Origin of the sequence: Pseudomonas sp. NPDC088322, from assembly GCF_044740745.1 — a bacterium.
GTDB classification, from domain to species: Bacteria; Pseudomonadota; Gammaproteobacteria; order Pseudomonadales; family Pseudomonadaceae; genus Aquipseudomonas; species Aquipseudomonas shirazensis.
This window is the reverse complement of sequence record NZ_JBIURK010000010.1, coordinates 55786-110364: the sequence shown is the minus strand read 5'-3', so window position 1 is coordinate 110364 and position 54579 is coordinate 55786. Positions and strand designations below refer to the sequence as shown.

57 protein-coding genes and 1 pseudogene (2 of these 58 cut by a window edge) are annotated in these 54579 nt (G+C 62.5%); 33 read left to right on the top strand and 25 right to left on the bottom strand.

The features are described 5' to 3' along the window. A protein-coding gene (locus tag ACIOAU_RS23395) for a sigma-54-dependent Fis family transcriptional regulator (protein WP_259075134.1) crosses the window boundary here: on the bottom strand, positions 1 to 971 show its 5' portion. It extends 331 nt beyond the left edge of the window; the window shows 971 of its 1302 coding nt (coding positions 1–971); its start codon is at positions 969 to 971; its stop codon lies beyond the left edge, outside the window. Positions 972 to 1216: 245 nt separating this feature from the next. On the opposite strand from ACIOAU_RS23395, the gene ACIOAU_RS23390 reads away from it, so the two are divergent. Genes ACIOAU_RS23390 through ACIOAU_RS23380 form a run of 3 tightly spaced genes read left to right on the top strand, consistent with a single transcriptional unit; the run spans position 1217 to position 4238 of the window. Beyond that, positions 1217 to 2101 (top strand): MBL fold metallo-hydrolase, encoded by an 885-nt coding sequence (locus ACIOAU_RS23390; protein WP_150570282.1) that lies wholly within the window; start codon positions 1217 to 1219, stop codon positions 2099 to 2101. 47 nt (positions 2102 to 2148) lie between these two features. Next, on the top strand, positions 2149 to 3429 hold the full coding sequence (locus tag ACIOAU_RS23385; protein ID WP_101322776.1) for an FAD/NAD(P)-binding oxidoreductase: 1281 nt from the start codon (positions 2149 to 2151) through the stop codon (positions 3427 to 3429). After that, positions 3384 to 4238 carry a sulfite exporter TauE/SafE family protein gene (locus tag ACIOAU_RS23380; protein ID WP_150570280.1) on the top strand — a complete coding sequence of 285 codons (855 nt, stop codon included), beginning with the start codon at positions 3384 to 3386 and terminating at the stop codon, positions 4236 to 4238. Before ACIOAU_RS23385 ends, ACIOAU_RS23380 begins: the two co-directional genes overlap by 46 nt. On the opposite strand, the gene ACIOAU_RS23375 is transcribed toward ACIOAU_RS23380, so the two are convergent. Beyond that, entirely contained in the window at positions 4227 to 5114 is an 888-nt protein-coding gene (locus ACIOAU_RS23375) for a LysR family transcriptional regulator (protein ID WP_101322774.1), read from the bottom strand. The two genes, ACIOAU_RS23380 and ACIOAU_RS23375, sit on opposite strands and share 12 nt — an antisense overlap. Positions 5115 to 5280: 166 nt before the next feature. Here ACIOAU_RS23375 and ACIOAU_RS23370 point away from each other — a divergent pair, with 166 nt between their 5' ends. Both ACIOAU_RS23370 and ACIOAU_RS23365 read left to right on the top strand, forming a co-directional pair. Then, on the top strand, positions 5281 to 6930 hold the full coding sequence (locus ACIOAU_RS23370) for a GMC family oxidoreductase (protein ID WP_101322773.1): 1650 nt from the start codon (positions 5281 to 5283) through the stop codon (positions 6928 to 6930). Positions 6931 to 7027: 97 nt separating this feature from the next. Then, positions 7028 to 8647, top strand: a complete 1620-nt coding sequence (locus tag ACIOAU_RS23365) for an MFS transporter (protein ID WP_101322772.1) — start codon at positions 7028 to 7030, stop codon at positions 8645 to 8647. 154 nt (positions 8648 to 8801) lie between these two features. Here the strand turns inward: ACIOAU_RS23365 and ACIOAU_RS23360 are convergent, their stop codons facing one another. The 4 genes from ACIOAU_RS23360 to glyQ form a co-directional block, all read right to left on the bottom strand. Next, positions 8802 to 9584 (bottom strand): 1-acyl-sn-glycerol-3-phosphate acyltransferase, encoded by a 783-nt coding sequence (locus ACIOAU_RS23360; RefSeq protein ID WP_101322771.1) that lies wholly within the window; start codon positions 9582 to 9584, stop codon positions 8802 to 8804. Between the two features lie 62 nt (positions 9585 to 9646). Beyond that, positions 9647 to 10174 carry a D-glycero-beta-D-manno-heptose 1,7-bisphosphate 7-phosphatase gene (gmhB, locus tag ACIOAU_RS23355; RefSeq protein WP_401184837.1) on the bottom strand — a complete coding sequence of 176 codons (528 nt, stop codon included), beginning with the start codon at positions 10172 to 10174 and terminating at the stop codon, positions 9647 to 9649. 3 nt (positions 10175 to 10177) lie between these two features. Beyond that, positions 10178 to 12232 (bottom strand): glycine--tRNA ligase subunit beta, encoded by a 2055-nt coding sequence (gene glyS / locus ACIOAU_RS23350; protein WP_101322769.1) that lies wholly within the window; start codon positions 12230 to 12232, stop codon positions 10178 to 10180. Next, positions 12229 to 13176, bottom strand: coding sequence for a glycine--tRNA ligase subunit alpha (glyQ, locus tag ACIOAU_RS23345; protein WP_101322768.1), 948 nt, complete (start codon positions 13174 to 13176; stop codon positions 12229 to 12231). Before glyQ ends, glyS begins: the two co-directional genes overlap by 4 nt. Positions 13177 to 13259: 83 nt before the next feature. On the opposite strand from glyQ, the gene ACIOAU_RS23340 reads away from it, so the two are divergent. Together ACIOAU_RS23340 and ACIOAU_RS23335 are read left to right on the top strand one after the other, a co-directional pair. After that, complete coding sequence (locus ACIOAU_RS23340; protein WP_220632825.1) at positions 13260 to 13811, top strand: DNA-3-methyladenine glycosylase I; 552 nt, start codon at positions 13260 to 13262, stop codon at positions 13809 to 13811. A 40-nt stretch (positions 13812 to 13851) separates the two neighbouring features. Further along, a complete protein-coding gene (locus tag ACIOAU_RS23335; RefSeq protein WP_150570278.1) occupies positions 13852 to 14739 on the top strand; it encodes a lysophospholipid acyltransferase in 888 nt (295 codons plus the stop codon). A 137-nt stretch (positions 14740 to 14876) separates the two neighbouring features. Here the strand turns inward: ACIOAU_RS23335 and ACIOAU_RS23330 are convergent, their stop codons facing one another. Genes ACIOAU_RS23330 through def form a run of 5 tightly spaced genes read right to left on the bottom strand, consistent with a single transcriptional unit; the run spans position 14877 to position 19400 of the window. Then, complete coding sequence (locus ACIOAU_RS23330; protein WP_181105936.1) at positions 14877 to 15185, bottom strand: tetratricopeptide repeat protein; 309 nt, start codon at positions 15183 to 15185, stop codon at positions 14877 to 14879. Between the two features lie 12 nt (positions 15186 to 15197). Next, the gene (trkA, locus tag ACIOAU_RS23325) at positions 15198 to 16571 is read right to left on the bottom strand and encodes a Trk system potassium transporter TrkA (RefSeq protein ID WP_101322764.1); all 1374 of its coding nucleotides are present in this window, start codon (positions 16569 to 16571) and stop codon (positions 15198 to 15200) included. 22 nt (positions 16572 to 16593) lie between these two features. Beyond that, entirely contained in the window at positions 16594 to 17904 is a 1311-nt protein-coding gene (gene rsmB, locus ACIOAU_RS23320; RefSeq protein ID WP_181105937.1) for a 16S rRNA (cytosine(967)-C(5))-methyltransferase RsmB, read from the bottom strand. Next, positions 17901 to 18833, bottom strand: a complete 933-nt coding sequence (gene fmt / locus ACIOAU_RS23315; protein ID WP_188036915.1) for a methionyl-tRNA formyltransferase — start codon at positions 18831 to 18833, stop codon at positions 17901 to 17903. Before fmt ends, rsmB begins: the two co-directional genes overlap by 4 nt. A 60-nt stretch (positions 18834 to 18893) precedes the next feature. After that, positions 18894 to 19400, bottom strand: a complete 507-nt coding sequence (gene def / locus ACIOAU_RS23310; protein WP_101322761.1) for a peptide deformylase — start codon at positions 19398 to 19400, stop codon at positions 18894 to 18896. Between the two features lie 209 nt (positions 19401 to 19609). Between def and dprA the strand changes: the two genes are divergently transcribed. The 4 genes and pseudogenes from dprA to ACIOAU_RS23290 all read left to right on the top strand — a co-directional run. Beyond that, positions 19610 to 20707 carry a DNA-processing protein DprA gene (dprA, locus tag ACIOAU_RS23305; RefSeq protein WP_259075161.1) on the top strand — a complete coding sequence of 366 codons (1098 nt, stop codon included), beginning with the start codon at positions 19610 to 19612 and terminating at the stop codon, positions 20705 to 20707. Positions 20708 to 20743: 36 nt separating this feature from the next. Beyond that, a complete protein-coding gene (locus ACIOAU_RS23300; protein ID WP_150572348.1) occupies positions 20744 to 21301 on the top strand; it encodes an L-threonylcarbamoyladenylate synthase in 558 nt (185 codons plus the stop codon). A 471-nt stretch (positions 21302 to 21772) separates the two neighbouring features. Next, on the top strand, positions 21773 to 22087 hold the full coding sequence (locus tag ACIOAU_RS23295) for a DUF3077 domain-containing protein (protein ID WP_401184832.1): 315 nt from the start codon (positions 21773 to 21775) through the stop codon (positions 22085 to 22087). Between the two features lie 452 nt (positions 22088 to 22539). After that, a pseudogene (locus ACIOAU_RS23290) lies at positions 22540 to 22815 on the top strand (DUF3077 domain-containing protein); the annotation flags it as partial. 44 nt (positions 22816 to 22859) lie between these two features. Here ACIOAU_RS23290 and ACIOAU_RS23285 read toward each other — a convergent pair. Next, positions 22860 to 23837, bottom strand: coding sequence for an NADPH:quinone reductase (locus ACIOAU_RS23285; protein WP_150570273.1), 978 nt, complete (start codon positions 23835 to 23837; stop codon positions 22860 to 22862). A gap of 135 nt (positions 23838 to 23972) precedes the next feature. On the opposite strand from ACIOAU_RS23285, the gene hemF reads away from it, so the two are divergent. Beyond that, on the top strand, positions 23973 to 24884 hold the full coding sequence (hemF, locus tag ACIOAU_RS23280) for an oxygen-dependent coproporphyrinogen oxidase (protein WP_101322755.1): 912 nt from the start codon (positions 23973 to 23975) through the stop codon (positions 24882 to 24884). Between the two features lie 26 nt (positions 24885 to 24910). After that, positions 24911 to 25735, top strand: coding sequence for a shikimate dehydrogenase (gene aroE / locus ACIOAU_RS23275; protein WP_150570272.1), 825 nt, complete (start codon positions 24911 to 24913; stop codon positions 25733 to 25735). 150 nt (positions 25736 to 25885) lie between these two features. Here aroE and ACIOAU_RS23270 read toward each other — a convergent pair whose 3' ends face one another. The 3 genes from ACIOAU_RS23270 to betC all read right to left on the bottom strand — a co-directional run bounded on the left by ACIOAU_RS23270 (position 25886) and on the right by betC (position 29992). Then, complete coding sequence (locus ACIOAU_RS23270) at positions 25886 to 27451, bottom strand: SulP family inorganic anion transporter (RefSeq protein ID WP_188036912.1); 1566 nt, start codon at positions 27449 to 27451, stop codon at positions 25886 to 25888. Positions 27452 to 27539: 88 nt separating this feature from the next. Then, positions 27540 to 28463: a choline ABC transporter substrate-binding protein gene (gene choX / locus ACIOAU_RS23265; protein WP_150570270.1), complete on the bottom strand. Its 924-nt coding sequence runs from the start codon at positions 28461 to 28463 to the stop codon at positions 27540 to 27542. A 14-nt stretch (positions 28464 to 28477) separates the two neighbouring features. After that, entirely contained in the window at positions 28478 to 29992 is a 1515-nt protein-coding gene (betC, locus tag ACIOAU_RS23260; RefSeq protein WP_150570269.1) for a choline-sulfatase, read from the bottom strand. 108 nt (positions 29993 to 30100) lie between these two features. On the opposite strand from betC, the gene ACIOAU_RS23255 reads away from it, so the two are divergent. Both ACIOAU_RS23255 and ACIOAU_RS23250 read left to right on the top strand, forming a co-directional pair. After that, a complete protein-coding gene (locus tag ACIOAU_RS23255) occupies positions 30101 to 31000 on the top strand; it encodes a choline sulfate utilization transcriptional regulator (RefSeq protein WP_101322750.1) in 900 nt (299 codons plus the stop codon). Positions 31001 to 31089: 89 nt separating this feature from the next. After that, positions 31090 to 31422, top strand: a complete 333-nt coding sequence (locus tag ACIOAU_RS23250) for a DOPA 4,5-dioxygenase family protein (protein ID WP_101322749.1) — start codon at positions 31090 to 31092, stop codon at positions 31420 to 31422. A gap of 45 nt (positions 31423 to 31467) precedes the next feature. Here ACIOAU_RS23250 and trpA read toward each other — a convergent pair whose 3' ends face one another. Both trpA and trpB read right to left on the bottom strand, forming a co-directional pair. Further along, positions 31468 to 32277, bottom strand: a complete 810-nt coding sequence (gene trpA, locus ACIOAU_RS23245; RefSeq protein WP_150572344.1) for a tryptophan synthase subunit alpha — start codon at positions 32275 to 32277, stop codon at positions 31468 to 31470. Beyond that, positions 32274 to 33491 carry a tryptophan synthase subunit beta gene (trpB, locus tag ACIOAU_RS23240; protein WP_101322747.1) on the bottom strand — a complete coding sequence of 406 codons (1218 nt, stop codon included), beginning with the start codon at positions 33489 to 33491 and terminating at the stop codon, positions 32274 to 32276. The genes trpA and trpB overlap by 4 nt, the downstream gene beginning before the upstream one ends. 108 nt (positions 33492 to 33599) lie before the next feature. Here trpB and ACIOAU_RS23235 point away from each other — a divergent pair, with 108 nt between their 5' ends. Continuing rightward, complete coding sequence (locus ACIOAU_RS23235; RefSeq protein ID WP_401184827.1) at positions 33600 to 34493, top strand: LysR family transcriptional regulator; 894 nt, start codon at positions 33600 to 33602, stop codon at positions 34491 to 34493. On the opposite strand, the gene ACIOAU_RS23230 is transcribed toward ACIOAU_RS23235, so the two are convergent. Beyond that, on the bottom strand, positions 34490 to 34813 hold the full coding sequence (locus ACIOAU_RS23230; RefSeq protein WP_101322745.1) for a YqjD family protein: 324 nt from the start codon (positions 34811 to 34813) through the stop codon (positions 34490 to 34492). The genes ACIOAU_RS23235 and ACIOAU_RS23230 overlap by 4 nt on opposite strands. A gap of 155 nt (positions 34814 to 34968) precedes the next feature. On the opposite strand from ACIOAU_RS23230, the gene ACIOAU_RS23225 reads away from it, so the two are divergent. Together ACIOAU_RS23225 and ACIOAU_RS23220 are read left to right on the top strand one after the other, a co-directional pair. Then, the gene (locus ACIOAU_RS23225) at positions 34969 to 35184 is read left to right on the top strand and encodes a dodecin (RefSeq protein ID WP_101322744.1); all 216 of its coding nucleotides are present in this window, start codon (positions 34969 to 34971) and stop codon (positions 35182 to 35184) included. A 98-nt stretch (positions 35185 to 35282) separates the two neighbouring features. Further along, the gene (locus ACIOAU_RS23220) at positions 35283 to 35504 is read left to right on the top strand and encodes a DUF1161 domain-containing protein (RefSeq protein WP_101322743.1); all 222 of its coding nucleotides are present in this window, start codon (positions 35283 to 35285) and stop codon (positions 35502 to 35504) included. A 56-nt stretch (positions 35505 to 35560) separates the two neighbouring features. Here the strand turns inward: ACIOAU_RS23220 and ACIOAU_RS23215 are convergent, their stop codons facing one another. Further along, entirely contained in the window at positions 35561 to 36565 is a 1005-nt protein-coding gene (locus tag ACIOAU_RS23215) for an LLM class flavin-dependent oxidoreductase (protein ID WP_401184824.1), read from the bottom strand. Positions 36566 to 36721: 156 nt separating this feature from the next. Between ACIOAU_RS23215 and ACIOAU_RS23210 the strand changes: the two genes are divergently transcribed. Together ACIOAU_RS23210 and ACIOAU_RS23205 are read left to right on the top strand one after the other, a co-directional pair. Then, a complete protein-coding gene (locus tag ACIOAU_RS23210) occupies positions 36722 to 37147 on the top strand; it encodes an OsmC family protein (RefSeq protein WP_103435463.1) in 426 nt (141 codons plus the stop codon). A 74-nt stretch (positions 37148 to 37221) separates the two neighbouring features. Then, on the top strand, positions 37222 to 37455 hold the full coding sequence (locus tag ACIOAU_RS23205) for a DUF1161 domain-containing protein (RefSeq protein WP_101322740.1): 234 nt from the start codon (positions 37222 to 37224) through the stop codon (positions 37453 to 37455). 46 nt (positions 37456 to 37501) lie between these two features. On the opposite strand, the gene ACIOAU_RS23200 is transcribed toward ACIOAU_RS23205, so the two are convergent. After that, entirely contained in the window at positions 37502 to 37915 is a 414-nt protein-coding gene (locus ACIOAU_RS23200; protein WP_101322739.1) for a hypothetical protein, read from the bottom strand. Between the two features lie 55 nt (positions 37916 to 37970). Next, the gene (locus tag ACIOAU_RS23195) at positions 37971 to 38384 is read right to left on the bottom strand and encodes a hypothetical protein (RefSeq protein WP_181088456.1); all 414 of its coding nucleotides are present in this window, start codon (positions 38382 to 38384) and stop codon (positions 37971 to 37973) included. A 67-nt stretch (positions 38385 to 38451) separates the two neighbouring features. On the opposite strand from ACIOAU_RS23195, the gene ACIOAU_RS23190 reads away from it, so the two are divergent. Further along, complete coding sequence (locus ACIOAU_RS23190; RefSeq protein WP_150570265.1) at positions 38452 to 39561, top strand: aminopeptidase; 1110 nt, start codon at positions 38452 to 38454, stop codon at positions 39559 to 39561. Here the strand turns inward: ACIOAU_RS23190 and ACIOAU_RS23185 are convergent. Next, positions 39551 to 40201, bottom strand: coding sequence for an HAD family hydrolase (locus tag ACIOAU_RS23185; RefSeq protein ID WP_150570264.1), 651 nt, complete (start codon positions 40199 to 40201; stop codon positions 39551 to 39553). The genes ACIOAU_RS23190 and ACIOAU_RS23185 overlap by 11 nt on opposite strands. Before the next feature lie 38 nt (positions 40202 to 40239). Beyond that, a complete protein-coding gene (locus ACIOAU_RS23180; RefSeq protein ID WP_101322735.1) occupies positions 40240 to 40788 on the bottom strand; it encodes a gamma carbonic anhydrase family protein in 549 nt (182 codons plus the stop codon). Between the two features lie 102 nt (positions 40789 to 40890). Between ACIOAU_RS23180 and prlC the strand changes: the two genes are divergently transcribed. From prlC to ACIOAU_RS23155, 5 genes are all read left to right on the top strand, one after another. Next, positions 40891 to 42942 carry an oligopeptidase A gene (gene prlC / locus ACIOAU_RS23175; RefSeq protein WP_150572338.1) on the top strand — a complete coding sequence of 684 codons (2052 nt, stop codon included), beginning with the start codon at positions 40891 to 40893 and terminating at the stop codon, positions 42940 to 42942. Then, positions 42939 to 43220: a YheV family putative zinc ribbon protein gene (locus ACIOAU_RS23170; protein ID WP_101322733.1), complete on the top strand. Its 282-nt coding sequence runs from the start codon at positions 42939 to 42941 to the stop codon at positions 43218 to 43220. Before prlC ends, ACIOAU_RS23170 begins: the two co-directional genes overlap by 4 nt. A gap of 75 nt (positions 43221 to 43295) precedes the next feature. Then, on the top strand, positions 43296 to 44351 hold the full coding sequence (locus ACIOAU_RS23165; RefSeq protein WP_101322731.1) for a PA0069 family radical SAM protein: 1056 nt from the start codon (positions 43296 to 43298) through the stop codon (positions 44349 to 44351). Positions 44352 to 44635: 284 nt separating this feature from the next. After that, positions 44636 to 45358 carry a carbonic anhydrase gene (locus ACIOAU_RS23160; protein ID WP_101322730.1) on the top strand — a complete coding sequence of 241 codons (723 nt, stop codon included), beginning with the start codon at positions 44636 to 44638 and terminating at the stop codon, positions 45356 to 45358. Between the two features lie 193 nt (positions 45359 to 45551). Further along, complete coding sequence (locus ACIOAU_RS23155) at positions 45552 to 47084, top strand: SulP family inorganic anion transporter (RefSeq protein WP_101322729.1); 1533 nt, start codon at positions 45552 to 45554, stop codon at positions 47082 to 47084. A 72-nt stretch (positions 47085 to 47156) separates the two neighbouring features. On the opposite strand, the gene ACIOAU_RS23150 is transcribed toward ACIOAU_RS23155, so the two are convergent. Continuing rightward, entirely contained in the window at positions 47157 to 47798 is a 642-nt protein-coding gene (locus tag ACIOAU_RS23150; protein ID WP_101322728.1) for a hypothetical protein, read from the bottom strand. A 386-nt stretch (positions 47799 to 48184) separates the two neighbouring features. Here ACIOAU_RS23150 and coxB point away from each other — a divergent pair, with 386 nt between their 5' ends. The 4 genes from coxB to ACIOAU_RS23130 are packed head-to-tail and all read left to right on the top strand — an operon-like array spanning position 48185 to position 52419. Continuing rightward, on the top strand, positions 48185 to 49312 hold the full coding sequence (gene coxB / locus ACIOAU_RS23145) for a cytochrome c oxidase subunit II (protein WP_401184818.1): 1128 nt from the start codon (positions 48185 to 48187) through the stop codon (positions 49310 to 49312). Positions 49313 to 49355: 43 nt separating this feature from the next. Beyond that, the gene (ctaD, locus tag ACIOAU_RS23140; protein WP_101322726.1) at positions 49356 to 50939 is read left to right on the top strand and encodes a cytochrome c oxidase subunit I; all 1584 of its coding nucleotides are present in this window, start codon (positions 49356 to 49358) and stop codon (positions 50937 to 50939) included. A 9-nt stretch (positions 50940 to 50948) separates the two neighbouring features. After that, the gene (locus ACIOAU_RS23135; protein ID WP_401184816.1) at positions 50949 to 51515 is read left to right on the top strand and encodes a cytochrome c oxidase assembly protein; all 567 of its coding nucleotides are present in this window, start codon (positions 50949 to 50951) and stop codon (positions 51513 to 51515) included. A 16-nt stretch (positions 51516 to 51531) separates the two neighbouring features. Continuing rightward, positions 51532 to 52419, top strand: coding sequence for a cytochrome c oxidase subunit 3 (locus ACIOAU_RS23130; RefSeq protein ID WP_401184814.1), 888 nt, complete (start codon positions 51532 to 51534; stop codon positions 52417 to 52419). Positions 52420 to 52570: 151 nt separating this feature from the next. Here the strand turns inward: ACIOAU_RS23130 and ACIOAU_RS23125 are convergent, their stop codons facing one another. Further along, complete coding sequence (locus ACIOAU_RS23125; RefSeq protein ID WP_101322723.1) at positions 52571 to 52774, bottom strand: twin transmembrane helix small protein; 204 nt, start codon at positions 52772 to 52774, stop codon at positions 52571 to 52573. A 64-nt stretch (positions 52775 to 52838) separates the two neighbouring features. On the opposite strand from ACIOAU_RS23125, the gene ACIOAU_RS23120 reads away from it, so the two are divergent. The 3 genes in view from ACIOAU_RS23120 to ACIOAU_RS23110 are tightly spaced (at most 10 nt apart) and all read left to right on the top strand, a layout consistent with a single transcriptional unit that may run on beyond the window. Further along, complete coding sequence (locus tag ACIOAU_RS23120; RefSeq protein WP_150570261.1) at positions 52839 to 53579, top strand: SURF1 family protein; 741 nt, start codon at positions 52839 to 52841, stop codon at positions 53577 to 53579. Further along, positions 53545 to 54129 carry a hypothetical protein gene (locus ACIOAU_RS23115; protein ID WP_401184812.1) on the top strand — a complete coding sequence of 195 codons (585 nt, stop codon included), beginning with the start codon at positions 53545 to 53547 and terminating at the stop codon, positions 54127 to 54129. Before ACIOAU_RS23120 ends, ACIOAU_RS23115 begins: the two co-directional genes overlap by 35 nt. A gap of 10 nt (positions 54130 to 54139) precedes the next feature. Beyond that, positions 54140 to 54579: the start of a heme A synthase gene (locus tag ACIOAU_RS23110; protein ID WP_101322720.1), read on the top strand. It continues 628 nt past the right edge of the window; the window shows 440 of its 1068 coding nt (coding positions 1–440); the start codon lies at positions 54140 to 54142; its stop codon lies beyond the right edge, outside the window.

The following is a 54579-nucleotide window of genomic DNA, read 5'->3' as shown; positions in this document are numbered from 1 at the left end:
AACAAGCTCTGCGCCAGCATCGGTAGGTCCTCTACTCGCTCGCGTAGCGCTGGCAAGCGAATCGGAAAACCGCTGATTCGGTAGTACAGGTCCTCGCGAAAGGTACCTGCTGCCACCATCTCTTTGAGCGGCTTGTGGGTAGCCGAGATCAAGCGGAAGTCTGAGTGCACGGTGCGCAAACTGCCCACCGGGCGGAAGCTGCCCGACTCGATCAGTCGCAACAACTTGACCTGCATGGTCAGCGGCACTTCACCTATTTCGTCGAGGAACAGCGTGCCGCCATGGGCCGCTTCGGCGAGACCGATCTTGCGCTGGGTCGCGCCAGTGAACGCGCCTTTCTCATAGCCGAACAGCTCACTCTCGAACAGGCTGTCATTGAGCCCAGTGCAGTCGACCACCACCAGCGGGCCGGTCGCGCGCGGGCTGCCCAGGTGCAGGGCACGGGCGAACAACTCCTTGCCAGTGCCGGACTCGCCTTGCAGCAACACCGGAATCTGCGCTGGCGCGGCGCGTTGCAAGCTGGCCAGCGCCGCCTGGAACGCCGGCGCGCGGCCAACCAGCCCTTGCTGCTGTGGCTGGGCGGCAGCCAGGGTCACGGTGTTAAGGCGCTCGACGAAAGCAACCACCCTGCCCTGCTCATCGAGGATTGGCCGCAACTCGACGTCGACATGCTCGGGCCCGCGTGGGGTGTGATGAATGTGCAGGACCCGCTCCGGCACTTTGCTGTCCCAGGCTTTGCGCATCGGGCAGTGCTCGCCGGCCTGATCACAGGGCACCGCGTAGTGATGAGAGACGCGATGACATTTCTCGCCCAGCGGTGCACTGTCATTGATGCCGAACTGACGCCGGTAGGCAGCATTGGCCGCAAGGATGTTGTAGTCGGTGTCGAGCACGATCGACGGGTGCACATCGTGCTCAAGGTAGGACACCAGGCCGAGGATGGCTGGATGAGAAGCGGAAAGCGCAGACATGACCAGAACCGGTTGCGGGTACCTGGCGAGCGTAGCAAGGACTGCCAGTGACTGCCATTGGCTGACAGTCGACTGCCAACCACTGGCAGTGCTGGCAGCGAATTGTGAGGAAGACAACGCTGCGATAGCTGTAGCACTGCGGACAGGTGGGCCATAACGCCTCATTGAAACCCTGGCATGCATCTTGATAAACCCTGGGTTACTGCCTAAGCCTAACAAGGCGCTGCAGATATCTGGAGAGTGTGATGATCATCGGCAACAACATCCATGTAGAGAGCCTGTTCGACGAGGCCACTTCGACCATCAGCTACCTGGTGATGGACCGCCAGACCCTCAAGTGCGCGCTGATCGACAGCGTGCTCGACTACGACCCCAAGTCGGGACGCACCAGCCACAGCTCGGCGGACAAGCTGATCGCTCGGGTCGAGGCGCTCGGCGCCAGTGTGCAGTGGATTCTGGAAACTCATGTGCACGCCGATCACCTGTCGGCTGCTGCCTATCTGAAAGCCAAGCTTGGCGGCCAGGTTGCCATCGGTTCGCACATCACCCAGGTGCAGAAGACCTTCGCAGCACTGTTCAACGCCGAACCCGGTTTCGCCCGCGACGGCAGCCAGTTCGACGTGTTGCTGGAAGACGAATACGTGCTGATGATCGGCAATCTGCGGGCCCGTGCGCTACACACCCCAGGGCACACCCCGGCGTGCATGAGCTACGTGGTCGAGGATGCTGGCGAGAAGGCGGTGTTTGTCGGCGATACCTTGTTCATGCCTGACTACGGCACTGCCCGATGCGATTTTCCCGGTGCCGACGCACGCACGCTGTATCGCTCGATCCGGCGTTTGCTCGCCTTCCCCGACCACAGCCAACTGTTCATGTGCCATGACTACCTGCCCGAGGGTCGCGCCCTGCGTTTTGTCACCACCGTGGCCGAGCAGCGCGCCAGCAATATTCATATCCGTCAGGGCATCAGCGAGGACGAGTTCGTCGCCATGCGCGAAGCGCGTGACGCCACCCTCGATATGCCGGTACTGATCCTGCCCGCCGTCCAGGTCAACATGCGCAGCGGGCAGTTGCCTGAACCGGAGAGCAACGGCGTGCGTTACCTGAAAATCCCGCTGAACCAGCTCTGAACGTCGCCGGCCAAGTACCCATACCAAGATCGAAAAGGAAAACCCGCATGCCTGCCTTGCCATCCACAGCCAATAGCACGCGCATCGACCATCACAAGGTGGTGATCGTCGGCGCTGGTGCTGCGGGGATTGCCACCGCCGCCAGTTTGTTCAAGCGTGATCCGACGCTCGATATTGCGTTGATCGACCCGGCCGAGGTGCACTACTACCAACCCGGCTGGACCCTGGTCGGCGCTGGTGTATTCAGCGCTGCCAGCACCGCGCGCAGCATGGTCAGCGCCATCCCCAAAGGCGTGCGATTTATAAAAGCGCGGGTGATTAGTTTTGATCCCGCAGCGCAAAGCGTGGTTGTGGAGGACGGCCGCATCATCAGTTACGAACAGCTGGTGGTCTGCCCGGGCCTGACTCTCGACTGGCAGGCAATCGAGGGCCTCACGGAAACCCTCGGGCGCAACGGTGTGACCTCCAACTACCGTTATGACCTGGCACCTTACACCTGGCAATTGGTCCAGAATCTCAAGCAAGGCCGCGCCCTCTTCACCCAGCCCCCGATGCCCATCAAGTGTGCAGGGGCCCCACAGAAGGCGTTGTACCTTTCGTGTGATCACTGGCTGCGGCGTGAGCGCCTGGGTGCCATCAAGGCCAGCTTCTACAATTCGGGTCCGGTACTTTTTGGCGTTGCTGACTACGTGCCCGCATTGATGGCCTACATCGACAAGTACGCGGTGGATCTCAACTATTCACACCGCCTGGTGGCAGTAGATGGTCCGGGCAAGCGCGCGACGTTTATCCACAGCCTGGCCGATGGCAGCACGCAGACGCGAGTCGAGCCCTTCGACATGTTGCACGTGGTGCCGCCGCAAGTAGCGCCCGAGTTCATCCGCAGCAGCCCGCTGGCGGATGGCGCGGGCTGGCTGGATGTCGATCCGTTCACTCTGCGCCATCGGCAGTTCGCCAACGTGCACGGCCTGGGTGATGCGATCAATACCAGTAACGCCAAGACTGCCGCGGCTGCGCGCAAGCAGGCGCCGGTGGTGGCCAACAACGTGCTGGTAGCGCTCGGCCGGTCGCCTACCCTCGCGCACTATGACGGTTACGGTTCATGCCCGTTGACCGTGGAGCGCGGCAAGATCGTCCTGGCTGAATTCAAATACGGCGGTACGCTGGCACCCAGCTTTGCGCAGTGGTTGCTCGACGGCCGGCAGCCTACTCGGCTGGCCTGGCTACTCAAGGTGAAGCTGCTCCCTGCGCTGTATTGGCATGGGATGCTCAAAGGCCGTGAATGGCTGGCGCGGCCGCAACCTGCCGGCACCGAGAAGCAATCGTGATCGAAGTGCTGGGTGCAGCGCTGGGCGCTATCATCGGAGCGGTACTGGCGTTGACCGGTGCTGGCGGAGGCATTCTGGCAGTGCCGTTATTGGTATTCGGGCTGGGTTTGAATATGGTCGAGGCGGCGCCAGTTGGCCTTTTGGCCGTCGGCCTGGCGGCGTCAGTCGGTGCGCTGCTCGGGCTGCGCCAGGGCCTGGTGCGTTATCGCGCGGCGTTGTTCATTGCGCTGATCGGTATCTGCGCAACACCTTTCGGTTTGATGCTCGCTCATCGGTTGCCCAACGCACCGCTGGCGTTGGTGTTCGCCGCAGTGCTGATCCATGCCTGCCTGCGCATCTGGCGCAAGGCGGCGCGCGAGTTGCGTGGTGAGCCGCCGTGTGGCGAGCGGCTGATCATGCCCTGTGTACTCAACCCTTTGCAGGGGCGGCTGCGCTGGACCTTGCCCTGCGCACGTGCCCTGGCCGTGACTGGCGGTGTGGCGGGTTTACTGTCGGGACTGCTGGGCGTCGGTGGCGGCTTCGTCATCATTCCGGCGCTCAGCCGTTATACCAACCTGGAGATGAAGAGCATTGTCGCCACCTCGTTGGCGGTGATCGCGCTGGTTGCCTGCGGCAGCGTAGTCAGCGCCAGCGTCGCCGGGGTGATGCACTGGCAGGTAGGTGCACCCTTCGCGGTAGGTGCGGTGATGGGCCTGCTACTGGCGCGCCCACTGGCCGGCAAGTTGGCCGGGCCGCGCTTGCAGCAGGTGTTTGCCGTGGTCGGCATCGGCGCAGCGCTGCTGCTGGCGAGCAAGGGCCTACTCGGCTAGCAGCTCGGCCTGCTCTGCTGCACACAGCGCCAGCAGGTAATCCCAGACTACCCGCAGGCGCACTGACTTGTGCAACTCGCGCCGGGTGCAGATCCAGTAGCTGCGCTGGATGGTTTCGCTGGGCAGCACCCGGCGCAGCTGTGGATCATGCCTGGCCATGTAGTTGGGCAGCACAGCGATGCCCAGGCCGGCGCGTGCGGCCTGCTGCTGAGCGATGACGCTGGTGCTGCGAAAGATCACATTCGGGGCACGGCAGAAACTGTTGAGAAACAGCAGCTCCTGGCTGAACAGCAGATCGTCGACGTAGCCAATCCAGCTGTGACGGGCCAGATCCTCACGACTGTTCAGCGCCGGTGAGCGTTCGAGGTACTCGGGGCTGGCGTAGAGCGCCAGCCGATAGTCAGTGAGCTTGCGAGTTATCAACAGGTCGGCATTGGGCCGTTCCAGATGAATGCTGATTTCTGCCTCGCGGTTGAGGATGCTGACGAAGCGCGGCACCGCCACCAGTTCGACTTCCAGGCCCGGATAGCGCTCGAACAAGGCGCGCATGCGTGGGGTGAAGAACATGATGCCGATGCCTTCGGTGACACCCAGGCGGATCTTGCCCAGCGGCGTTATCGCCTGGGTGATCTCTTCCTGCGCCAACAGCGCGACGTTCTCCATCGCTTCGGCATGCTTGAGCAGTGCCTGGCCAGACGGCGTCAGCTCGTAACCCTGTGCATGTTGAACGAACAGCGCTGTGCCCAGGCTCTTTTCGATGCCCTCGATATGCCGCGCCACCGTGCTGTGGGTGGTGTTCAAGCGCTTTGCTGCAGTCAGCAGACGGCCGCTGCGCTGCAACTCGAGAAAGAACCTCAGATCATTCCAGTCGAACATGCTTATCCCTGTGCATAACTGTGAGCGGCTGTCAGGTTACTTAGGAAACGGCTGATATTGGCTGTGCTAAAACGCACAGCGGTTGAGCGAAAACTCGTGTTTCCTTAGCGAAATTACGCACTAAGATCAAAAGCGACAAGAATAATAATCAGGCCCGAGGTCGCACATGCCATCAGCCGATTCTGCCTACGACTATGTCGTTGTAGGCGCTGGCCCAGCCGGATGTTTGCTGGCCAACCGTTTGTCCGCCGATCCATCCTGCCGGGTGCTGCTGCTCGAAGCGGGTGGGCGCGATAACTATCCATGGATTCACATCCCGGTCGGTTACCTCTATTGCATCGGTAACCCGCGCACCGACTGGTGCTTCAAGACCGAGGCGCAAGCGGGCCTTGGCGGCCGCAGCCTGGGTTATCCGCGCGGCAAGGTGCTCGGCGGCTGCTCGTCGATCAACGGCATGATCTACATGCGCGGCCAGGCCAGCGACTATGATCGCTGGGCTGAACAAGGCAACGACGGCTGGGCCTGGAAAGACGTGCTGCCGCTGTTCAAGGCCAGCGAGAATCACTATGCCGGCAGCAGCGACAGCCACGGCGCCGACGGCGAATGGCGGGTCGAACAGCAGCGCTACAGCTGGCCGATCCTCGACGCCTTCCGCGATGCCGCCGAGCAGAGCGGGATTGGCAAGGTCGATGACTTCAATACCGGCGACAACCAAGGCTGTGGATACTTTCAGGTCAACCAGCGCAGCGGCGTACGCTGGAATGCGGCCAAAGCCTTTCTGCGGCCAATCCTCAAGCGGCCCAACCTGACTCTGCTCACTGGCGTCGAAGTTGACCAGGTGCTGCTCGACAATACCCGTGCTACGGCGGTCAAAGCTCGCTGGCAGGGTGAGTGGCACGAGTTTCAGGCGCGGCGGGAGATCATTCTCTGCGCAGGCTCGGTGGGTTCACCGGGTATCCTGCAACGTTCCGGCATAGGCCCGCGCAAGCTCCTCGAAGACCTCGGCATTGGCGTACGCCATGACATGCCTGGCGTGGGCGGCAACCTGCAGGACCATCTGCAGCTGCGCCTGATCTACCAGATCCGCAACACCCGTACCTTGAACCAGATGGCCAACAGCCTATGGGGCAAGATGGGCATGGGCCTGCGCTATCTATACGACCGCAGCGGCCCGCTGGCGATGGCGCCCAGCCAGCTCGGCGCGTTCGTTCGCTCCAGCCCCGAGCAGGCCAGCGCCAACCTGCAGTATCACGTCCAGCCGCTGTCACTGGAGCGCTTCGGCGAGCCGCTGCATCGCTTCCCGGCGTTCACCGCGTCGGTGTGCAACCTGCGCCCCGCCAGCCGCGGGCGCATCGATATTCGCTCGGCCGATCTGCATGCCGAGCCTGTGATCAACCCTAACTATCTGAGCGACCCGCAAGACCTGCGAGTTGCCGCCGATGCCATTCGCATGACCCGGCGCATCGTCCAGGCCCCTGCCCTCGCCGCCTTCGACCCGGTCGAGTACCTGCCGGGCGCTGCGCTCAACACTGAAGAAGAGCTGTTTGAGGCTGCGAGCAAGATCGGCACCACCATCTTCCACCCGGTCGGCACGTGCCGCATGGGCAGCGGCGCGTTCGATGTGGTCGACCATCAACTGCGTGTGCACGGCATCCCGGGTCTGCGCGTAGCTGACGCCTCGATCATGCCGCAGATTGTTTCCGGCAATACCTGTTCACCGACACTGATGATCGCCGAGAAAGCGGCGCAACTGATTCTCAAAGGAGCTGCAACCCAAACCTACCTCAGCGACGCAAGCGCAATACCGACGCCCTGACCAGGTGCGTGCAACAAGCGGCGGCTGGTGATCAGGGCCTGCCGGCAGTGGAACAACAAGAATAATCACTGTGGCCTGCGGGCCGAGGACAGCAACGATGTCTGATTACATTCAAGAGCAGGGAGCAGCGGCGAGCCCTACCAGCCGTCGCGAGGAAAGAAAGATCATTTTCGCGTCATCCCTCGGGACGGTTTTCGAGTGGTATGACTTTTTTCTGTACGGCGCTCTGGCGGCGGTGATCAGCAAGCAGTTCTTTGCGGGGGTCAACGACACCACGGCGTTCATCTTCGCCCTGATGGCATTCGCTGCGGGCTTCTTGGTCAGGCCGTTCGGCGCGCTGGTGTTCGGCCGCCTGGGCGACATGATCGGGCGTAAATACACCTTCCTGGTCACCATCGTGTTGATGGGCTTGTCGACCTTCGCGGTCGGGCTGTTGCCTACCTATGCCAGCATTGGTATCGCGGCGCCGATCATCCTGGTGATTCTGCGCATGCTCCAAGGCCTGGCGTTGGGTGGCGAGTACGGTGGCGCGGCAACTTACGTGGCCGAGCACGCACCGCCCGGCAAGCGCGGTTTCCATACCGGCTTCATCCAGTCGACCGCGACCCTGGGCCTGCTGCTGTCGTTGCTGGTGGTACTGGGTAGCCGCTACATCAGCGGTGATGAGTTTGAAACCTGGGGCTGGCGCCTGCCGTTCCTGCTGTCGATTGTGCTGCTGGGGATTTCCACCTGGATCCGCATGAGCATGCACGAGTCGCCAGCCTTCGTGAAAATGAAGGCGCAGGGCAAGCTGAGCAAGTCGCCGATTCGTGAGTCGTTCACCAATTGGAGCAACCTCAAGATCGTCCTGACGGCACTGTTCAGCATCAACGCCGGTCAGGCAGTAACCTTCTACACGGCGCAGTTCTATGTGCTGTTCTTCATGACCCAGATGCTCAAGATGGACCCGGCCCAGGCCAACACTCTGCTGATCATCAGCGTGGTGATCGGCGCGCCGTTCTTCGTGTTCTTCGGTTGGCTGTCTGACCGCATTGGCCGCAAGCCGATCCTGATGGTTGGCCTGCTGCTGGCAACCGTCCTGTACTTCCCGCTGTTCAAGGCCCTGAGCCATTACGCCAACCCACAGATCGACGCCGCCAGCCGTCAGTCGCCCATTGTGGTGATGGCTGACCCAGCCAGCTGCACCTTCCAGTTCGACCCGGTCGGCAAAGCGCGTTTCGACAGCCCGTGCGACAAGGTCAAGACCTTCCTGGTCAAGCAGGGCCTGCCGTACAGCTCGGCTGCTGCGACTGGCAGTGATGTCGTGGTGAACATCGGCGACACGGCCATCACCGGCTTCGACGAAGCGGCAATGCGTGCGGCGATTACCCAGGCGGGGTATCCGGCCAAGGCCGATCCTGCGCAGGTCAACGAGTTCATGGTGGTAGCGCTGATTGTAGCGATGATCCTGATCGCGACCATGACCTATGGCCCGCTGGCGGCGGTGATGGTCGAGCTGTTCCCGACGCGGATCCGCTATACCTCGATGTCTCTGCCGTACCACATTGGTAACGGCTGGTTCGGTGGGTTCCTGCCGACCGTATCGTTCGCGCTGGTGGTGTATACCGGGGATATTTTCTATGGGCTGTGGTACCCGGTGTTGATAACCGGGGTGAGCCTGGTGGTGGGGATATTCTGTTTGAAAGAGACCAAGGATGTGGACCTGGACAAGGTCTGATCTGAAACAGCCGGGGGCTGCACAGCAGCCCCCGTTTTCAATCACGAAAAAAACTTATGCACGGTTTTCGAAAAACTGTCACATAGATAAATAGCTATAAATTTCAATCACTTAGAGTCAATCTCTAAGCATCATTTGAAAAGTTGCTCACAAGTTATCCACAATTTTCCAAGCTGTCTGCGGCGCTGCTTTCAGCCACTGGAGGCAGCGCACCCAGCGCCCGCTGGGTCTCCTGATTCCACGCCTCAGCGCGGTTATTCAGGTCAGCAATGGCCCGCGGCCCGCTGCCTTCGGCATACATCGGCTCGCCAATCACCACCTCGATCACCCCCGCCTGCTTGCCCCAGCCAGACTTCGGCCAGTAACGGCCGGCGTTATGCGCAATCGGCAGCACCGGCAGGCCTGCGTTCACCGCCAAGGCCGTACCGCCACGGGAGAACTTGCCGATCTGCCCATACGGGACACGGGTACCCTCAGGGAAGATCAATACCCACACGCCTTGCTTGAGCAGCTCGTCGCCCTTCTTGGCAACGTGGCGCAAGGCTTCCTTGGGGTTGTCGCGGTCGATCGCGATCGGCCGCAGCATGGCCATGGCCCAGCCAAAGAACGGCACATACAGCAGCTCACGCTTGAGTACCTGGCTCAGCGGTTGGAAGTACGCCGACAGGAAGAACGTTTCCCAGGTGCTCTGGTGATTGGACAGAATCACGCACGGGGTCGCTGGCACGTTCTCCGCGCCGGTGATCTTGTAGCGGATACCCAGCATCACCTCGGTCAGGCGCACGGCAAAGCGGCACCAGTAGACGTTGATGAAGCGGTAGCGCTTTTGAAACGGCAGAAACGGCGCGATGAAGAAGCTCAAGGTGCACCAAAGCAACGAGCTGGTGCCCAGCAGCAGGTAAAAAAGAAAGATTCTGATCGCCTGCAGGATCGACATAGTGGCATGTACCGTTGCGGGTCGTGCCCGCCTAATGAACTGTGCGCCAGGCGGCGGACAGTCTAGATAAGTGCTCTGGCGACAGCGGCCAGATCGTCAAAAATCAGCGTGCTTGCAGCGACGCCCTTGCTCAGGGTGCGCTCACCTTTGCCGGTTTTCACCAACACCGGTTGTGCTCCGACGGCCAGGGCGGCCTCCAGGTCACCTTTACTGTCGCCGACGAACCATACGCCAGGCAGCTCTGCCTGGTAATGGGCAGCGATTGCCTCGAGCATGCCCGGCTTCGGTTTGCGACAGGCGCAGCCCTCGTCCGGACCATGCGGGCAGTACACGACGAGGCCCAGTTCGCCACACTGCTCGGCCACCAGCTCGCGCAAGCGCGTGTGCATGGCCTCGAGGGTGTCCAGCGAATAGTAGCCCCGGGCAATGCCGGACTGGTTGGTGGCCACCGCCACCGTCCAGCCCGCTTTGCTCAACTGCGCGATGGCCTCGATCGCGCCGGCAATGGGGATCCACTCCTCCAGCGACTTGATGTAGGCGTCGGAGTCGTGATTGATCACCCCGTCACGATCGAGAATCAGCAGTTTCAAGGCTTACCCCAGCAACGAGATGTCGGCCACACCCAGGAACAGACCGCGCAGGCGGCTGAGCAGGGCGTAGCGGTTGGCACGGACCTTGGCATCTTCGGCGTTGACCATCACTGCCTCGAAGAAGGCGTCCACCGGGTCACGCAGCGCTGCCAGGCGGGCCAGCGACTCACGGTACTGACGGGCCGCGGCCATCGGTTGCACAGCCTGGTCGGCCTGCTGGATCGCCGAGTACAGCGAGAACTCGTTGGCATTGTCGAAATACTTCGGCTCGACTTGCTCGGAGATCGCACCCTCAGCCTTGCTCAGTAGGTTCGACACACGCTTATTGACCGCGGCCAGGGCCCCGGCTTCAGGCAGTTGGCGGAACGCCTGCACTGCCTGTACGCGTTGGTCGAAGTCCAGCGCCGAGCCTGGCTTGAGGGCACGTACCGACAGGTAGGTACCGACGTCGATGCCTTCGTCTTCATAACGTGCACGCAGGCGGTCGAAGATGAACTCCAGGACCTGCTCGGACAGCCCGGCTGGCTTGATCTTGCTACCGAACTGGTTGACGGCGAAGCTCACGGCGTCGGTCAGGTCCAGGTCCAGCTGCTTGTCGATCAGAATGCGCAGCACGCCGAGGGCAGCGCGACGCAGGGCGTACGGGTCTTTGCTGCCGGTTGGCAGCATGCCGATGCCGAAGATACCGACCAGGGTGTCGAGCTTGTCGGCAATGGCCACGGCAGCACCGGTGAGGGTCTGCGGCAGTTCCGCGCCGGCACCGCGCGGCATGTACTGCTCGTTCAGGGCCAGGGCGACGTCTTCCGGCTCGCCGTCGTTCATGGCGTAGTAGTAGCCGGCAACGCCTTGCATTTCCGGGAACTCGCCGACCATTTCGGTGGCCAGGTCACACTTGGACAGCAAGCCGGCACGCGCCGCACGCTGGGCGTCGCCGCCGATGCGTGGGGCGATGTAGGCGGCCAGCTTGGAGACGCGCTCGGCTTTGTCGTAGACGCTGCCCAGCTGGGCCTGGAACACCACGTTCTTCAAGCGCTCGTTGAAGGTCGCCAGCGGCTGCTTCTTGTCCTGCTTGAAGAAGAACTCGGCGTCGGTCAGGCGCGGACGCACGACCTTTTCGTTACCGAGCACGATCTGCTGCGGGTCACGGCTCTCGACGTTGGCCACGGTAATGAAGCGCGGCAGCAACTTGCCGTCGCTGTCGAGCAGGCAGAAGTACTTCTGGTTGTCCTGCATGGTGGTGATCAGCGCTTCTTGCGGCACTTCAAGGAAGCGTTCCTCGAACGAGCACACCAGCGGCACCGGCCATTCGACCAGCGCAGTCACTTCATCGAGCAGCGCCGGCGGCACGATGGCCGTGCCTTCCTGCTGCAGGGCGAGCTCTGCGGTGCGCTTGGCGATCAAGTCGCGGCGCTCGGCAAAATCGGCCAGCACGTAGGCTTTGCGCAGGTCTTCGGCGTAGTTGGCAGGCGCGCTGATAACCACGTTTTCCGGGTGGTGGAAACGGTGCCCACGCGACTCGCGACCGGCTTGCTGCTTGAGGATGGTGCAATCGACCACCTGCTCACCGAGCAGCATCACCAGCCATTGGGTTGGCCGCACGAATTCTTCACGGCTGGCCGCCCAGCGCATGCGCTTGGGAATCGGTAGGTCGTTGAGCGAATCTTCGACGATGGTCGGCAGCAGGCTGGCAGTAGCCTTGCCCGGGATGTGCTGCGAGAAGCGCAGTTTGGCGCCGCTCTGGTCGATCTCGCTGAGGTCGACGCCGCACTTCTTGGCAAAGCCCAGGGCCGCCTGAGTTGGCTGGCCTTCGGCGTTGAACGCGGCCTGCATGGGCGGGCCATCGACGTTGATGGAGCGGTCAGGCTGCTGCACGTCGAGCTGACGAATCAGCACTGCCAGGCGGCGCGGCGCGGCATACACGCTCTTGCCGGCGTAGTTCAGGCCAGCGGCCTGCAGGCCTTTTTCGATACCGGCCAAAAACGCGTCACCGAGGCTGGCGAGGGCTTTGGGTGGCAGCTCTTCGGTGCCCAGTTCAACCAGAAAATCTTGAGCACTCATTGTGCAGCCTCCAGCTTAGCCAACACTTCGTCACGCAGTTCAGGGGTCGCCATCGGGAAGCCCATGCGGGCACGGGCTTGCAGGTAGCTTTGCGCCACGTCGCGAGCCAGCGTACGTACGCGCAGGATGTAACGCTGGCGCTCGGTCACCGAGATGGCGCGGCGGGCGTCGAGCAGGTTGAAGGTGTGCGACGCCTTCAGGACCATTTCATAGGTCGGCAGCGGCAGGTCGAGCTTGATCAGGCGGTTGGCTTCGCTTTCGTAGAAGTCGAACAGCTCGAACAGTTTGTCGACGTTGGCGTGCTCGAAGTTGTAGGTCGATTGCTCCACTTCGTTCTGGTGGAACACGTCGCCATAGGTGACCACACCGAACGGGCCGTCAGCCCAGACCAGGTCGTACACCGAATCAACGCCCTGCAGGTACATCGCCAGGCGCTCGAGGCCGTAGGTGATTTCGCCGGTGACCGGGTAGCACTCCAGACCGCCGACTTGCTGGAAGTAGGTGAACTGAGTCACTTCCATGCCGTTCAGCCAGATTTCCCAACCCAGACCCCAGGCGCCGAGGGTCGGCGATTCCCAGTTGTCTTCGACGAAGCGCACATCGTGCACCAGCGGGTCGAGGCCAATCGCTTTCAGCGAGCCCAGGTACAGTTCCTGGAAGTTGGCCGGGTTAGGCTTGAGGACCACCTGGAACTGGTAGTAATGCTGCAGGCGGTTGGGGTTTTCACCATACCGTCCGTCGGCAGGCCGACGGCTTGGCTGCACGTAGGCGGCGTTCCAGGTTTCTGGGCCGACGGCGCGCAAAAAGGTCGCGGTGTGGAAAGTGCCGGCGCCTACTTCCATATCGTAGGGCTGAAGTACCACACAACCTTGCTCAGCCCAGTACTTCTGCAGGGCGAGGATGAGGTCTTGGAAGGTACGCACGGCTGGCGTAGGCTGGCTCACGAAATTCACCTGTATCTGGGGATGCGGATGTAAAGAGCGGGAGTATAACCCGATTCGCCTCGCCCTCTACTGATTGGAGCCTTATGCCACGCTGCTTTTGGTGTACCGACGATCCGTTGTACCAGGCCTACCACGACCAGGAGTGGGGAACGCCGCAGCGCGATCCGGCGTTGCTGTTCGAGATGCTTTTGCTCGAAGGGTTCCAGGCCGGGCTGTCCTGGATCACCGTATTGCGCAAGCGCGAGCGCTATCGCCAGGTCATGTATGACTTTGACCCGGTGCAGCTGGCGCAGATGAGCGATGAGCGCATCGAGGAATTGATGCTCGATGCCGGGATCATCCGCAACCGCCTCAAACTCAACGCGGCGCGGCGTAATGCCAAGGCCTGGCTGGCTGTGGATAACCCGGCCGAGTGGCTCTGGTCGTTTGTCGGCGGCACGCCGAAGATCAACCACTTCACCGACCGTAGCGAGATGCCGGCAGTCACCGACGAGGCCAAGGCGATGAGCAAGGCGTTGCAGAAAGCCGGCTTCACGTTCGTTGGTCCGACTATCTGCTACGCGTTCATGCAGGCCACCGGGATGGTCATGGACCACACCACCGACTGCGATCGCTACGCCGCCTTGGCGCGCTGAGCGGGTACAATGCGCGCTTGCTGAAATAAGGAATTCGCCTGTGGAAAAGTTCAAGGGCGCCCTGATGGTCGGGGTGCTGCGCCTGTTTGCCAAGCTGCCCTGGAGCGCGGTGCAACGGGTTGGCGCCGGCATTGGCTGGCTGATGTGGAAGATACCCAACGGTTCGCGCAACGTGGTGCGGATCAACCTGGCCAAGTGTTTTCCGGAGATGGACCCGGCCGAGCGCGAGCAGTTGGTCGGCCGCGCCCTGCGCGATATCGGCAAGTCGTTTGTCGAAAGCGCCTGCGCCTGGATCTGGCCGCCCCAGCGTTCGCTGGACCTCGTCCACGAAGTGCAGGGCCTGGAAGTGCTGGAGGCCGCCCTGGCCTCAGGCAAGGGCGTAGTCGGCATTACCAGCCACCTGGGCAACTGGGAAGTGCTCAACCACTTCTACTGCAGCCAGTGCAAACCGATCATTTTCTACCGCCCGCCCAAGCTCAAGGCGGTCGATGACCTGCTTCGCGAGCAGCGCGTGCAGATGGGCAACCGTGTGGCGCCGTCGACCAAGGAAGGCATCCTCAGCGTGATCAAGGAAGTGCGCCGTGGTGGCCAGGTGGGGATTCCGGCTGACCCGGAGCCGGCCGAGTCGGCTGGGGTATTTGTACCGTTCCTCGGCACCCAGGCGCTGACCAGCAAGTTTGTGCCGAACATGCTGGCTGGCGGCAAGGCGGTCGGGGTGTTCCTGCATGCGCTGCGGCTGCCGGATGGTTCTGGGTTCAGGGTAATTCTCGAGGCGGCGCCCGAGGAGATGTACAGCACCGATGTAACGGTGTCGGCGGCGGCCATGAGCAAGGTGGTCGAGCGTTATGTGCGCGAGTATCCGAGCCAGTACATGTGGAGCATGAAGCGCTTCAAGAAGCGTCCGGCTGGCGAGCCGCGCTGGTATTGAGGTTTCTGGGGCTGCTGCGCAGTCCTTCGCGGGCAAGCCCGCTCCCACAGGTTACGGCGGCGCTGCAAATGCTGTGGGAGCGGGCTTGCCGGGACGCCGGACCGCCGCGAAGAGCTGCAAAGCGGCCCCCAGCAATCTCAGATTTTATTCAACTTCTTCAAAAACACCGCCATCTCTTTCTCGGCCTGCTTGTCGCCATGCGCCCGCGCCGCTTCAGTCCCTTGTTCCCACGCCTGCCGCGCCGCGGCCAGATCACCGCTCAGCTGATAAGCCTTGCCCAACAGCTTCCACGCCGCCGAATACTTCGGGTCCAGCTCAACGCAGCGGGCCAGATGCACCGCCGCCTCGGCGCCGTTGCCCTCATCCAGCCAGGCCTTGCCCAGACCGAAGCGCAACAGTGAGTTATCCACACCCTTGTCGAGCATCTTCTGCAGCGATTCGCGCATTGCCGTGCCTCCTTAGAAAAAGCTCAAGCCCACGTGGAACAGCTTCTCGACGTCGCGGATATGCTTTTTATCCACAACGAACAGAATCACGTGGTCGCCGGTTTCCAGCACCGTGTTGTCGTGGGCGATCAGCACCTGCTCGGCACGAATGATCGCGCCAATGGTGGTGCCCGGCGGCAGGTCGATGTCGGCGATGGCCTTGCCAATCACCTTGCTCGACTTGGCGTCACCATGCGCCACCGCCTCGATCGCCTCGGCCGCACCGCGGCGCAGCGAGTGCACGCTGACGATATCGCCGCGGCGCACGTGGGCAAGCAAGGTGCCGATAGTCGCCAACTGCGGGCTGATGGCGATGTCGATATCGCCGCCCTGCACCAGGTCGACATAGGCCGGGTTGTTGATGATGGTCATCACCTTGCGCGCACCTAGGCGCTTGGCCAGCAGCGACGACATGATGTTGGCCTCGTCGTCGTTGGTCAGGGCCAGGAAGATATCGGCGTCGGCGATGTTCTCTTCCAGCATCAGGTCCTTGTCCGAGGCGCTGCCCTGCAACACCACGGTGCTTTCCAGGGTGTCGGACAGGTAACGGCAACGGGCCGCGTTCATCTCGATGATCTTGACCTGGTAGCGGCTCTCGATCGCTTCAGCCAGGCGCTCGCCGATCTGCCCGCCCCCGGCGATGACCACACGCTTGTTGGTCTCGTCGATGCGGCGCAACTCGCCCATGACCGCACGGATGTCCTTCTTCGCGGCGATGAAAAAAACCTCGTCATCGGCTTCAATGACGGTATCGCCCTGCGGCTTGATCGGCCGGTCACGGCGGAAGATCGCCGCCACGCGGGTGTCGACATTGGGCATGTGCGCGCGGATCTGGCGCAACTGCTGGCCCACCAGCGGGCCGCCGTAGTAGGCCTTGACCGCCACCAACTGGGCTTTGCCGTCAGCGAAGTCGATCACCTGCAGTGCGCCGGGGTGCTCGATCAGACGCTTGATGTAGTTGGTCACCACCTGTTCGGGACTGATCAGCACGTCGACCGGGATATGGTCGTTGTGGAACATTTCTTCCCGAGTCAGGTACGCCGATTCGCGCACCCGAGCGATCTTGGTCGGGGTGTGGAACAGCGAGTAGGCGACCTGGCAGGCGACCATGTTGGTCTCGTCGCTGTTGGTCACCGCCACCAGCATGTCGGCGTCGTCGGCGCCGGCCTGGCGCAGCACCGTCGGCAGCGAGCCACGGCCCTGCACGGTGCGGATATCAAGGCGGTCGCCAAGGTCGCGCAGGCGGTCGCCATCAGTGTCGACCACAGTGATGTCATTGGCTTCGCTGGCCAGGTGTTCTGCCAGCGTGCCGCCTACCTGCCCTGCGCCAAGGATGATGATCTTCATCCACTACTCCTAACCTGGTGTTTTATCCGCGCGAGGCGGCAATCTTGATCAGCTTGGCATAGTAGAAGCCGTCGTGGCCGCCTTCCTGAGCCAGCAACTGGCGCCCGTGCGGCTGGCGCAGGCCGGCCTCGGTGGCCAGGTCCAGTTCACGGGCGCCTGGCGTACGGGCCAGAAACGCCTCGATCACTTCAGTGTTTTCGGTCGGCAGGCTCGAGCAGGTGGCGTACAGCAGCATGCCGCCGACTTCCAGGGTTGGCCACAGCGCATCGAGCAACTCGCCCTGCAACGTGGCCAGGGCTGGGATGTCATCAGCCTGACGGGTCAACTTGATGTCCGGATGACGGCGGATCACTCCAGTCGCCGAGCACGGTGCGTCGAGCAGAATGCGCTGGAAGGTCTTGCCGTCCCACCAGTTGGCGGTGTCGCGGGCATCGCAGGCGATCAGCTTGGCGTCCAGTTGCAGGCGCGCCAAGTTCTCGCGCACGCGGACCAGGCGCTTGGCTTCCAGGTCGATCGCCACCACTTCGGCCAGGCCCTGCTCGGCTTCGAGCAGGTGGCAGGTCTTGCCGCCCGGTGCGCAGCAGGCATCCAGCACGCGTTGGCCGGGGGCCAGTTCGAGCAGGTCGGCGGCCAGTTGCGCCGCCTCGTCCTGCACGCTGATCCAGCCTTCGGCAAAGCCTGGTAGGCCACGCACGTCGCAGGCAGCCGCGAGCACGATGCCGTCGCGGCTGTACTGGCAAGCAGCGGCAGCGATACCGGCTTCGCCAAGCAAGGCCAGGTAGGCGTCGCGGCTGTGATGGCGGCGGTTGACCCGCAGGATCATCGGCGGATGAGCATTGTTGGCGGCGCAGATGGCTTCCCACTGCTCCGGCCAGAACGCTTTGAGCGACTTCTGCAGCCAGCGCGGGTGGGCGGTACGTACCACCGGGTCGCGCTCCATGCTGGCGAGCAGTTCTTCGCCCTCGCGCTGGGCGCGGCGCAGCACGGCATTGAGCAGGGCCTTGGCCCACGGCTTTTTCAGCTTGTCGGCGCAGCCCACGGTTTCGCCGATGGCGGCATGCGCCGGGATTCGCGTGTAGAACAGCTGGTACAAGCCCACCAGCAGTAGCGCCTGCACATCACTGTCGGCCGCCTTGAACGGCTTTTGCAGCAACTGCGCGGCCAGCAGCTCCAGGCGTGGCTGCCAGCGGGCGGTGCCGAAGGCGAGGTCCTGGGTCAGGCCACGGTCGCGTTCCTCGACCTTGTCCAGTTGCGTTGGCAACGAACTGTTCAGCGAAGCCTTGCCGCTGAGTACAGCAGCGAGGGCGCGGGCAGCAGCCAGACGTGGGTTCATTGGCCAAGCACCTTGCCGTCAGCGAACTTCTCGCGGCGGCTGTTGAACAGGTCGCTGAAGTTCAGCGCCTTGCCGCCTGGCAGTTGCAGGCGGGTCAGGCTCAGTGCCTGCTCACCGCAGGCGACGATCAGGCCGTCCTTGCTGGCGCTGAGGATCTGGCCGGGGGCGCCGCTGCCTGTGGACAACTTCGCTTCGAGGACCTTCACGCTTTCGCCATCGAGGCTGGTGTGGCACACCGGCCATGGGTTGAAGGCGCGTACCAGACGCTCCAGCTCAACTGCCGGGCGGCTCCAGTCGATGCGCGCTTCTTCTTTGTTCAGCTTGTGTGCATAAGTGGCCAGGGCGTCATCCTGCACTTCGCCCTGCAAGGTGCCAGCGGCCAGCCCGGCAATCGCCTCGAGCACGGCAGGCGGGCCCATTTCGGCAAGGCGGTCGTGCAGGCTACCGCCGGTGTCGCTGGCACTGATTGGAGTAGTGACCTTGAGCAGCATCGGCCCGGTGTCCAGGCCCGCCTCCATGCGCATCACGGTGACGCCGCTCTCGGCATCGCCGGCTTCGACGGCGCGCTGGATCGGCGCCGCACCGCGCCAGCGTGGCAGCAGCGAGGCATGGCTGTTGATGCAGCCCAGGCGCGGGATATCCAGCACCGCCTGCGGCAGGATCAAACCGTAGGCAACCACCACCAGCAGGTCCGGCGCCAGCGCGGCCAGTTCGGCCTGGGCCTCGGCATTGCGCAGGGTCGGCGGTTGCAGCACAGGGATGTCATGGGCCACGGCCAACTGCTTGACCGGGCTCGGCATGAGCTTTTGCCCACGGCCGGCCGGGCGGTCGGGCTGGGTGTACACCGCAACCACCTGGTAAGGGCTGTCGAGCAGGGCTTTGAGGTGTTCGGCGGCAAACTCAGGGGTGCCCGCGAAGACGATGCGCATGGAGTTCTCGCTTGAAATAGAAAAAGGCTTGCCGGAGCAAGCCTTCTGCAAGGTGGGGGATCAGGCGTTCTGGCGGTGCTGCTTTTCCAGCTTCTTCTTGATCCGGTCACGTTTGAGCTGCGACAGGTAGTCGACAAACAGCTTGCCGTTGAGGTGGTCCAGCTCGTGCTGCACGCACACCGCGAGCAGGCCCTCTGCCTCCATCTCGTACGGCTTGCCATCGCGATCCTGGGCTTTGACCCGGATGCGCAGAGGGCGATCGACGTTTTCGTAGAAGCCCGGCACCGACAGGCAACCTTCCTGGTACTGGCCCATGTCGTCGGTCAGCTCTTCGAGCTCGGGGTTGATGAACACCCGTGGCTCGCTGCGATCTTCGCTCAGGTCCATCACTACCAGGCGCAGGTGGACGTTGACCTGCGTCGCGGCCAGGCCGATGCCAGGCGCTTCGTACATGGTTTCAAACATGTCGTCGATCAGCTGGCGCAAGGCGTCGTCAAACACCGTCACCGGTTTGGCAATGGTACGCAGGCGCGGGTCCGGGAATTCGAGAATGTTCAAAATGGCCATAGGGGTCAGGCAGTCACTGTGCGGTCGGTTGAAAACTGAACACACATAATAAAGGCAAACGCACGATTCAGCACGTAGCAAAGGTCAGCTAGGGTTTCAGAACGGCGCTTATAGCCGAATCTGTTGACAGGTTATAAAACTCTTATCAACACAGTTATCCACAGGTTGTGCCATCTGCATGACCCTTTGTCGATCAAGGATGATCAGCCATGCCCGTTCCCCTTTCGTCTGACTGTCCACCTGCTGAATTAGAGGCGAGGCTGCGCCTGCATCGCTTGCCTGACGTCGGTATGCGGCGTTTTCTGACACTGATTGAGGCGTTTGGCAGCGCCTCCTCGGCGCTCAGTGCACCGGCAACTGCCTGGCGCACGCTGGGGCTGACTGCCGCTGCCTGCGAGGCTCGGCGCAGCCCAGAAGTGCGCGATGGTGCCAGCGCTGCAATGGCCTGGCTAGAGCGTCCGGGCCAGCATTTGCTGATGTGGGACCAGCCTGGCTACCCGCCTCTGCTGGGCGAAATCGACGATGCCCCGCCGCTGCTGTTTGTGGCCGGCAACGTTGAAATACTCGAGCGCCCGCAGCTGGCTGTCGTCGGCAGCAGGTGCGCTTCGCCGCCGGCGCTGGACAACGCCGCGGCTTTTTCGCGCTGCCTCGCCCGCGCCGGTTTTACCATCACCAGCGGCCTGGCGCTGGGCGTAGACGGCGCCGCTCATCGGGCTGCGCTGGACGCTCAAGGCAGCACAATCGGGGTGCTTGGCACGGGTCTTGAAAAACTTTATCCACAGCGCCATAAAGCCCTCGCGCAGGAGATGATCGAGCGTGGTAGTGCAGTGGTTTCAGAGTTCCCGCTGGACGCCGGACCACTGCCTGGCAACTTCCCCCGTCGCAACCGGATCATCAGTGGTTTGTCGCTCGGTGTGCTGGTAGTCGAGGCCGGTACCGCCAGCGGCTCGCTGATCAGCGCCCGTCTGGCGGCCGAGCAAGGCCGCGAGGTGTACGCCATCCCAGGCTCGATCCATCACCCCGGCGCCAAGGGCTGCCACCAGTTGATTCGTGACGGCGCGCTGCTGGTGGAAAGCGTCGAGCAGATCCTCGACAGCCTGCGCGGTTGGCAAAACCTGCCGCCGGTGGCTGTGGATAAACCCGTCCACCCCCTGCTCGCCTTGCTCCACGCTGCACCGCAAACCAGCGAAGGGCTGGCCCGCAGCAGCGGGCAGGCGCTGGCGCAGGTGCTCGCCAGCCTGACCGAGTTGGAGCTGGAAGGCCGCGTCAGCAATCAAGCTGGGCGTTGGTTTGCGCGGTCTGGCTGAGTAAACTGCAGGTCAGCGTAATTCGGAGTAACAACAATGGTCAGCAGTTGGCGTGTGCAGCAAGCCGCACGGGAAATTCGCGCGGGCGCGGTGATTGCCTACCCGACCGAAGCAGTCTGGGGTCTGGGCTGCGACCCCTGGAATGAAGACGCGGTGTACCGCCTGCTCGCGCTCAAGTCGCGGCCTGTGGATAAAGGCCTGATTCTGGTGGCAGACAGCATCGAGCAGTTCGACTTCCTGTTCGAAGACTTCCCCGAAGACTGGATCAAGCGCATGGCCGACACCTGGCCTGGCCCAAACACCTGGCTGGTACCGCATCAGGGCATGTTGCCGGAGTGGGTCACCGGCCAGCACGACACCGTTGCCCTGCGCGTCACTGATCATCCACAGGTGCGCGAGCTTTGCGCGCTAGTTGGGCCGCTGATTTCCACCTCGGCCAACCCCGGTGGACGGCCGGCAGCGAAGAGTCGCTTGCGGGTGGAGCAGTATTTCCGGGGAGATCTGGATCTGGTGCTGGGCGGGTTGTTGGGCGGGCGGAAGAATCCGAGTGTGATTCGTGATCTGGCCACTGGCGAGGTGGTGCGGGCGGGGTGAGCGTCTGGCTCGAGTCTGCCGGGGCTGCTTTGCAGCCCTTTCGCGACACAAGGCCGCTCCTACAGGCACCGCGTGCTACCTGCTTACGCGGTGCCTGTAGGAGCGGCCTTGTGTCGCGAAAGGGGTGCGTAGCGCCCCCAGCACTACCAGGCCATGTGCAGGATATTTCTGATTTTTTACCAAAAGGCTGTGCGGATCGTATTCGGCGAAATATCCTACGCACGCTGTAGAATGCCATCACCTTCTCAGTGGGAACTCATGCCTCTAGGCTTCACATCGTCGCTGAATAACTCAGCGATCGGGTGTGGTAACCCGGAGATGATGATTCCCCATGTCAGTCATGGCAGCTGTGCGCGGGAGGCTTTTAGCCTGCCGGGTCTTGGGGTATCTCTCCGGTTTACCACCCTGCGTATAGCTGCCACCAATTCGCGTGGTAACGAGTTGTAGCGGCGATTGATTAGAGAAAACCCCATGACCAAGAAGCTTGTACCTGATCCGCCTCTCCCACTAACCACGAGTCACCCCTTCGGTCGCTGCGAAGCCGGCCATCCTCCGCTTTACTCGGTAAACCCAAACATCCCCATCGAAGACGCTCTGGTCCACGTCGCACTGCACCTGCGCTGTGCCTACGAAACCGGCCTGCAAGCCATGGAGCATATGCGCGAAGAAGGCCGCGGCCTGTTCTGGGCCAACCTCCATGCAGTGGAAGCGGCTGAAGGTGTGGTCGACTCGCTGCTCGACAACTTCGAGGCTGGCACCCTGGACAAGCGCATGTCTCTCACCTGACACCCGCTGTGCAGGACGTTGGGGCCGTTAGCCGGCCCCAATCACTCAGGGCAGCAGTACGGCCGAACCAACGGAGCGTAGCGCCCCAGTATTTCTGGCTGGTACCGAAGTCGTGAGTCCGCAGACTGTTGCCCAGCATTACTCAGTCATGTGCAGGATATTTCTGATTTTTACCAAAAGGCTGTGCGGATCGCATTCAGCGAAATATCCTACGCACACTGTCGTATGCCATCACCTTCTCAGTGGGAACTCATGCCTCTAGGCTTCACATCGTCGCTGAATAATTCTGCGATCGGGTGTGGTAGCCCAGGTGCTTTTTTTCCATGACAGTCTATGGCGGCTGTGCGCGGGAGGCTTTCGAGCCTGCCTGGATTGGAAAATGCCCGGGTCTACCACCTCGCGTATCGCCGCCACCCAATTCACGTGGTAGTGAATTGAAGCGGTAAAGCTCCACCACCGCCCACCCCTTCGGCCGCTGCGAAGCCGGCCATCCTCCGCTTTTCTCAGTAAACCCAAACATCTCCATCGAAGACGCTCTGGTCCACGTAGCGCTGCACCTGCGCTGTGCCTACGAAACCGGCATGCAAGCCATGGAACACATGCGCGAAGAAGGCCGTGGCCTGTACTGGGCCAACCTGCACGCGGTGGAAGCGGCTGAGGGTGTGGTTGAGTCTTTACTCGACAGCTTCGAATCCGGGACATTGAGCGAGAGGATGTCGTTGACCTGACGCCCGGTGCTGGCTGTATTGGGGCCGCATAGCGGCCCCGCAGCTCAGGGCAACAGCACCGTCGAGCCGACCGTGCGCCGCGCCGACAGCTCGCTCTGCGCCTTGGCCGCTTCGCTGAGCGGGTAGCGTTGCTGGATATCCACCGTCAGCTGGCCGCTGGCGATCATGGCGAACAGGTCATCGGCCATGGCCTGGGTGTTTTCGGCGTTGTTGGCGTAAGTGGCCAAGGTCGGCCGGGTCACGTAAAGCGAACCCTTCTGCGCCAGAATGCCCAGGTTGACGCCACTGACCGCGCCGGAGGCGTTGCCGAAGCTGACCATCAAGCCGCGTGGCTGTAGGCAGTCCAGCGAGGTCAGCCAGGTATCGGCGCCAACGCCGTCGTATACGACCGCAACCTTTTTGCCGTCAGTCAGCTCAAGCACGCGCTTGGCGACGTCTTCGTGGCTGTAGTCGATAGTCTCCCAGGCGCCGAGGGCCTTGGCCCGCTCGGCTTTTTCCGCCGAGCTGACCGTGCCGATCAGCTTGGCGCCCAGCGCTTTAGCCCACTGGCACGCCAGCGAGCCAACCCCACCAGCTGCGGCGTGGAACAGGATCACTTCGCCCGGCTGCACGGCGTAGGTCTGTTTGAGCAGGTACTGCACGGTCAGGCCTTTGAGCATCACTGCGGCAGCCTGCTCGAAGCTGATGCTGTCGGGCAGTTTGACCAGGTTGGCTTCGGGCAGCGTGTGCACTTGGCTGTAGGCGCCCAGCGGGCCGCCGACGTAGGCGACGCGGTCGCCGACCTTGAGCCGGGTGACACCTTCGCCGACCGCATCGACGATGCCGGCACCTTCGGTGCCCAGGCCCGAGGGCAGTGCTGGCGGTGGGTACAGGCCGCTGCGGAAATACGTGTCGATGAAGTTCAGGCCGATAGCCTGGTTGCGCACACGAACCTGCTGCGGGCCGGGTGGGGCCGGGTTGAACTCGACCAGTTGCAGTACTTCGGGGCCGCCATGCTGGCTGAACTGGATACGCTGGGCCATCTCGCACTCCTGTTGTCGGATTGGATGCAGGCCTTCTATCGGACGCCTTTGCTTGACTGCCGTCAACTGCGACGCGCCGGTTGCCGGTGGTATGCTACGCGGCGAATTCTTCCCTGCTCCTCCCAGGTGACCCCGATGACCAGCCGCACCGAGGCCGTGAAGGCCTATCTGCTCGACCTGCAAGACCGCATCTGCTCTGCCCTCGAACGCGAAGACGGCGGCGCCCGCTTCGTCGAGGACGCGTGGGTGCGCGAAGCCGGTGGTGGCGGGCGCACGCGGGTGATCGGGGACGGCGCGCTGATCGAGAAAGGCGGGGTCAACTTCTCCCACGTGTTCGGCAGCGGCCTGCCGCCGTCGGCCAGTGCTCACCGGCCAGAGCTGGCCGGGCGCGGCTTCGAGGCGCTGGGGGTGTCGCTGGTGATCCACCCGCATAACCCGCATGTGCCGACTTCGCACGCCAATGTGCGGTTTTTCATCGCCGAAAAAGAAGGCGAAGAGGCAGTCTGGTGGTTTGGCGGCGGCTTTGACCTCACCCCCTACTACGGCAACGAGGAAGACTGCGTGCACTGGCACCGCGTCGCCGAGCAGGCCTGCGCGCCGTTCGGCGCCGACGTCTACCCGCGTTACAAAGCCTGGTGCGACCGCTACTTCCACCTCAAGCACCGCGGCGAGCCGCGTGGCATTGGTGGGCTGTTCTTCGATGACCTCAACGAGTGGGACTTCGACACCTGCTTCGCCTTCATTCGGGCGATCGGCGATGCCTATATCGACGCCTACCTGCCGATCGTGCAGCGGCGCAAGGCCACGCCTTATACCGCTGAGCAGCGCGAATTCCAGGAGTACCGCCGTGGGCGCTATGTCGAGTTCAACCTGGTGTACGACCGTGGCACCTTGTTCGGCCTGCAATCGGGTGGGCGTACCGAGTCGATCCTGATGTCGCTGCCGCCGCAAGTGCGCTGGGGCTATGACTGGAAGCCGGCGCCAGGCAGCGAAGAAGCGCGCCTGACCGACTACTACCTGCAAGACCGCGACTGGCTTGGCCAGTAAGTCCTGTGGATAACCGAGGAAGCGCCATGGACCAATACGTCGTTTTCGGCAACCCGATCGGCCACAGCAAGTCGCCGCTGATCCACCGCCTGTTTGCCGATCAGACCGGCCAGCACATTGAATACAACACCCTGCTGGCGCCGCTGGACGAGTTCAGCGACTGCGCTCGCGGCTTCTTCAAGCAAGGCCAGGGTGCCAACGTCACCGTGCCGTTCAAGGAAGAAGCCTACCGCCTGTGCGACAGTCTCACCGAGCGTGCCCAGCGCGCCGGCGCGGTCAACACCCTGACCAAGCTGGCCGACGGCAGCCTGCAAGGTGACAACACTGACGGCGCCGGTCTGGTGCGCGACCTCACGCAAAACGCCGGGGTCGAGCTCAAGGGCAAGCGCATCCTCATCCTTGGTGCGGGCGGCGCAGTGCGCGGTGTACTCGAGCCGATTCTGGCGCATAACCCGCAGGCGCTGGTGATCGCTAACCGGACGGAAGAAAAGGCCGAGCGGCTGGCGCATGAGTTCGATGCGCTAGGGCCGGTGGTGGCCAGTGGTTTTGCCTGGCTCAGCGAGCCGGTAGATGTGATCATCAACGCCACCTCGGCCAGCCTTGCCGGGCAGATGCCGCCGATTGCCGACAGCCTGGTCGAAGCTGGCCGCACCGTGTGCTACGACATGATGTACGGCAAGGAGCCGACCCCGTTTTGCCAGTGGGCGACTCGCCTGCAGGCAGCCAAGGTACTCGATGGCCTGGGCATGCTCGCCGAGCAGGCGGCCGAGGCGTTCTTCATCTGGCGTGGGGTGCGGCCGGATACAGCGCCAGTGCTGGATGAGCTGCGCCGGCAGTTGGCGCGGGGTTGAGCCGCAAGCCGGGGTCGGGCAGCGTCTCAATTTGCGTCTGACTTGGGAATGTTGGGGCTGCTTTGCAGCCCTTTCGCGACACAAGGCCGCTCCTACGCTGACCGTGTCCAGCCAGTCTGACGCGGTCCCCCCAGCATCCTGAAGTCCCAATCAATCCTCAAAGCGTATTGGACACGCCTGCGCCCCTTCCAGCTTCTGCAATTCCTCGACCACCTGCGGCCTTGCCCGCTGCAGCGTCAGGCTACCGCCATTACGCATCAGCCTCCGCGCTTCACGGTGGAGCATGTCAACGCCCGAATAGTCGATAAAGTTGACCTGCCGCGCATCGATCAGTACATGCGGCCCCTGGCAGCGTTGCAGGCGCACTTGCAGGTAGTGCGCTGCGCCAAAGAAGATCGACCCACCCACCCGCAGTACATCTGTCTCGCCTTCGCGGCTTTGCAGCACGCGGGGCTGTGAGGTGCGCTTGAGGTAGAAGAACAGCGAGGCCAGTACGCCGGCATAGATCGCGGTCTGCAGCTCCAGCAGCAGCGTTGCCATAGCGGTCAGGGCCATCACCAGAAACTCGGCGCGGCTGACCCGAAACAGCGCGCGGATGCCGCGCACATCGATCAAACCCCAGCAGATCAGCAAAATGCTGCCGGCCATGGCCGGGATCGGCAGGTGCGCAATCAGGCCGGCGCCGGTCACTGCGAACAGCGCCAACCACAGCGCGGAAAACACCCCGGCCAGCGGCGAACGTGCGCCCGCATCGTAGCTCAAGCCCGAGCGGGTGAATGAGCCGGACGAGAGGTAACCGGAGAATACGCTGCCGACCATGTTCGACAGGCCTTGGGCGCGGATTTCCTGATTGGCATCGATCATTTGCTCGGAGCGCGACGCCAGCGAGCGGGCAATCGACAGGCTGGTGACCAAGCCGAGCATGCCCACTGCCACGGCGCTTGGCAGCAAGTGCAGGATCAGTTCGAAATCCAGCAATGGCAACGGGCTCAAGGGTGGCAGCTGGCCGCTGAACGCCGGCACCCGCGCCACCTGGCCAAACCATTGCGGCAGCAACCAGGCGACCAGGCTGACCAGCAGCAGACTTATCAACAGGCTCGGCCAGCGCGGCCGCCAAAGCTTCAGCAGCAGGCCAAGCAGCAACGTCGCCAAGCCCAGCGTCAGTGCTGGCAGGTCGATTTCGCCAGCGTGAGTGAGCAGATCCTGCAGGGTTTTCAGCGCGGTGGCCTGGCTCACCAGTTCGATGCCGAGCAGGTTTGGCAGTTGCCCCAGGGCAATGACCACAGCCGCACCAAGGGTGAAGCCGAGCACCACCGAGTGCGAGACAAAATTGACCAGTGCGCCAAAGCGCACCAGTCCGAGCACCAGTTGGAAGGCGCCGGCTAGAAACGTCAGCAGCAGGATCAGGCTGATGTAGTCGCTGCTGCCACTGACGGCCAGCGGGCTGACACTGGCATACAGCACGATCGAGATGGCCGCGGTCGGGCCGCAGATCAGGTGCCACGAAGATCCCCACAGGCAGGCGATGATCACCGGCACGATGGCCGCGTACAGGCCGTACTCGGCCGGCAGGCCAGCGATCAGCGCGTAGGCGATGGATTGCGGCAAGGCGAGGATGGCACCGCTCAGGCCGACCAGCAGGTCCTGGCGCATACTGCGCGGCGTTTGCCGGGGCAGCCACTTGAGGAAAGGCAGCAGGTGACTGAGGCGGTGCATGAGTTGTCCACAATCCTTAGATTTCGCCGAGATTCATCGCAGTGGGGCATCCCGGCTATAGCGCCTAGCCCCAGTTTTTTGGGGTCGTTCAGAGCTTGGCTTTGACTGCCTCAAGCGCAGTGCTATCGGCTTTGGTGGTCACGCCGAGCAACCATTCGTCCAGCGATTCGGGGTGCGCTCTCACCCATGCCTTGGCCGCTTGATCGAAGCTGATCTTGTTATCCACAACCTGGGCCATGATGCTGTTTTCCATGTCCAGTGTGAACTTGAGATTCCCCAGCAGCTTCGCCGCATTCGGGCACGCTTGTGGATAACCCTTGCGGGTCAGCGTGTATACCTCGCCTTTGCTGCCGAACCACTTCTCCCCGCCGGTCAGGTAATGCATCTTCAGTTTCACGTTCATCGGGTGCGGGGTCCAGCCAAGAAAGGTGATGAACTGCTGTTTCTTGATCGCCCGATCGACCTGGGCCAGCATCGCCTGCTCGCTGGATTCCACCAGCTTCCACTGACCAAGGTTGAATTCATTCTTGTCGATGATTTCTTTCAACGAGAGATTGGCTGGGGCGCCGGAGCCGATACCGTACAGCTTGTGGTCGAACTGGTCGGCGTGTTTCTGCAGGTCAGCGAAGCTCTTGACCCCGGCGTTCCACACGTAGTCGGGCACTGCCAGGGTGAACTCGGTTCCTTCCAGGTTGCGTGACAGCTGCTGGACATCGCCGTTGGCGACGAACTTGTCATGGAAGCTCTGGTGCGCCGGCATCCAGTTGCCAAGAAAGGCGTCGACCCTCCCATCCTTGAGGCCGCCGTAGATGATCGGCACGGCCAGACTATCTACTTTTACCTGGTAGCCCAGGCTTTCCAGCAGCAGCCGGGCTACTGCGTTGGTCGAGGCAATATCACTCCAGCCAGGGTCGGCTAGTTTTACGGTGCTGCATTGCGCGTCGCTGTCGGCTGCGTTGGCTGTGGCAACGCCCAGAGCCAGGGCAAGTACGGCGGTGGAGAACATGTGCATGGCGGCCTCTCTTCTCAATCCAGGGGTGCGGGCTGTGGGTAACGTGCCTTGCGCTCGAGGTCGTCGAGATCGATGTGGTTGCGCATGTACTGTTGGCTGGCATCTACCCAGGGTTGATGGTCCCAGCTGTTCAGCTTGCCGATGGCGAGCGCTGCGCCGACCAGCCGGCGGCGGCGCTGGCTGGCCAGTACCTGCTGGCGCAGGCTGGGGACATCCCAGCGCTCTTGTGCTTCATCGACAAACGCCTGCAGCAGCGCCTGGTGATCCGGGCTGCCCGTGAGGTTCTCCCGCTCGTGCGGGTCGCGGCTCAGGTCATAGAGTAGACAGGGGTCGTCTTCGCTGTACACGAACTTGTATGGCCCGCGGCGGATCATCATCAGTGGGCCGACCGTGCCCTCAGCCATGTATTCGCCGATCACTTCGTCGTGACCGCCCTGCCCTTGCAGATGGCCGAGCAGTGAGCGGCCGTCAAGGTGCAGGTCTTTATCCACAGCGCCACCGGCCAGCTCTACCAATGTCGGCAGCAGATCACAGGTTGATACCGAGGCGCTCACCCGGCTTGCAGCAAAGCGCCTGGGCGCATGGATCAGCAGCGGAACCCGCGCCGACATCTCGAACCAGTGCATCTTGTACCAGAGGCCTCGCTCGCCCAGCATGTCGCCGTGGTCGCCGGAGAACACGATCAAGGTGTCGTCGGCCAGGTTGCACTCCTCTAGGGTCTGCAGCAGCTGGCCGATGTTGTCGTCGATGTAGCTGCAGGCGCCAAAGTAGGCTCGGCGGGCATCGCGAATTTTATCCACAGGTAGCGGCTTGTCCCACAGGTCATAAACCTTCAGCAGGCGCTGTGAGTGGGGGTCCTGTTCTGCCTGACTGAGCCCGGTGGGCATCGGAATATCTACACCCTCATAGCGGTCCCAATATCGCTTGGGGATGGTGTAGGGGTCGTGCGGGTGGGTCATGGACACCGTCAGGCAGAACGGTCGCCCGTCGTTCTCGCGCACATGGTCGTACAAGTACTGGCGCGCTTTGAACACCACCTCTTCGTCGAAATCCAGCTGGTTGGTGCGCACGCACGGCCCCGCCTGCAGCACCGAAGACATGTTGTGGAACCAGCTCGGACGCACGTGCGGTTCGTCCCAGTTTACCGCCCAGCCATAGTCGGCTGGGTAGATGTCGCTGGTCAGCCGCTCTTCGTAACCGTGCAGCTGGTCTGGGCCGCAAAAGTGCATTTTGCCTGACAGCGCAGTGCGGTAACCCAAGCGGCGCAGGTAGTGCGCATAGGTCGGTACATCGGCGGGAAAATCGGCAGCATTATCGTAGGCGCCGATGCGACTGGGCAGTTGGCCGCTGACCAGCGTGAAGCGGGACGGCGCGCACAATGGGCTGTTGCAGTAGGCTGAATCGAACACTACCGCCTGTTCCGCCAGCCGGCTCAGATGAGGCATCTGCACAGGCGAAGGGGCATAGATTGGCAGCAGGGGTGCGGCCATTTGGTCGGCCATGATGAACAGGATATTCGGGCGCGTCATGTTGGCTTCCATTGTCGAAGGTTATGCGATCCGCGTGCCTTTCAAGATGCGACTTCCGATAACATGGGTAAAGCCCATGGCGGGCAATGACTGGGATTAGCTGAGCTTATGTTTGAGCACCTTGCCGCGCTGTCGCTGGATACCTTGCGCGTGTTCGAAGCGGCCGCGCGCCTGCGTGGCTTTACCCCCGCTGCATTAGAGCTTGGCACCACCCAGCCGGCAGTCAGTCAGCAGGTAAAGCGCCTGGAAGCAACCCTTGGCACGCGCCTGTTCGACCGTATTTATCGGGGCATTGAGCTCACCGAAGCCGGCCAGTTGTTGTTCGAACAGGTGCACCAGGGCCTGCAGGCGATGGATGACGGCATCGCCCAGGCCAGCGGCCGCGGCCAACGCGAGGTGCTGCAGGTGGCCACTGACTTTGCCTTCGCAGCATTCTGGCTGATGCCGCGGCTGCAGCGCTTTCATGAGGCTTATCCACAGGTGGATGTAAGCCTGGTGACCGGTGAACGTAGTCAGGGCATGTTGCGCCCTGACATCGACGTGGCGGTGCTGTTCGGCGATGGGCGTTTCCATCAGGGGGAGAGCCGCTGGTTGTTCGATGAGGAGGTTTTCCCGGTGTGCAGCCCGCGGATGACTGATGGCAAACCCTTGTCAGCCTCGGCTTTGCAACGGTTGCCGTTGCTGCATTTGAAGGGCGAGCAGGCCAGCCGCTGGTTTGACTGGGCGGGGGTGTTTCGCGGCTTTGGCGTGTCCAGCCCAGCGCCGGCTGGGCAATTGCGCTTTGATAACTACACGCTGCTGATTCAGGCGGCGATTGCCGGGCAAGGCGTGGCGATTGGCTGGGGGCATTTGGTGGACGGGCTGGTGGAACAAGGGTTGTTGTGCCGGCCATTGGCGGGGAGTTTGCGCTCGGACCGCGGGTATTACGTGGTATTACCGCCGCGCAAGCGCCGTGGGGCGTTGATCGAGCGGTTTGTGGATTGGCTGGAGCAAGAGCGCAACCGTTAAGAGGTTGGGCTGCTCTGCGGTCTCGGCTATCTTTTCATTGCATCACTGCCTTGCCGGCGGTGGCGGTGGAAGCGTAACCAGGAGCTATCGTGCAGAGAATCAAGGGTTACCACGCGCACGTCTATTACGACGCGCAGAGCATGGAGCAGGCGCGGGAGCTGTGCGAGGAGGCGACACGGCTGTTTCCCGTGAGCATGGGGCGCATGCATCAGAAGCCAGTAGGGCCGCACCCGGACTGGAGCTGCCAGCTGGCGTTTGCGCCGGAGGTGGTGGGCGTGGTGCTGCCGTGGTTGGCGTTATATCGGCGCGGGCTGGTGGTGTTTCTGCACCCGCTGACTGGCGATGAGCTGGCCGATCACCGTGATCATGCGATCTGGATGGGCGCTTTACGACCGTTGGACCTGTCGATCTTCGAGGAGTGAAGCAGGGCCATCCGCGCTGCAGCAGCGCGAGTGGCCCAAGGCAACTCAGCGACGTGCCGAGCGCACGCCTTCAGCCAGCGCCGAGCACAGGCTCAGCACATCGTTGACGGCCTGCTCGTTGCTGCTGGCGTTGGCGATCTTGTCGACCAGCGCCGAGCCAACCACCACACCTTCAGCCAGGCGCGCGATCGCCGCTGCTTGCTCAGGGGTGCGGATACCAAAGCCGACGCTGATCGGCAGGTCGGTATGGCGACGCAGACGCGCCAGCGCCTCGCTGACGTGCTCGCTGGTAGCAGAACCGGCACCGGTGACGCCGGCCACCGAAACGTAGTAGACGAACCCCGAGCTGCGCTCGAGCACGCGCGGCAGGCGCGCATCGTCGGTGGTCGGTGTGGTCAGGCGAATGAAGTCGATGCCTGCTGCCTGCGCCGGGGTGGCCAGCTCGGCGTCGTGCTCAGGAGGCAGGTCGACGATGATCAAGCCGTCAACGCCAGCCTCGTTGGCTTCGGCAACGAACTTTTCAACACCAAAGCGGTGGATCGGATTGTAGTAACCCATCAGCACGATTGGCGTGGTCTGGTTGTCGACGCGGAACTCGCGAACCATCTGCAAGGTTTTTGCCAGGGTCTGGCCGGCGTCCAGGGCGCGCAAGGTCGCCAGTTGGATCGCCACGCCGTCAGCCATCGGGTCGGTGAACGGCATGCCCAGCTCGATCACGTCGGCACCGGCGGCTGGCAGGCCCTTGAGGATGGCCAGTGAGGTGTCGTAGCCAGGGTCGCCGGCAGTGATGAAAGTGACCAGCGCCGAGCGGCCTTCGGCCTTGAGGTCGGCAAAGCGTTGTTCGAGACGGCTCATGCCTGTTTCTCCTGGGCGGCCATGTGGTTCATCACGGTTTGCATGTCTTTGTCGCCACGGCCGGACAGGCACACCACCATCAAGTGGTCGCTAGGCAGGGTCGGCGCGCGCTTGATGGCTTCAGCCAGGGCGTGGGCAGTTTCCAGCGCCGGGATGATGCCTTCCAGACGGCACGTGGCGTGGAACGCATCGATCGCTTCGTCGTCGGTGATGCTGACGTACTCGACCCGCTTCACTTCGTGCAGGAAGGCATGCTCCGGGCCAATGCCGGGGTAGTCCAGGCCTGCCGAAATCGAGTGGGCATCGGTGATCTGACCGTCGCCGTCCTGCAGCAGGTAGGTGCGGTTGCCGTGCAGCACGCCCGGTACGCCGCCGTTGAGGCTGGCGGCGTGCTTGTCGGTGTCGACGCCATGGCCGCCGGCTTCAACGCCGATGATCTGCACGCTGGCGTCATCGAGGAACTCGTGGAACAGGCCCATGGCGTTGGAGCCACCACCGACGCAGGCCACCAGACTGTCTGGCAGACGGCCTTGTTTTTCCTGCATCTGGGCGCGAGTTTCCTTGCCGATGATCGACTGGAAGTCGCGCACCATCGCAGGATAAGGGTGCGGGCCAGCAACGGTGCCGATCAGGTAGAAGGTATCGTCGACGTTGGTGACCCAGTCGCGCAGCGCTTCGTTCATGGCGTCTTTGAGGGTGCCGGTGCCGGAGGTAACCGGAACGATCTCGGCGCCCAGCAGCTTCATGCGGAACACGTTGGCTTGCTGGCGCTCGATGTCGGTGGCGCCCATGTAGATCACGCACGGCAGGCCGAAACGGGCAGCCACGGTTGCGGTGGCGACACCATGCATGCCGGCGCCGGTTTCGGCGATCAGGCGTTTTTTGCCCATGCGCTTGGCCAGCAGTACCTGGCCGATGCAGTTGTTAACCTTGTGCGCGCCGGTGTGGTTGAGCTCTTCGCGCTTGAAGTAGATCTGCGCGCCGCCGCAGTGCTCGGTCAGGCGCTCGGCGAAGTACAGCGGGTTGGGCCGGCCGATGTAATCACGTTGGAAGTACGCCAGCTGCTCGATGAACGCCGGGTCGGCCTTGGCCGCTTCGTATTCGCGGGCCAGGTCCAGCACCAGCGGCATCAGGGTTTCTGCCACGTAGCGGCCACCGAACGAGCCGAACAGGCCGTCGGCGTCGGGGCCAGCGCGGAATTGGGTCTGGGTCATGGAGCGCTCCAAGGCGATATGGATGACTGATGGGCTTTACTCTAACTTCACTGCGTCCGGCTGAAAACCGATAAGATTGCGCAAACATGTCAGGAAATCTCACAGGTTATGCGCCTCGACCTCCCTCCCCTGAATGCTCTGCGGGCATTTGAAGCGACCGCCCGGCTGAACAGCGTCAGCCAGGCCGCCGAACAGCTGCACGTGACCCACGGCGCGGTCAGCCGGCAGATCAAGGTGCTGGAAGAGCATCTTGGGGTGGCGTTGTTCGTCAAGGATGGGCGTGGCGTCAAACTCACAGATGCCGGCGTGCGCCTGCGCGATGCCAGTGTCGATGCCTTCGACCGCCTGCGCGGCGTGTGTGCCGAGCTGAGCCGGGATGTCAGCGAAGCGCCGTTCGTGCTGGGCTGCTCGGGCAGCCTGCTGGCGCGCTGGTTTATCCCCAGGCTTGGGCGACTTAATGCCGAGCTGCCGGCGCTGCGCCTGCACCTGTCGGCGGGTGAAGGCGACCTCGATCCGCGCCGGCCGGGGCTGGATGCGCTGCTGGTGTACGCCGAGCCGCCGTGGCCGGCAGATATGCAGGTCCATGTCCTGGCTGCAGAACGCATCGGCCCGGTGCTCAGCCCGCACTTTGCCGGTTCGCAGAGCCTGCGCAACGCTCCAGCCGCAGCATTGCTGCAGCAAGCGTTGCTGCACACCACCTCGCGACCACAAGCCTGGCCTACCTGGGCGGCGCAGCATGGGCTGAGCACGAGCGAGCTACAGCTGGGGCAGGCGTTCGAGCATTTGTATTATTTGCTGGAGGCGGCCGTGGCAGGCCTGGGCGTGGCGATTGCACCGCAACCGTTGGTAGCGGACGACTTGCGTGCCGGGCGTTTGATTGCACCCTGGGGGTTCTCGCCCACCAACGCCGCGCTGGCGCTGTGGGTGCCGCGGCGCGCCGCAGATGGGCGCGCCGAGCAACTGGCGCAGTGGCTGCGCCGCGAGCTGGAGCAGATGGCTTAGTTGCGTTTGGTCAGTAGGTAAGCCGCCAGCAGGCCCAGTGCGCCAACCGCAACGCCGGCGGCAGTCCATGGGTGCTCTTGGGCGTAGTCACGGGTAGCGATGCCGGTTTGACGGGTGCGGGTCTTGACCTCGTCATAGGCGTCGCTGATGACGCTGCGCGAGTGTTTCAGGGCGTTTTCGGCGTTGCCGCGAATGGCCTTGAGGGACTTTTGCGATTCTTCGGAGGCGTCATTCTTGAGCGTCTCGAGGGTGTTGAGGAGGCTCTCGATCTCGGCTTCCATGCTTTGCAGCGATGTCTTACGCAGGGTGTTGCGGGCCATGTTGACTCTCCTTCGCAATGGTAAGTGGCAGTAACTAGTGCGACTGTGCCGCGCGGCAAAAGTGCGATCGAACTTTTTCTCGAATTGACCGCTCGCAGGTAAATCAGGCCTGCACTGCTAGGCTCATCTGCGGTAATCACTCGAGGAACGCGCTAATGTCTGAGCATCGTACGTACAAGAAAATCGAGCTGGTTGGGTCTTCCACGACCAGTGTAGAGGACGCCATCAACAACGCTATCGCCGAGGCCGGCAAGAGCCTCAAGCATCTGGAATGGTTCGAAGTCACCGAAACCCGCGGCCATATCGAGAATGGCAAGGTCGCGCACTTCCAGGTCACCTTGAAGGTTGGCTTCCGTATTGCCGAGAGCTGAAACACTACCGGGCTAGAGTGTCCGTGAGGGATGGGGTAATACAGTTCAGGGGCGCGGGTTGCGCCCTGTTTGATTGATCTGAACAAGGAGAGCGATCGATGAACAAGCTACTGATGGCGATGGGTTTGCTGATGCTGGCCGGTGGTGCCATGGCCGCAGGCAAACCGTGCGAGGAGCTCAAGGCAGAGATTGCGGCGAAGCTGGATGCCAAAGGGGTGAGTGGTTACACGCTGGAGATCATCGACAAGGGTGATCCAGCGGGCAAAGTGGTCGGCTCTTGCGAGGGCGGCACCAAGGAAATCGTCTACACGCGCAAGTAATATTGCCTGCGTAATGGCCAATTGGGGCTGCTCTGCAGCCCCAATCGCATCTGCACTCAGTCGGCCTTGAGCGCCTGCGCGAGCAGTTCGTACGACCGGATGCGGTCGGCGTGCTCGTAAAGGTCACAGGTGAAGATCAGCTCATCAGCACCGGTCTGCTCCAGCAGCACCTCGACCTTGGCCCGCACCTTCTGCGGGCTGCCGATCATCGCCAGACCCAGGAAACTCATCACCGCTTCGCGCTCATGGGGCAGCCACAGGCCGTCCATGGTGCTCACCGGTGGGCGCTGCATCAGGCTCTGGCCACGCATCAGTGCGAGGATGCGTTGATATACCGAGGTCGCCAGATACTCGGCTGTCTCGTCGGTATCAGCGACCACCATCGGCACGCCGAGCATCACATAGGGCTTGTCGAGCACCGTCGACGGCTTGAAATGATTACGGTAGGTGCGAATCGCCTCATGCATGTAGCGCGGCGCAAAGTGCGAGGCAAAGGCGTAAGGCAAGCCGCGTATGCCAGCCAGCTGGGCGCTGAACAGACTGGAACCGAGCAGCCAGATCGGCACCTCGGTGTCATACCCCGGCACGGCGATCACTTTTTGATCAGCCGTGCGTGGGCCGAGGTAGCGCACCAGTTCTTCGACATCATCTGGGAAGTCGTCTGCGCTGCCCGAGCGCTCGCGGCGCAGGGCGCGCGCGGTCATCTGGTCAGAGCCGGGCGCACGCCCCAGGCCAAGGTCGATACGGCCGGGATAGAGGCTGGCGAGGGTGCCGAACTGCTCGGCGATCACCAGTGGTGCGTGGTTGGGCAGCATCACCCCGCCGGCGCCGACACGGATGGTCGAGGTGCCGCCGGCCAGGTAGCCGAGCAGCACCGAGGTGGCCGAGCTGGCGATGCCGTCCATGTTGTGGTGTTCAGCCACCCAGAAGCGGTTGTAGCCAAAGCGCTCGACGTGGCGCGCCAGGTCCAGTGAATTGTGCAGGGATTGGGCTGGGCCGGCGTCGGCGCGTACCGGGACCAGGTCGAGGGTTGAAATCTTCAGATCACGCAACTGCGTCATCGCTGCCTCCGCAAAAAAGTAAAGGGCGTTAGCCTTGTAGACTCTGTATGGGCAGATTCGATGTATTCAATGTTTGCCTGCGGATTGTTCTGAACTTGCCGTAGGTGGTGTCCTCTCAATCTTTACCTACACGCAAGCAAATGTTCAGGGGACACCATGAAAAAGACAGCATCAGCGGTATGGCAAGGTGGTCTGAAGGATGGCAAAGGCATGCTGTCCACCGAGAGCGGCGCGCTCAAGCAGAACCCTTATGGCTTCAATACCCGCTTTGAAGACACCCCCGGCACCAATCCTGAAGAACTGATCGGCGCTGCCCACGCCGGCTGCTTCTCGATGGCACTGTCGATGATGCTCGGTGAGGCTGGCCTGACCGCAGAGCGCATCGACACCACCGCCGAAGTCACCCTCGACAAGCAGGACGACGGCTTCGCCATCACCGCCGTGCACCTGATCCTCAAGGCCAAGGTGCCAGGTGCCAGCCAAGAGCAGTTCACCGAGATCGCCAACAAGGCCAAGGCCGGTTGCCCGGTGTCGAAAGTGCTCAATGCGCAGATCAGCCTCGACGCCACACTGGAGGGCTGAGGCGGCGCAACTGGGGCGGTTTGTTGTAGTCTAAGGATTGTCGGCAGTTGGCCTGCCGCTCCAGGAGCCGTCCCATGATTCGCGTTGCAATCGCCCTGCTGGCTTCGCTGCTCGCTACTTCTGCGTTAGCTGCAGTGAAGCCCTGCGAAGAGCTCAAAGCTGAAATCGAAGCGAAGATCCAGGCCCGAGGCGTAGCCTCCTACACCCTGGAGATTGTTGCCAACAGTGAGGTCACCGACCAGAACATGGTGGTGGGCAGCTGTGAAGGTGGCAGCAAGAAGATCATTTATCAAAAGAATGATCAGTAACGGTTGATGCCATGGGGCTGCTCGGACTCGAGCAGCCCCATTTTCGTTACGGGATGCAAAACACGTCGCTGGGCTCATCTACCAACACTTTGCGACTGGTGTCGTAGAGGTACACCTGCGGCTGCATGGCTGGTGCCCTGGCCTCCAGGCGATAGCGCTGGCCGGCTTCGAAGTTGTCGAACCGTACGGTCAGGTAGCAGGTGCGCTGGGTAGGGTCAGTAGTGAACAGCCCGCCACTGAGCTCATAGTCAAAACGCACTCTCAGCTCGTGTTGGCCGGGGGGTACCTGAAAGTAGCGGCCGTCGTCGAGGCGCTTGCCATCGAGGCGGTCAGCCATGATCACCTTGCCGGGTGTCATGGTGTAGAGGTCGACCCACGCCTGTTTTGGGTCAACGGGGGGCAAGGGGCTGGCGCAGGCCCCAAGTGTACTCAGGGCGATCAGCATCATGGGCTGGCGCATGGTGGAACTCCCACTTGCAGGTTACAAGCCTTGAGCATAGCGCCAATCGTCGCCATCAGCTGCGTTGGCAGCCCGCCGGTGCACCCTGGCCTACCAGCTTTTGTTGCTCATCGTAGAGTTTCAGCCACGGCCTGAAGCCGATGCTGCCTGCTTGCAGGCTGTAGCGCTGGCCAGCGTTGAAGTCCTTGAAGTCGACATTCAGCTGACAGTCGCGCCAGAGCGGCTCGGCCACCGGGCCAATGTTGCTCGGCGCTACCGGGAATTGATAGCGCACGGTCAGCTCATGCTTGCCGGGCTCGACCTCGAAGTAACGGTTGTCTTGCCAGTCGCGCTCGTCGACCTGCACGGCGTGCAGCGCCGTGTCATCGCTCGGTTCGAGGTCGACCCAGGCTTTGCTCGGGTCGGCATCGGGCAGGGTCGAGCAACCCGACAACAGCAGTAAGGCGCCGATGGCTATCGGTGCACGCATGGCGATACTCCCTCTTGGCGAGATAGTCTGTGGCTTTGCACAACCTTGAGCGAGATGAACAGCGGCGATGCTTTACGATCTTTTTAGTCAGCGCTCAGGCCTTGGGGCACTCGACCGCGTTTTCTCACCTTTGGTTCCCGTACTGGCGCTTGTTCTGCTGAGCGGTTGCAGCAGCGTGAGTTACTACAGCCAACTGGCCGCGGGCCAATTGCAGTTGCTGCGTGCGCGCCAGCCGGTCGAGCAGCTGCTGCGCGACCCGGCGACAGATCCGGTGTTGCGCGAGCGGCTTGAGCACGCCGAGAGGGCCCGAGTGTTTGCCAGCGATGTGCTGAAGCTGCCGGATAACCGCAGCTACCGGGTGTATGCCGATCTGGGCCGGCCGTACGTGGTATGGAATGTGTTCGCCACGCCTGAGCTGTCGCTGCAGCCGATCACCCACTGCTTCCCGATTGCCGGCTGCGTGGCCTATCGCGGTTACTACCGCCAGGGCGCAGCGCGCGGTGCGGCGGCGTTGATGCGCCAGCAAGGGCTGGACGTGTATGTCGGCGGTGTCGAAGCCTACTCGACCTTGGGCTGGTTCGATGATCCGCTGCTGTCGTCGATGCTTGGCTGGGGTGACGAGCGGCTGGCTTCGTTGATCTTTCACGAGCTGGCACACCAGCGCTTTTACGTGAAGGATGACACCGAGTTCAACGAGTCCTTTGCCACTTTTGTCGAGCAGCAAGGCACGCGGCAATGGCGCGCCGCCCGTGGCCTTGCAGCGGTTGGCGAAGACACTTCACGGCAACGCGAGCAGTTCATTCAGTTGGTGCTCGATAGCCGTGAGCGATTGCAGCAGCTCTACGCGGGGCAACTCTCCGATGCCGCCAAGCGAGCGGCCAAGCAAGCCGAGTTTGCCCGTCTGCGCGCCGAGTACCGGCAGCTGCGCGATGGTCAATGGGCGGGCGACAAACGCTATGACGCCTGGATCTACGCACCAATGAGCAATGCCAAGCTGTTGCCCTTCGGCCTTTATGACCAATGGGTGCCGGCCTTTGCGGCATTGTTCCAGCAGGTCGGCAGGGATTGGCCGCGGTTCTATCAGGCGGTTGAACAGCTGGGCAAGCTGCCCCTGGCGCAGCGTAAAGCTGAGCTGGGCAAGCTTGCGCAGCCGTCGGCGAAGCCGATCAGGCCCTGATAAACGCCTGATGCAGTTCAGCCAGCGTTTCGAAATGGAAGGCTGGCGCTTCTGCCGTCAGCTCTTCGCGGCTGCCGAAGCCGTAGCCCACCGCCACGGCCTGCAGGCCGTTGCTGCGCGCGCCGATCAGGTCGTGCTTGCGGTCACCGATCATCAGGGTATGCGCCGGGTCGAGGCCTTCCTGCTCGAGCAGGTGGGCGATCAGCTCGACCTTGTTGGTGCGGGTGCCATCCAGCTCGCTGCCGTAGATCACCTTGAAGTGATGGTCGAAGGCAAAGTGGCGGGCAATTTCGCGGGCAAATTCCCACGGCTTCGAGGTGGCTACATACAGCGTGCGGCCTTGCTCGTTGAGCGCTTGGAGCAGCTCGGGCACGCCGGCATACACGCTGTTTTCATAGAGCCCGGTGACCTTGAAGCGCTCGCGGTAGAAGTTCACCGCCTGCCAGGCCTTGGCCTCGTCGAACTCGTAGAACTGCATGAAGGCCTGCAGCAAGGGCGGGCCGATGAAGTGTTCGAGGCGGGTCAGGTCCGGCTCGTCGATGCCCAGTTTGGCCAGGGCGTACTGGATCGAACGGGTAATGCCCAGACGCGGGTCGGTCAGGGTGCCGTCCAGGTCGAAAAGAATGGTCTGCTGGTGCATGGAGTCTCTCGGTTGTGCGGATGGGCGCCGCGAAGGCGTCATTCCGGGCGGTCGTAGCCTTCGGCCAGGTGCAGGTCCTTGAGCTTGACGTAGTTGGCGGCACTGTACGGGAAAAACGCCCGCTCCTTGTCAGTCAGTGCCCGCGCCTGTTTGACCGGGCTGCCGACATACAGGTAACCGCTTTGCAGGCGCTTGCCCGGCGGCACCAGGCTGCCGGCGCCGATGATCACTTCGTCCTCGACCACCGCGCCATCCATGATAGTGCTGCCCATGCCGACCAGGATGCGATTGCCCAGGGTGCAGCCATGCAGCATGACTTTGTGACCGATGGTCACCTCGTCGCCGATGATCAGTGGGAAGCCGTCCGGGTTGAACGGGCCGGCATGGGTGATGTGCAGCACGCTGCCGTCCTGCACGCTGGTGCGCGCACCGATGCGGATGCGGTGCATGTCGCCGCGCACCACGGTCAGCGGCCATACCGAGCTGTCCTCGCCGATCTGCACGTCGCCCAGCACCACCGCCGAACGGTCGACAAAGGCCCGGGGTCCAACTATCGGAGTGTGTTGCTGAAAGCTACGAATGGCCATGATAGCGCCTCTCTTGAATGCCAATAGGCGGGCTGCCTGCTGCGGACGGCGTCGATTGTAATTAAGATGGTCCCATGTTTCTCCTGCCAAGGTATCCAAACCGTGAGTGCGAACAACCCGCTTCTGCAGTCCTACGATCTGCCGCCCTTCTCGGCAATCCGTGCCGAACACGTGTTGCCGGCGATCGAACAGATCCTTGCCGATAACCGTAAAGCCATCGCTGAAATTCTCAAAAGCCAGGGCCAGCACCCTACCTGGGCTGGCCTGGTGCTGGCGATGGACGAACTCAACGACCGCCTCGGCGCGGCCTGGAGCCCGGTCAGCCACCTCAATGCGGTGTGCAACAGCGCCGAGCTGCGCGAGGCCTATGAGTCGTGCCTGCCGGCCTTGAGCGCCTACTCCACCGAGATGGGCCAGAACCGCGAGCTGTTCCAGGCCTATGAAGCCCTGGCCAACAGCCCCGAGTCGGCGACCTTCGACGTCGCCCAAAAGACCATCCTCGAGCACGCCCTGCGTGACTTCCGCCTGTCGGGTATCGACCTGCCGGCGGACAAACAGCAGCGCTATGCCGAAGTGCAGAGCAAGCTCAGCGAGCTGGGCAGCCGCTTCTCCAACCAATTGCTCGACGCCACCCAGGCCTGGAGCAAGCACGTCAGCGACGAAGCCGCCCTCGCCGGCCTGACCGAATCGGCCAAGGCGCAGATGGCTGCCGCTGCGCAAGCCAAGGGCCTCGATGGCTGGCTGATCACCCTGGAATTCCCCAGCTACTACGCGGTGATGACCTACGCCAACGACCGCGCCCTGCGTGAAGAGCTGTACGCCGCTTACTGCACCCGCGCTTCGGACCAAGGCCCGAACGCCGGCCAGTTCGACAACGGCCCGGTCATGAACGAGATCCTCGACCTGCGTCAGGAGCTGGCGCAGCTGCTCGGTTACCCGAACTTCGCCGAGCTGAGCCTGGCGACCAAGATGGCCGAGTCCAGCGACCAGGTGCTGAGCTTCCTGCGGGACCTGGCCAAGCGCAGCAAGCCGTTTGCCGCGCAGGACCTGGCACAGCTCAAGGCCTACGCTGCCGAGCAAGGCTGCCCTGAACTGGCCAGCTGGGACGTCGGTTACTTCGGCGAGAAGCTGCGCGAGCAGCGCTACAGCGTTTCGCAGGAAACCCTGCGTGCCTACTTCCCGATCGACAAGGTGCTGTCTGGCCTGTTCGCCATCGTCCAGCGCCTGTACGGCATCGAAATCGCCGAACTCAAGGGCTTCGACAGCTGGCACCCGGACGTGCGCCTGTTCGAGATCAAGGAAAACGGCGAGCACGTCGGGCGTTTCTTCTTCGACCTTTATGCCCGCGCCAACAAGCGTGGCGGTGCCTGGATGGACGGCGCGCGCGACCGCCGCCGTACCGAGGCTGGCAGCCTGCAGAGCCCGGTGGCCAACCTGGTGTGCAACTTCACCCCGGCCGCGCCTGGCAAGCCGGCGCTGCTGACCCACGATGAAGTCACCACTCTGTTCCACGAATTCGGCCACGGCCTGCATCACCTGCTGACCCGCATCGAGCATGCCGGCGTATCCGGCATCAACGGTGTGGCGTGGGATGCGGTCGAGTTGCCAAGTCAGTTCATGGAAAACTGGTGCTGGGAGCCCGAGGGCCTGGCGTTGATCTCGGGCCACTTCGAGACCGCCGAGCCACTGCCGCAGGACCTGCTCGACAAGATGCTCGCAGCGAAGAACTTCCAGTCCGGCATGATGATGGTGCGCCAGCTCGAGTTCTCGCTGTTCGATTTCGAGCTGCACGCCACCCATGGCGACGGTCGCAGCGCGCTGGAGGTGCTGGAAGGCGTGCGTGATGAAGTCACGGTGATGCGTCCGCCGGCCTACAACCGCTTCCCGAACAGCTTCGCACACATCTTTGCCGGCGGTTACGCTGCCGGTTACTACAGCTATAAATGGGCCGAAGTGCTGTCGGCTGATGCCTTCTCGCGCTTCGAAGAAGAAGGCGTACTCAATGCCGAAACCGGCCGCGCCTTCCGTGAGGCGATCCTCGCCCGCGGTGGTTCGCGTGAGCCGATGGTACTGTTTGTCGACTTCCGTGGCCGCGAGCCGTCGATCGATGCCCTGCTGCGTCACTGCGGCTTGAGCGAGGATGCAGCGGCATGAGTGAGGTGCCTGTGAGCAAGACCAAAAAACGCTTTATCGCCGGGGCGGTCTGCCCGGCGTGCAGCGAGCCGGATCGCTTGACCATGTGGAGCGAAGACGGCGTACCGCACCGAGAGTGCGTCGCCTGCGGGTTTACCGATACGCTCAACGAGCAGGGCCTGTCGGTGCCCAAGGAGCTGGGCACACGGGTCAATCAACAGGCGGTCAAGGCTGAGCCGGTCAAGGTGCAGACGGTGCAGTTTTTCCCTAACCCCAAGTTGAAAAAGCCCAGCGAATAACTGAGCGCCGGGCGGTCATGGCATTGGCTGCGCAATCGGAGTACTGTATATAAAAACAGTACTCCGGGTATGCTCATGTCAGTCTCTCCTGTGCGCGGTCGTGGCACCGCCGACAATCCTCATAACCGATTTGCGCCAAGCGTATCGGTGGCGGAGGATGACGGCTGGTATCAAGAGGTGCCGCTCACCCAGGGCACCGAGATCCGCAGCGAAACCGCCAAGACCATCATCACCCGCAACACCTCCCCCGACCTGCCCTTCGACCGTTCGATCAACCCCTATCGCGGTTGCGAGCACGGCTGCATCTACTGCTATGCGCGGCCCAGCCATGCTTACTGGGATTTGTCCCCAGGGCTGGATTTCGAAACCAAGCTGATTGCCAAGACCAACGCTGCCGAAGTGCTCGAACAACAGCTGAGCAAGCCGGGATACGTCTGTGCACCGATCAACCTTGGCTCCAACACCGACCCGTACCAGCCCATCGAGCGTGAGCAGTTGCTGACCCGGCGCTTGCTGGAGGTACTGCTGCGCTTTCGCCATCCGGTCACCATCGTCACCAAAGGCTCGTTGATTCTGCGTGACCTCGACCTGCTCACCGAGCTGGCTCAGCAGCGCCTGGTGCGGGTAATGATCAGCCTGACCACCCTCGATGATGAGCTCAAACGTGTGCTCGAGCCGCGTGCGGCAGCGCCCAAGGCACGCCTGCGGGCGATCCGGGTGATGCGCGCAGCGGGTATCCCGGTCGGCGTGCTGTGCTCGCCGATGATCCCGATGATCAACGACAGCGAGCTGGAGCATCTGCTTGAAGCGGCCAAGGAGGCCGGAGCGCAAAGTGCGGCGTACATGATGTTGCGTTTGCCGTTGGAGGTAGCGCCGTTGTTCGAACAGTGGTTGCAGGATCATTACCCGCAGCGCGCCGCGCACGTGCTCAGCCTGATCCGCCAGAGCCGCGGCGGCGAACTTTACGACAGCCGGTTCGGCAGCCGCATGCGCGGTGAAGGGGTGTTTGCCGAATTGTTGCAGCAGCGCTTCTCTCGGGCCATGCGCCGGCTGGATTTTGCCGGCCGCGAGGCGCAAACGCTGGACTGCTCGGCGTTCTGTCGGCCCGGCGGGCAGATGGCACTGTTTTGAGCCCAGGCAGTTACCCTTCAGCCCAACTAATACTGCACAATATTTTTACTAATGACCCTTGGCCTCTGATGTTTTTTTGCTATTATCAAAGTCCCGCCAAATGAAGCTGGAACGCCCGTTCTAGAGCCTTCAAATTAAGTTTCAGTTAAGTTTTCCCCGGTAGCGTAGGAAATCAGTCCACACCGACTGTGATTCATGGCCCGTGCGTGTCATCTAATTCCCCGCATAGCCAGAATCTTTAACCGGTAATATGGAACTTACCCACACCGTCTAGAGGATGAATCATGCCCATCAAGGACCCATCCAAAGCCGCCCCGGCTGCTGTCCCGGCCGAAAGCGCCGATGCCGCCCTTAAGCATATCGTCGACGGCTTCCTGAAGTTTCATCACGATGTGTTTCCAGAGCAGCAAGAGCTGTTCAAAAAGCTCGCCACAGCGCAAACCCCACGCGCTATGTTCATTACCTGTGCCGACTCACGGATTGTTCCCGAACTGATCACCCAGAGCTCGCCAGGCGACCTGTTCGTGACCCGTAACGTCGGTAACGTGGTCCCGCCTTATGGCCAGATGAACGGTGGTGTTTCGACAGCCATCGAGTACGCCGTGCTGGCCCTCGGTGTGCACCACATCATCATCTGTGGCCACTCCGACTGCGGCGCCATGCGTGCGGTGCTCAACCCCGCTTCGCTGGAAAAGATGCCGACCGTAAAGGCCTGGCTGCGCCACGCCGAAGTCGCCCGCACCGTGGTTGAAGACAACTGCTCGTGCGGCAGCGAGCACGAGACCATGCAGGTCGTGACCAAAGAAAACGTCATCGCCCAGCTGCAGCACCTGCGCACGCACCCGTCGGTCGCTTCGCGCCTGGCCGCTGGCCAGTTGCACATCCACGGTTGGATTTACGACATCGAGACCAGTCGGATCGAAGCCTATGACGCCGTCAGCGACAGCTTCCTGCCGTTGGAGGCTGGCCAGCCGATCCCGAGCGCCACGCCGAGAGGCCGCTACTAAGCGACCCTGACACCCGCAAAACCTTGATAGCCGACCGCGCACCCTAAGGGGCGCGGTGCGGCCTTCGGCTGCCTTGAATTTCCCTGACCGAGTTGCCGGCATCTGCGCTGGCGGCGGGCGCCTGCGCGCCTGTCAGGGGCCCATTGTGCCCATGGCCAGCGGACCGGCCATGTGTCTAGAAAGGAGAAATACGGTGAACAAAACACAGATCAAGGCGGCCCTGCCGCGAGAATTACTGGCTTCAGTGGTGGTGTTTCTGGTGGCCCTGCCCCTTTGTATGGGTATCGCCATCGCATCCGGCATGCCGCCTGCCAAGGGGCTGATTACCGGCATTATCGGCGGCATCGTGGTCGGCTTCATTGCCGGTTCGCCGCTGCAGGTCAGTGGCCCGGCGGCGGGCCTGGCGGTGCTGGTGTTCGAGCTGGTGCGCCAGCATGGCATGGCCATGCTTGGGCCGATTCTGCTGCTGGCGGGCTTGCTGCAGCTATTGGCCGGGCGTTTTCGTTTGGGCTGCTGGTTTCGGGTTACGGCACCGGCGGTGGTGTACGGCATGCTCGCCGGGATTGGCGTGCTGATTGTGCTGTCGCAGGTGCATGTGATGTTCGACACCGCGCCGCAGCCTTCGGGCCTGAACAACCTGCTGGCCTTCCCCGAAACGCTGCTGGCAGCGCTGCCGCTGGAAAACGCGGGGAATGGCTGGCAGGCCGGTGCGCTTGGCTTGGGCACCATCGCCATGATGTGGGCCTGGGAGCGCTTCCGGCCGCAGCGGCTGCGCTTTGTGCCGGGCGCGCTGCTCGGTGTGGCAAGCATGACCGCAATCGCCATGTGGCTGGCACTGCCGGTCAACCGCGTGGTGGTGCCGGCGGACCTGTCCGAAGCGATCGACTGGCTGCGCCCGGATGACCTGCTGAAGCTGGCCGACCCGACCTTGCTGGTCGCCGCCTTTGCCCTGGCTTTCATCGCCAGTGCTGAAACGCTGCTGTCTGCTGCAGCGGTAGACCGCATGCATAGCGGGCAGCGCTCGGACTTCGACAAGGAGCTTTCGGCGCAAGGCATCGGCAACATGCTCTGCGGCGTGCTCGGTGCGCTGCCGATGACCGGGGTGATCGTGCGCAGCTCGGCCAACGTCCAGGCCGGCGCGCAGACTCGCGCTTCGGCGATCCTGCATGGTGTCTGGCTGCTGGGCTTTGTGGTAGTGCTGAGCAGCGTGCTGCAGCAGATTCCGGTGGCGAGCCTGGCCGGGGTGCTGGTGTATACCGGGATCAAGCTGGTTGATTTCAAGGCGTTTCGCAGCCTTGGCCGGTATGGCCGGATGCCGATGTTCACCTATGCCGCAACAGCGCTGGCGATCATCTTCACCGACCTGCTGACCGGGGTCTTGCTGGGCTTTGCCTTGACTCTGTTGAAGCTGGCGTTCAAGGCGGCCCGGCTGAAAATCAATCTGGTCGACCTGGCCAAGCCTGGGCATATGGAGTTGCGCCTGAGCGGCGCGGCCACCTTCCTCAAGGTGCCGGCCCTGACCCAGGTACTTGAGCAGGTGCCTGCGGGCACGACCCTGCATGTGCCGCTGGGCAACCTGAGCTACATCGACCACTCGTGCCTGGAACTGCTGGAAGACTGGGGGCGCAGCAATGCCGCCAAGGGCTCACGCTTGAAGATCGAGCAGTGGCGCTTGAAGCGGCGGATCGAGGGGCGGCTGCGGACCACGGCGGGCGTGGGTGCCTGAGCGGGCACTGCACCTAAACAGTATTGGCCGGTCGCGGGTTGCCCGCGACCGGCCGGTTCACACTGCGTCAGCTCAAGCCGGTTGGCCGAGCTCGACCCCCAGCTGGCGCGACAGGCACGGCCAGCGTTTCCAGGCTTCACCGGTCGCCGGGCTGCTCAGCGTGGCGCGGTAGGCTTCGACCGATTCCAGGGCGAAGCTGTCGTCGTCGAGCATCTCGTCGACCGAGTGATGCACCACTTCATCCAGTTGGTTGGCAAACTCTTCGCCGATCAGTTGATGGGCGATCAGGTTGGCCACGGTGGTGTCCGCCGGAATCAGCGGCTGCCCGAAGTGCTTGATGTACAGATCGTTGACCTCTTCGACCAGACGATGGGCCAGGTAGGCTTCATCGAGCAGGCAATCGAGGCCGACATGCCCTTGCATGACGCTGGGCGGTTGCATGAAATAGGCTTCGGCGATCTTCAATACCGGTTTGATCTGCGACTCGATGCCAGCTTCGAGCGCGACCGCATGGGCAGCTTCGAGTAGCTCTGGAACCTCATCGATATAAGCGCCAACAAAGCGCGCCAGGGTGCCCTGAGCATCTTTCTCAGGAAGTTGGATGGACGGATGCAGGTGCGGCAGTTGCGCTTCGAGGCGCTGTTTCAATTGGCCGCTCTGGCTCTCATGTTGATGGGCTTGTTTGATCTGCTCGCGTACAGCGGCGATGTTCATGACAACTCCAGGGACATTGGGTGACAAACGGAAGACAGTACTTACGGAAAGCTCTAAGTTAGCTCGGTATACCGAATGCCTAAGACGCATTTGTTATAAGCAGCGCAAACGTGTGCGAGCTCAAGAATATAGCGATGCCATCATTATGCCATGATCCAGCAATGGCGCGGGTTTGCTGGGTTTTGTGGCTTTGTGACGATGTTTTCATAGGCCGCGTTGCGTGGCCTAGAGCGCTGTCTATACTCGGGTTGAACGTGATTGGTTGATGAGGCCCACCTGCAGTCTGCAGAGGAGCTCGGTCGTCGAAGCAGGCTGTCTTGACCGCCGCCCCCCCTTGCCCAAGGTCTATGCCTCCGGGATTACAAGAATGATAAGGGGAACCCGCAATGATGCGACATCCACATGTCTGGATGGGCCTTCTGTTGTGGTCGGTTATCGGTCAGGCGCATGGCGCATGGACCGTCAACATGGCGCCCGGGGCTACCGAAGTCTCCCACGCAGTGTTCGACCTGCACATGATCATCTTCTGGATCTGCGTCGTTATCGGCATCGTGGTGTTTGGCGCGATGTTCTGGTCGATGGTGATCCACCGCCGCTCCACCGGCCAGCAGGCCGCGCACTTCCACGAGCACACCTGGGTCGAGATCATGTGGACCGTAGTGCCGCTGCTGATCCTCATCGTCATGGCCATCCCTGCCACCAAGACCCTGATCGAAATCTACGACGCCAGTGAATCGGATATCGATATCCAGGTCACCGGCTACCAGTGGAAGTGGCATTACAAATACCTGGGGCAGGATGTCGAGTTCTTCAGCAACCTTGCCACCCCCGCGGAACAGATCAGCAACAAGGCGCCCAAGGACGAGCATTACCTGCTCGAGGTCGACCAGCCGCTGGTGATCCCGGTGGGCGCCAAGGTGCGTTTTCTGGTCACGGCCGCCGACGTAATCCACTCCTGGTGGGTACCGGCCTTTGCGGTCAAGCGTGACGCCATCCCCGGCTTCGTCAACGAAGCCTGGACCCGGGTCGAGAAACCCGGCATCTACCGCGGCCAGTGCACCGAGCTGTGCGGCAAGGACCACGGCTTCATGCCGGTGGTGGTCGAGGTCAAGTCGCAGGCCGATTACGACACCTGGCTGAGCGAGCGCAAGGCCGAAGCGGCCAAGCTCAAAGAGCTGACCAGCAAGGAATGGACCCTGCAAGAGCTGGTCGAGCGCGGCGACAAGGTCTATCACACCACTTGCGTCGCCTGTCACCAGACCGAGGGCCAGGGCTTGCCGCCAATGTTCCCGGCACTCAAGGGCTCGAAAATCGCTACCGGGCCTATCGAAGGCCACTTGGGCATTGTCTTCCACGGCAAGCCCGGCACGGCCATGGCCGCGTTTGGCAAACAGCTCTCGGAAGTCGATATCGCCGCCGTGGTCACCTATGAGCGCAACGCCTGGGGCAACAACAAAGGCGACATGGTCACGCCTAAAGACGTGCTCGCGCTCAAGCAGGCAGAAGCCAAATGAGCCGTAAATTGCGCCGCAGCCAGTGGCTGGCAGGAGACAGGACATGAGTGCAGTGATCGACGAGCATGGCCACGACCATGCCCACGGCCCGGCCAAGGGCTTGATGCGCTGGGTGTTGACCACCAACCACAAGGACATCGGCACGATGTACCTGTGGTTCAGCTTCTGCATGTTCCTGCTCGGCGGCTCGTTCGCCATGGTCATTCGCGCCGAGCTGTTCCAGCCGGGGCTGCAGATCGTCGAACCGGCTTTCTTCAACCAGATGACCACCATGCACGGCCTGATCATGGTATTCGGCGCGGTGATGCCGGCGTTTGTCGGCCTGGCCAACTGGATGATCCCATTGATGATCGGCGCCCCGGACATGGCCCTGCCGCGGATGAACAACTTCAGTTTCTGGCTGCTGCCGGCGGCGTTTCTGCTGTTGGTATCGACCCTGTTCAGCGCCGGTGGCGGGCCCAACTTCGGCTGGACCTTCTACGCGCCGTTATCCACCACCTATGCGCCGGCCAGCGTGACCTTCTTCATCTTTGCTATCCACCTGATGGGCGTCAGCTCGATCATGGGCGCGATCAACGTGATCGCGACCATTCTCAACCTGCGCGCGCCGGGCATGACCCTGATGAAAATGCCGCTGTTCGTCTGGACCTGGCTGATCACCGCCTTCCTGCTGATCGCCGTGATGCCGGTGCTGGCCGGGGTGGTGACGATGATGCTGATGGATATTCACTTCGGCACCAGCTTCTTCAGCGCGGCCGGCGGTGGTGATCCGGTGTTGTTCCAGCATGTGTTCTGGTTCTTCGGCCACCCCGAGGTGTACATCATGATCCTGCCGGCGTTCGGCGCAGTCAGCTCGATCATCCCGGCGTTTTCACGCAAGCCGCTGTTTGGCTACACCTCGATGGTGTACGCCACCGGGGCGATCGCGTTTCTGTCCTTCATTGTCTGGGCGCACCACATGTTCGTGGTCGGCATCCCGGTGGTGGGCGAGCTGTTCTTCATGTACGCGACGATGCTGATTGCGGTGCCGACCGGGGTCAAGGTGTTCAACTGGGTCAGCACCATGTGGGAAGGCTCGCTGACCTTCGAGACGCCGATGCTGTTCGCCATTGCCTTTGTCATCCTGTTCACCATCGGCGGTTTCTCCGGGCTGATGCTGGCGATTGCCCCGGCGGACTTCCAGTACCACGACACCTACTTCGTGGTGGCGCACTTCCACTATGTGCTGGTGCCTGGGGCGATCTTTGGCATCTTCGCGTCGGCCTACTACTGGCTGCCGAAATGGACTGGCCACATGTACGACGAAACCCTCGGCAAGCTGCACTTCTGGCTGTCGTTCATTGGCATGAACCTGGCCTTCTTCCCGATGCACTTCGTTGGCCTGGCCGGCATGCCCCGGCGCATCCCCGACTACAACCTGCAGTTCGCCGACTTCAACATGGTCTCGTCGATTGGTGCATTCCTGTTCGGCGCTACGCAGATCTTCTTCCTGTTCATCGTCATCAAGACCATCCGTGGAGGCCGGCCAGCGCCGGCCAAACCGTGGGATGGCGCCGAAGGGCTGGAGTGGTCGGTGCCATCGCCGGCGCCGTACCACACCTTCCAGACGCCGCCGGAAGTGAAATAGGACCTTGCCATGACCAGCCTGCCACTCAAACGCCTGGTGCGCCGCCTGCTGCTGCTGACGGTGTTGATGTTTGCCTTCGGCTTTGCCCTGGTGCCGCTGTACGACGTGATGTGCAAGGCGTTCGGCATCAATGGCAAGACCGGCGGGCAATATGAAGGCAGCCAGGTCAGCGACCCTTCGCGCACGGTGCGCGTGCAGTTCATGTCCACCAATGCTGGTGACATGAGCTGGGACTTCTACTCGCGTGCCGACCAGGTCGAGGTCAACCCGGGCGCGGTCAACCAGATGATCTTTGTGGCGCACAACCCGACCGACAAGCCGATGAGCGCTCAGGCGGTACCGAGCATCACTCCGGCCGAGGCGGCGGCGTATTTCCACAAGACCGAATGCTTCTGCTTTACCCAGCAGGTGCTGCAGCCGGGTGAGCGCATTGAGATGCCGGTGCGGTTCATCGTCGACCGCGACCTGCCGGGCAACGTCAAGCACCTGACTCTGGCCTACACCTTGTTCGACATCACCGCTCGCCACCCGCCGGTTGCCCAGTTGAGCACCGAGGGCGTCCAGCGCGCCCGCTGAGGGAAGGAGAACAGCAATGGCACACCACGATCACTACTACGTCCCGGCGCAGAGCAAATGGCCGATCATCGCCACCATCGGCATGTTCGTCACGGTGTTCGGCCTGGGCACCTGGTTCAATGATCTGAAGGCCGGCCACCCGGATTCGCACGGGCCGCTGATCTTCTTCTTCGGTGCGCTGTGCCTGGCCTACATGCTGTTCGGCTGGTTCGGTGCGGTGATCAGGGAGGACAAGGCGGGGCTGTACAGCGCGCAAATGAACCGCTCGTTCCGCTGGGGTATGGGCTGGTTCATCTTCTCCGAGGTGATGTTCTTTCTGGCTTTCTTTGGCGCGCTGTTCTATGTGCGCGTGCTGGCCGGGCCGTGGTTGGGCGGTGACGGCGCCAAGGGTGTGGCGCACATGCTCTGGCCGAACTTCGAGTTTGCCTGGCCGCTTTTGCACACGCCGGACCCGAAGCTGTTTCCGCCGCCCAAGGATGTCATCGACCCTTGGCACCTGCCGTTGATCAACACCCTGCTGCTGGTCAGCTCGAGTGTGACCATTACCATCGCCCACCACGCATTACGCAAAGGCCATCGCGGGCCGCTGAAGTTGTGGCTGGGACTGACCATCCTGCTGGGGCTGTCGTTTCTGGCATTGCAGGCCTACGAGTACTACGAAGCTTATGTGCATCTGGGGCTGACGTTGGGCTCGGGGATCTATGGTGCGACGTTCTTCATGCTGACCGGGTTCCACGGCGCGCACGTGACCTTGGGGACGGTGATCTTGATCGTGATGTTCGTGCGCGTGCTGCGCGGGCATTTTGATGCCAACCAGCATTTCGGTTTCGAGGCAGCCAGTTGGTATTGGCACTTTGTCGATGTGATGTGGGTTGGGTTGTTTGTATTTGTTTATGTGCTGTAACGGCTTGCGCGGACCCTGTAGGAGCGGCCTTGTGTCGCGATAGGCGCGCGTAGCGGGCCCGGCGATCTGTGGTGGCTGCACGATTTATGTGGCCGCTGCGCGCCCCAATCGCGACACAAGGCCGCTCCTACACAGGGCGCGTGGGATGCAATTAGAAGGGCGCGTGGGAGACCAGTTGCCCGCTCATGAAGCCCCAGGCGATCAGACCGATGGTCAGCGCTGCGAGGCTGACGCGCACGGTCAGGGCCTTGAGCAGGCGGGTCGAGTCTTGATCGTCCTTGACCAGAAACACCAGGCCACTGAACAGGCTGGCAACAGTGGCCAACAACAGCAAAACAATGGCGGCCTTGAGCATGGCGGCACTCCCCGGGGGGCTTGGTGATGCAGGCAAGTATAGCGTTCGCACAGCGTGGCCCAAGGTGAAGCCGTTTCGCCCCGGGCTGGTGCCGACTCTGGTGGTGCTTGCACTGCTGCCGGGGTTGATCGCGCTGGGTTGCTGGCAACTGAGCCGCGCCGAGCAGAAGCGCGAACTGCTGGCGACCTACGCCGAACGCCAGGTCGAAGCGCCGCTGGCGCTGGCCGAGCTGCAGTCGCTGGCCGATCCGGCTTTTCATCGGGTGCAGCTGTTTGGTCACTTTGACGCCAATCACAGCCTGCTGCTGGACAACCGCCTGCGCGACGGCCAGGTCGGCGTCGAGCTGCTGCAACCGTTTCTCGATCAGGCCAGCGGCCACTGGCTGCTGATCAATCGCGGCTGGCTGCCCTGGCCCGATCGGCGTGTGCCGGCGCGCTTCGATACCCCTTCGCAAACGCTGGCGCTGCAGGCGTCGGTCTATATCGCCCCCGGCGCGGCCTTCCAACTGCACCCGGACCCGGTCGGCGGGCAGTGGCCGCACCTGCTCACTGCCATCGACCCCGCTGCGCTCTGGCAGCAGTTGGGGCGTGACGGTTATGGCCACGAACTGCGCCTGCTCGGCGGGCCAGCCAGCTACCGGCTGGACTGGCCGATAGTCGCCATGGGCCCGGAAAAGCACCTGGGCTACGCCGTGCAGTGGTTCGCTCTGGCGGCGGCATTGGTGCTGCTATACCTGTACTTCGGCTGGCATAACAACAAGGAGCATCACCATGAGCGCCGCCACGAGTCCACTGGACGTGCCTGAAGGCCGCAAGCCCCGCAGCCGCGGACGCTGGCAGCTGTTGCTGATCTTGCTGGTCACCCTCGGCCCGATGATCCTTGCCACCAGCATGTACAAGTTCAAGTTCTGGGTGCCGGACGGCCGCAGTTATCATGGTGCAATGATCGGCAACGGCCTGAGCCGGGCCGACATTGGTATCCCGGCGCAGGAGCAGCGCTGGCAGCTGCTGGTCAGCGCGCCGGCGGCGTGTGATCAGCCCTGCCAGAACCTTGTGTACCTGGCGCGGCAGATCCAGATCGGCCTGGGCCGCGATGCCAGCCGCGCCAGCCATGCGCTGGCGGCTGCGCAGCCACTGAGCAGCGATTACCAGCAGCTGCTCACCCGCGAGTACCCGCAGTTGCAGCGTTATCCGCTGGACCTGCAGCGCTACGGCGAGCACGTCAGCGAGCCGGGGCCGCAACTGTGGATCGTCGACCCGCACGGCAACCTGGTGCTGCGCTACGACGCCATGGTCAAGGGCAAGCACGTGCTCGACGACCTGCGTCATCTGCTCAAGCTGTCCAACATCGGATAGGAGCTCTGCCATGGCCAGACCCGGCTATCGCCTCGCTGTGTTCGCAACCTTGCTGGCGCTGGTGGTGGTACTGCTGGGCGCCTATACCCGGCTGACCCATGCTGGTCTCGGCTGCCCGGACTGGCCCGGTTGCTACGGCTTTATCAGCGTGCCCAAAAGCGACGCGCAGCTGGCCCATGCCGAGCTGCACTTCCCTGAGCATCCCGTTGAAGCAGCCAAGGGCTGGGCCGAGATGGTCCATCGCTACTTTGCCGGTGGCCTGGCGCTGGTGATTGCCTGGCTGGCGTTGCAGGCGCTGCGCCGGCACGCCCGTGACGGCCAGCCCTACCGTCTGCCACTGCTGTTGCTGGGGGTGGTGCTGGCGCAAGCGGCGTTTGGTATGTGGACGGTGACCTTGAAGCTGTGGCCGCAGGTGGTCACGGCGCACCTGCTTGGCGGCTTCACTACGTT

Bases quoted from the DNA above. Each gene is read 5' to 3' on its own strand.
- def (WP_101322761.1), bottom strand. From the start codon at position 19,400: ATGGCCATTTTGAACATTCTCGAATTCCCGGACCCGCGCCTGCGTACC.
- ACIOAU_RS23255 (WP_101322750.1), top strand. From the start codon at position 30,101: ATGTTTGAGCACCTTGCCGCGCTGTCGCTGGATACCTTGCGCGTGTTC.
- ACIOAU_RS23165 (WP_101322731.1), top strand. From the start codon at position 43,296: ATGTCAGTCTCTCCTGTGCGCGGTCGTGGCACCGCCGACAATCCTCAT.
- ACIOAU_RS23370 (WP_101322773.1), top strand. From the start codon at position 5,281: ATGCCATCAGCCGATTCTGCCTACGACTATGTCGTTGTAGGCGCTGGC.
- ACIOAU_RS23225 (WP_101322744.1), top strand. From the start codon at position 34,969: ATGTCTGAGCATCGTACGTACAAGAAAATCGAGCTGGTTGGGTCTTCC.
- ACIOAU_RS23150 (WP_101322728.1), bottom strand. From the start codon at position 47,798: ATGAACATCGCCGCTGTACGCGAGCAGATCAAACAAGCCCATCAACAT.
- ACIOAU_RS23130 (WP_401184814.1), top strand. From the start codon at position 51,532: ATGGCACACCACGATCACTACTACGTCCCGGCGCAGAGCAAATGGCCG.
- ACIOAU_RS23385 (WP_101322776.1), top strand. From the start codon at position 2,149: ATGCCTGCCTTGCCATCCACAGCCAATAGCACGCGCATCGACCATCAC.
- coxB (WP_401184818.1), top strand. From the start codon at position 48,185: ATGATGCGACATCCACATGTCTGGATGGGCCTTCTGTTGTGGTCGGTT.
- ACIOAU_RS23180 (WP_101322735.1), bottom strand. From the start codon at position 40,788: ATGGCCATTCGTAGCTTTCAGCAACACACTCCGATAGTTGGACCCCGG.
- ACIOAU_RS23160 (WP_101322730.1), top strand. From the start codon at position 44,636: ATGCCCATCAAGGACCCATCCAAAGCCGCCCCGGCTGCTGTCCCGGCC.
- ACIOAU_RS23340 (WP_220632825.1), top strand. From the start codon at position 13,260: ATGCCACGCTGCTTTTGGTGTACCGACGATCCGTTGTACCAGGCCTAC.
- ACIOAU_RS23125 (WP_101322723.1), bottom strand. From the start codon at position 52,774: ATGCTCAAGGCCGCCATTGTTTTGCTGTTGTTGGCCACTGTTGCCAGC.
- ACIOAU_RS23115 (WP_401184812.1), top strand. From the start codon at position 53,545: ATGAGCGCCGCCACGAGTCCACTGGACGTGCCTGAAGGCCGCAAGCCC.
- ACIOAU_RS23195 (WP_181088456.1), bottom strand. From the start codon at position 38,384: ATGCGTGCACCGATAGCCATCGGCGCCTTACTGCTGTTGTCGGGTTGC.
- choX (WP_150570270.1), bottom strand. From the start codon at position 28,463: ATGCACATGTTCTCCACCGCCGTACTTGCCCTGGCTCTGGGCGTTGCC.
- ACIOAU_RS23285 (WP_150570273.1), bottom strand. From the start codon at position 23,837: ATGGCCCAGCGTATCCAGTTCAGCCAGCATGGCGGCCCCGAAGTACTG.
- dprA (WP_259075161.1), top strand. From the start codon at position 19,610: ATGCCCGTTCCCCTTTCGTCTGACTGTCCACCTGCTGAATTAGAGGCG.
- ACIOAU_RS23295 (WP_401184832.1), top strand. From the start codon at position 21,773: ATGACCAAGAAGCTTGTACCTGATCCGCCTCTCCCACTAACCACGAGT.
- ACIOAU_RS23220 (WP_101322743.1), top strand. From the start codon at position 35,283: ATGAACAAGCTACTGATGGCGATGGGTTTGCTGATGCTGGCCGGTGGT.
- fmt (WP_188036915.1), bottom strand. From the start codon at position 18,833: ATGCGCATCGTCTTCGCGGGCACCCCTGAGTTTGCCGCCGAACACCTC.
- betC (WP_150570269.1), bottom strand. From the start codon at position 29,992: ATGACGCGCCCGAATATCCTGTTCATCATGGCCGACCAAATGGCCGCA.
- hemF (WP_101322755.1), top strand. From the start codon at position 23,973: ATGACCAGCCGCACCGAGGCCGTGAAGGCCTATCTGCTCGACCTGCAA.
- ctaD (WP_101322726.1), top strand. From the start codon at position 49,356: ATGAGTGCAGTGATCGACGAGCATGGCCACGACCATGCCCACGGCCCG.
- rsmB (WP_181105937.1), bottom strand. From the start codon at position 17,904: ATGAACCCACGTCTGGCTGCTGCCCGCGCCCTCGCTGCTGTACTCAGC.
- ACIOAU_RS23360 (WP_101322771.1), bottom strand. From the start codon at position 9,584: ATGTCGATCCTGCAGGCGATCAGAATCTTTCTTTTTTACCTGCTGCTG.
- ACIOAU_RS23330 (WP_181105936.1), bottom strand. From the start codon at position 15,185: ATGCGCGAATCGCTGCAGAAGATGCTCGACAAGGGTGTGGATAACTCA.
- ACIOAU_RS23365 (WP_101322772.1), top strand. From the start codon at position 7,028: ATGTCTGATTACATTCAAGAGCAGGGAGCAGCGGCGAGCCCTACCAGC.
- ACIOAU_RS23375 (WP_101322774.1), bottom strand. From the start codon at position 5,114: ATGTTCGACTGGAATGATCTGAGGTTCTTTCTCGAGTTGCAGCGCAGC.
- ACIOAU_RS23380 (WP_150570280.1), top strand. From the start codon at position 3,384: ATGGCTGGCGCGGCCGCAACCTGCCGGCACCGAGAAGCAATCGTGATC.
- ACIOAU_RS23235 (WP_401184827.1), top strand. From the start codon at position 33,600: ATGCGCCTCGACCTCCCTCCCCTGAATGCTCTGCGGGCATTTGAAGCG.
- ACIOAU_RS23170 (WP_101322733.1), top strand. From the start codon at position 42,939: ATGAGTGAGGTGCCTGTGAGCAAGACCAAAAAACGCTTTATCGCCGGG.
- ACIOAU_RS23205 (WP_101322740.1), top strand. From the start codon at position 37,222: ATGATTCGCGTTGCAATCGCCCTGCTGGCTTCGCTGCTCGCTACTTCT.
- ACIOAU_RS23215 (WP_401184824.1), bottom strand. From the start codon at position 36,565: ATGACGCAGTTGCGTGATCTGAAGATTTCAACCCTCGACCTGGTCCCG.
- ACIOAU_RS23210 (WP_103435463.1), top strand. From the start codon at position 36,722: ATGAAAAAGACAGCATCAGCGGTATGGCAAGGTGGTCTGAAGGATGGC.
- aroE (WP_150570272.1), top strand. From the start codon at position 24,911: ATGGACCAATACGTCGTTTTCGGCAACCCGATCGGCCACAGCAAGTCG.
- trpA (WP_150572344.1), bottom strand. From the start codon at position 32,277: ATGAGCCGTCTCGAACAACGCTTTGCCGACCTCAAGGCCGAAGGCCGC.
- ACIOAU_RS23200 (WP_101322739.1), bottom strand. From the start codon at position 37,915: ATGCGCCAGCCCATGATGCTGATCGCCCTGAGTACACTTGGGGCCTGC.
- glyS (WP_101322769.1), bottom strand. From the start codon at position 12,232: ATGAGTGCTCAAGATTTTCTGGTTGAACTGGGCACCGAAGAGCTGCCA.
- ACIOAU_RS23190 (WP_150570265.1), top strand. From the start codon at position 38,452: ATGCTTTACGATCTTTTTAGTCAGCGCTCAGGCCTTGGGGCACTCGAC.
- trpB (WP_101322747.1), bottom strand. From the start codon at position 33,491: ATGACCCAGACCCAATTCCGCGCTGGCCCCGACGCCGACGGCCTGTTC.
- trkA (WP_101322764.1), bottom strand. From the start codon at position 16,571: ATGAAGATCATCATCCTTGGCGCAGGGCAGGTAGGCGGCACGCTGGCA.
- ACIOAU_RS23390 (WP_150570282.1), top strand. From the start codon at position 1,217: ATGATCATCGGCAACAACATCCATGTAGAGAGCCTGTTCGACGAGGCC.
- ACIOAU_RS23185 (WP_150570264.1), bottom strand. From the start codon at position 40,201: ATGCACCAGCAGACCATTCTTTTCGACCTGGACGGCACCCTGACCGAC.
- ACIOAU_RS23230 (WP_101322745.1), bottom strand. From the start codon at position 34,813: ATGGCCCGCAACACCCTGCGTAAGACATCGCTGCAAAGCATGGAAGCC.
- ACIOAU_RS23300 (WP_150572348.1), top strand. From the start codon at position 20,744: ATGGTCAGCAGTTGGCGTGTGCAGCAAGCCGCACGGGAAATTCGCGCG.
- ACIOAU_RS23270 (WP_188036912.1), bottom strand. From the start codon at position 27,451: ATGCACCGCCTCAGTCACCTGCTGCCTTTCCTCAAGTGGCTGCCCCGG.
- ACIOAU_RS23135 (WP_401184816.1), top strand. From the start codon at position 50,949: ATGACCAGCCTGCCACTCAAACGCCTGGTGCGCCGCCTGCTGCTGCTG.